General features: G+C 66.0%; 43 protein-coding genes, 1 tRNA gene and 1 pseudogene (1 of these 45 running past the window's edge). 19 read left to right on the top strand and 26 right to left on the bottom strand.

The annotated features are described in order from the left end of the window. Window positions 1-751: the start of a carboxylesterase/lipase family protein gene (locus ACW2Q0_RS19735; RefSeq protein ID WP_457192208.1), read on the bottom strand. 881 nt of this gene lie to the left of the window's left edge; the window shows 751 of its 1632 coding nt (coding positions 1-751); the start codon lies at window positions 749-751; its stop codon lies beyond the left edge, outside the window. 141 nt (window positions 752-892) lie between these two features. Here ACW2Q0_RS19735 and ACW2Q0_RS19730 point away from each other — a divergent pair, with 141 nt between their 5' ends. Together ACW2Q0_RS19730 and ACW2Q0_RS19725 are read left to right on the top strand one after the other, a co-directional pair. Continuing rightward, window positions 893-2236, top strand: coding sequence for a cytochrome P450 (locus ACW2Q0_RS19730; RefSeq protein ID WP_457192206.1), 1344 nt, complete (start codon window positions 893-895; stop codon window positions 2234-2236). Window positions 2237-2374: 138 nt separating this feature from the next. Continuing rightward, a complete protein-coding gene (locus ACW2Q0_RS19725) occupies window positions 2375-3004 on the top strand; it encodes a TetR/AcrR family transcriptional regulator (RefSeq protein ID WP_457192204.1) in 630 nt (209 codons plus the stop codon). Here the strand turns inward: ACW2Q0_RS19725 and ACW2Q0_RS19720 are convergent. Beyond that, window positions 3001-3666, bottom strand: coding sequence for a class I SAM-dependent methyltransferase (locus ACW2Q0_RS19720; RefSeq protein ID WP_457192202.1), 666 nt, complete (start codon window positions 3664-3666; stop codon window positions 3001-3003). The genes ACW2Q0_RS19725 and ACW2Q0_RS19720 overlap by 4 nt on opposite strands. Before the next feature lie 680 nt (window positions 3667-4346). On the opposite strand from ACW2Q0_RS19720, the gene ACW2Q0_RS19715 reads away from it, so the two are divergent. Continuing rightward, window positions 4347-4988, top strand: a complete 642-nt coding sequence (locus ACW2Q0_RS19715) for a formylglycine-generating enzyme family protein (protein ID WP_457192336.1) — start codon at window positions 4347-4349, stop codon at window positions 4986-4988. A 9-nt stretch (window positions 4989-4997) separates the two neighbouring features. Here the strand turns inward: ACW2Q0_RS19715 and ACW2Q0_RS19710 are convergent, their stop codons facing one another. After that, entirely contained in the window at window positions 4998-6533 is a 1536-nt protein-coding gene (locus ACW2Q0_RS19710; RefSeq protein ID WP_457192200.1) for an aldehyde dehydrogenase family protein, read from the bottom strand. A 149-nt stretch (window positions 6534-6682) separates the two neighbouring features. Here ACW2Q0_RS19710 and ACW2Q0_RS19705 point away from each other — a divergent pair, with 149 nt between their 5' ends. Further along, window positions 6683-7711, top strand: coding sequence for an AraC family transcriptional regulator (locus tag ACW2Q0_RS19705; protein WP_457192198.1), 1029 nt, complete (start codon window positions 6683-6685; stop codon window positions 7709-7711). Here ACW2Q0_RS19705 and ACW2Q0_RS19700 read toward each other — a convergent pair. Together ACW2Q0_RS19700 and ACW2Q0_RS19695 are read right to left on the bottom strand one after the other, a co-directional pair. Continuing rightward, window positions 7708-8391, bottom strand: a complete 684-nt coding sequence (locus tag ACW2Q0_RS19700; protein WP_457192196.1) for a DUF6875 domain-containing protein — start codon at window positions 8389-8391, stop codon at window positions 7708-7710. The two genes, ACW2Q0_RS19705 and ACW2Q0_RS19700, sit on opposite strands and share 4 nt — an antisense overlap. Continuing rightward, window positions 8388-25559: an amino acid adenylation domain-containing protein gene (locus tag ACW2Q0_RS19695; protein ID WP_457192194.1), complete on the bottom strand. Its 17172-nt coding sequence runs from the start codon at window positions 25557-25559 to the stop codon at window positions 8388-8390. Before ACW2Q0_RS19695 ends, ACW2Q0_RS19700 begins: the two co-directional genes overlap by 4 nt. A 558-nt stretch (window positions 25560-26117) precedes the next feature. Here ACW2Q0_RS19695 and ACW2Q0_RS19690 point away from each other — a divergent pair. From ACW2Q0_RS19690 to ACW2Q0_RS19680, 3 genes and pseudogenes are all read left to right on the top strand, one after another. Further along, window positions 26118-26291, top strand: a complete 174-nt coding sequence (locus ACW2Q0_RS19690) for a hypothetical protein (protein WP_457192192.1) — start codon at window positions 26118-26120, stop codon at window positions 26289-26291. Window positions 26292-26365: 74 nt separating this feature from the next. Then, complete coding sequence (locus ACW2Q0_RS19685) at window positions 26366-27037, top strand: histone deacetylase (protein WP_457192190.1); 672 nt, start codon at window positions 26366-26368, stop codon at window positions 27035-27037. A gap of 298 nt (window positions 27038-27335) precedes the next feature. Continuing rightward, window positions 27336-27452, top strand: a pseudogene (locus tag ACW2Q0_RS19680) (arginase family protein); the annotation flags it as partial. 34 nt (window positions 27453-27486) lie between these two features. Here ACW2Q0_RS19680 and ACW2Q0_RS19675 read toward each other — a convergent pair. From ACW2Q0_RS19675 to ACW2Q0_RS19635, 9 genes are all read right to left on the bottom strand, one after another. After that, complete coding sequence (locus ACW2Q0_RS19675) at window positions 27487-28356, bottom strand: alpha/beta fold hydrolase (protein WP_457192188.1); 870 nt, start codon at window positions 28354-28356, stop codon at window positions 27487-27489. Between the two features lie 153 nt (window positions 28357-28509). Then, window positions 28510-29655, bottom strand: a complete 1146-nt coding sequence (locus tag ACW2Q0_RS19670; protein WP_457192187.1) for an acyl-CoA dehydrogenase family protein — start codon at window positions 29653-29655, stop codon at window positions 28510-28512. A 106-nt stretch (window positions 29656-29761) separates the two neighbouring features. Beyond that, window positions 29762-30028 (bottom strand): hypothetical protein, encoded by a 267-nt coding sequence (locus tag ACW2Q0_RS19665; protein WP_457192185.1) that lies wholly within the window; start codon window positions 30026-30028, stop codon window positions 29762-29764. A gap of 99 nt (window positions 30029-30127) precedes the next feature. Next, the gene (locus ACW2Q0_RS19660; RefSeq protein ID WP_457192183.1) at window positions 30128-31027 is read right to left on the bottom strand and encodes a lysophospholipid acyltransferase family protein; all 900 of its coding nucleotides are present in this window, start codon (window positions 31025-31027) and stop codon (window positions 30128-30130) included. A 241-nt stretch (window positions 31028-31268) separates the two neighbouring features. After that, on the bottom strand, window positions 31269-32732 hold the full coding sequence (hflX, locus tag ACW2Q0_RS19655) for a GTPase HflX (protein ID WP_457192334.1): 1464 nt from the start codon (window positions 32730-32732) through the stop codon (window positions 31269-31271). A 232-nt stretch (window positions 32733-32964) separates the two neighbouring features. Then, window positions 32965-33852, bottom strand: coding sequence for a diaminopimelate epimerase (gene dapF / locus ACW2Q0_RS19650; protein WP_457192332.1), 888 nt, complete (start codon window positions 33850-33852; stop codon window positions 32965-32967). 27 nt (window positions 33853-33879) lie between these two features. Then, complete coding sequence (locus tag ACW2Q0_RS19645) at window positions 33880-34725, bottom strand: TrmH family RNA methyltransferase (RefSeq protein WP_457192181.1); 846 nt, start codon at window positions 34723-34725, stop codon at window positions 33880-33882. Beyond that, complete coding sequence (gene miaA / locus ACW2Q0_RS19640; protein ID WP_457192179.1) at window positions 34722-35639, bottom strand: tRNA (adenosine(37)-N6)-dimethylallyltransferase MiaA; 918 nt, start codon at window positions 35637-35639, stop codon at window positions 34722-34724. The genes ACW2Q0_RS19645 and miaA overlap by 4 nt, the downstream gene beginning before the upstream one ends. After that, window positions 35636-36448, bottom strand: coding sequence for a hypothetical protein (locus ACW2Q0_RS19635; RefSeq protein WP_457192177.1), 813 nt, complete (start codon window positions 36446-36448; stop codon window positions 35636-35638). Before ACW2Q0_RS19635 ends, miaA begins: the two co-directional genes overlap by 4 nt. 240 nt (window positions 36449-36688) lie before the next feature. Between ACW2Q0_RS19635 and ACW2Q0_RS19630 the strand changes: the two genes are divergently transcribed. Continuing rightward, on the top strand, window positions 36689-38119 hold the full coding sequence (locus ACW2Q0_RS19630; protein ID WP_457192175.1) for a DUF349 domain-containing protein: 1431 nt from the start codon (window positions 36689-36691) through the stop codon (window positions 38117-38119). A 258-nt stretch (window positions 38120-38377) separates the two neighbouring features. On the opposite strand, the gene ACW2Q0_RS19625 is transcribed toward ACW2Q0_RS19630, so the two are convergent. Together ACW2Q0_RS19625 and miaB are read right to left on the bottom strand one after the other, a co-directional pair. Continuing rightward, window positions 38378-38959, bottom strand: coding sequence for an Rv2732c family membrane protein (locus ACW2Q0_RS19625; RefSeq protein WP_457192173.1), 582 nt, complete (start codon window positions 38957-38959; stop codon window positions 38378-38380). Window positions 38960-39282: 323 nt separating this feature from the next. After that, window positions 39283-40842: a tRNA (N6-isopentenyl adenosine(37)-C2)-methylthiotransferase MiaB gene (gene miaB / locus ACW2Q0_RS19620; RefSeq protein ID WP_457192171.1), complete on the bottom strand. Its 1560-nt coding sequence runs from the start codon at window positions 40840-40842 to the stop codon at window positions 39283-39285. Between the two features lie 252 nt (window positions 40843-41094). Between miaB and ACW2Q0_RS19615 the strand changes: the two genes are divergently transcribed. From ACW2Q0_RS19615 to ACW2Q0_RS19600, 4 genes are all read left to right on the top strand, one after another. Then, window positions 41095-41823, top strand: a complete 729-nt coding sequence (locus ACW2Q0_RS19615; protein WP_457192330.1) for an amino acid ABC transporter ATP-binding protein — start codon at window positions 41095-41097, stop codon at window positions 41821-41823. A gap of 64 nt (window positions 41824-41887) precedes the next feature. Then, entirely contained in the window at window positions 41888-42721 is an 834-nt protein-coding gene (locus tag ACW2Q0_RS19610; RefSeq protein ID WP_457192169.1) for a glutamate ABC transporter substrate-binding protein, read from the top strand. Between the two features lie 121 nt (window positions 42722-42842). Next, on the top strand, window positions 42843-43517 hold the full coding sequence (locus ACW2Q0_RS19605; RefSeq protein ID WP_457192167.1) for an amino acid ABC transporter permease: 675 nt from the start codon (window positions 42843-42845) through the stop codon (window positions 43515-43517). Then, window positions 43514-44407 carry an amino acid ABC transporter permease gene (locus ACW2Q0_RS19600; RefSeq protein WP_457192165.1) on the top strand — a complete coding sequence of 298 codons (894 nt, stop codon included), beginning with the start codon at window positions 43514-43516 and terminating at the stop codon, window positions 44405-44407. The genes ACW2Q0_RS19605 and ACW2Q0_RS19600 overlap by 4 nt, the downstream gene beginning before the upstream one ends. 245 nt (window positions 44408-44652) lie before the next feature. On the opposite strand, the gene recX is transcribed toward ACW2Q0_RS19600, so the two are convergent. The 4 genes from recX to ACW2Q0_RS19580 all read right to left on the bottom strand — a co-directional run bounded on the left by recX (window position 44653) and on the right by ACW2Q0_RS19580 (window position 48150). Then, on the bottom strand, window positions 44653-45243 hold the full coding sequence (recX, locus tag ACW2Q0_RS19595) for a recombination regulator RecX (RefSeq protein WP_457192163.1): 591 nt from the start codon (window positions 45241-45243) through the stop codon (window positions 44653-44655). Window positions 45244-45892: 649 nt separating this feature from the next. Further along, a complete protein-coding gene (recA, locus tag ACW2Q0_RS19590) occupies window positions 45893-46939 on the bottom strand; it encodes a recombinase RecA (RefSeq protein ID WP_457192161.1) in 1047 nt (348 codons plus the stop codon). Window positions 46940-47400: 461 nt separating this feature from the next. Continuing rightward, a complete protein-coding gene (locus ACW2Q0_RS19585; protein WP_457192159.1) occupies window positions 47401-47850 on the bottom strand; it encodes a nuclear transport factor 2 family protein in 450 nt (149 codons plus the stop codon). A 159-nt stretch (window positions 47851-48009) separates the two neighbouring features. After that, window positions 48010-48150 carry a hypothetical protein gene (locus tag ACW2Q0_RS19580; RefSeq protein WP_457192157.1) on the bottom strand — a complete coding sequence of 47 codons (141 nt, stop codon included), beginning with the start codon at window positions 48148-48150 and terminating at the stop codon, window positions 48010-48012. 155 nt (window positions 48151-48305) lie between these two features. Here ACW2Q0_RS19580 and ACW2Q0_RS19575 point away from each other — a divergent pair, with 155 nt between their 5' ends. Then, window positions 48306-48821, top strand: coding sequence for a CGNR zinc finger domain-containing protein (locus tag ACW2Q0_RS19575; protein WP_457192155.1), 516 nt, complete (start codon window positions 48306-48308; stop codon window positions 48819-48821). 2 nt (window positions 48822-48823) lie between these two features. On the opposite strand, the gene ACW2Q0_RS19570 is transcribed toward ACW2Q0_RS19575, so the two are convergent. The 3 genes from ACW2Q0_RS19570 to ACW2Q0_RS19560 all read right to left on the bottom strand — a co-directional run bounded on the left by ACW2Q0_RS19570 (window position 48824) and on the right by ACW2Q0_RS19560 (window position 51549). Next, window positions 48824-50020 carry a phosphotransferase gene (locus ACW2Q0_RS19570; protein ID WP_457192153.1) on the bottom strand — a complete coding sequence of 399 codons (1197 nt, stop codon included), beginning with the start codon at window positions 50018-50020 and terminating at the stop codon, window positions 48824-48826. Window positions 50021-50093: 73 nt separating this feature from the next. Continuing rightward, the gene (locus ACW2Q0_RS19565) at window positions 50094-50288 is read right to left on the bottom strand and encodes a DUF3046 domain-containing protein (protein WP_457192151.1); all 195 of its coding nucleotides are present in this window, start codon (window positions 50286-50288) and stop codon (window positions 50094-50096) included. Between the two features lie 100 nt (window positions 50289-50388). After that, window positions 50389-51549: a glycosyltransferase gene (locus ACW2Q0_RS19560; protein WP_457192149.1), complete on the bottom strand. Its 1161-nt coding sequence runs from the start codon at window positions 51547-51549 to the stop codon at window positions 50389-50391. A 336-nt stretch (window positions 51550-51885) separates the two neighbouring features. Here ACW2Q0_RS19560 and ACW2Q0_RS19555 point away from each other — a divergent pair, with 336 nt between their 5' ends. From ACW2Q0_RS19555 to ACW2Q0_RS19530, 6 genes are all read left to right on the top strand, one after another. Continuing rightward, entirely contained in the window at window positions 51886-52800 is a 915-nt protein-coding gene (locus ACW2Q0_RS19555) for an IS982 family transposase (protein ID WP_457192147.1), read from the top strand. Between the two features lie 139 nt (window positions 52801-52939). Further along, window positions 52940-53206, top strand: coding sequence for a hypothetical protein (locus tag ACW2Q0_RS19550; RefSeq protein ID WP_457192145.1), 267 nt, complete (start codon window positions 52940-52942; stop codon window positions 53204-53206). A 17-nt stretch (window positions 53207-53223) separates the two neighbouring features. Next, complete coding sequence (locus tag ACW2Q0_RS19545; protein ID WP_457192143.1) at window positions 53224-53472, top strand: hypothetical protein; 249 nt, start codon at window positions 53224-53226, stop codon at window positions 53470-53472. Next, window positions 53438-53522, top strand: a tRNA-Leu gene (locus tag ACW2Q0_RS19540). The genes ACW2Q0_RS19545 and ACW2Q0_RS19540 overlap by 35 nt, the downstream gene beginning before the upstream one ends. Before the next feature lie 298 nt (window positions 53523-53820). Beyond that, complete coding sequence (locus tag ACW2Q0_RS19535; RefSeq protein ID WP_457192141.1) at window positions 53821-54132, top strand: reverse transcriptase N-terminal domain-containing protein; 312 nt, start codon at window positions 53821-53823, stop codon at window positions 54130-54132. Between the two features lie 8 nt (window positions 54133-54140). Continuing rightward, window positions 54141-54512, top strand: coding sequence for a reverse transcriptase/maturase family protein (locus ACW2Q0_RS19530; RefSeq protein ID WP_457192139.1), 372 nt, complete (start codon window positions 54141-54143; stop codon window positions 54510-54512). A gap of 54 nt (window positions 54513-54566) precedes the next feature. Here ACW2Q0_RS19530 and ACW2Q0_RS19525 read toward each other — a convergent pair whose 3' ends face one another. From ACW2Q0_RS19525 to ACW2Q0_RS19515, 3 genes are all read right to left on the bottom strand, one after another. After that, window positions 54567-55265: a tyrosine-type recombinase/integrase gene (locus tag ACW2Q0_RS19525; RefSeq protein WP_457192136.1), complete on the bottom strand. Its 699-nt coding sequence runs from the start codon at window positions 55263-55265 to the stop codon at window positions 54567-54569. A gap of 296 nt (window positions 55266-55561) precedes the next feature. Beyond that, entirely contained in the window at window positions 55562-56545 is a 984-nt protein-coding gene (locus tag ACW2Q0_RS19520) for a tyrosine-type recombinase/integrase (RefSeq protein WP_457192134.1), read from the bottom strand. Then, a partial coding sequence (locus ACW2Q0_RS19515; protein WP_457192132.1) for a site-specific integrase occupies window positions 56542-57671 on the bottom strand: 1130 nt, incomplete at its 5' end. The genes ACW2Q0_RS19520 and ACW2Q0_RS19515, both read right to left, overlap by 4 nt.

Below are 57671 nucleotides of genomic sequence, written 5' to 3'. Positions count from 1 at the left end.
TCGGCGCGGCCATCTGCGTGCACACCGACGCCGCACCGGCCGACTCCCCCGCGAGCGTCACGCGATCGGGATCACCGCCGAATGCCGCGATATTGCGCTGCACCCAGCGCAATGCGGCCTGCTGGTCCAGATAGCCGTAATTCCCGGGTCCGGAACCGTCGTCGAGGGCCGACGCGGCAAGGTAGCCGAGCGCGCCGAGCCGGTAGTTGATCGTGACCACGACCAAATCACCATCGCCGTGCGCGATCAGCGGCGCGGCACCGTAGGTATCGCCGGAACCGGTGACGAAACTGCCGCCGTGCATCCAGACAAGTACCGGTAGCCCGGCACCGTCGGCGGGCAGGCTGCGCGGCGTCGAAACATTCAGGTACAGACAGTCTTCCGACTTCGTCAGGTTCGCACCGATCACCCCGTAGATGTCGTTTTCCTGCGGACAGCTCGGCCCGGCCACCGCGGCATCCCGAATACCGGGCCACGGTGCGGCCGGCGCCGGTGGCCGCCACCGCAAGTCGCCGATCGGCGGCGCCGCGTAGGGAATGCCCGCGAACAACCGATGCTCTGCGGCCACGACTCCGCGCAACTGACCGGTCTCGATGGTGACGAGCTCGACGGCGCCAGAATAGGCGGGCGCCTGGCCGGCCACGCCCATCAGTACAACCACGGACGCGAGGACGGCGAACCATCCCCGTGCCGCCCATTGATCAGGTTTGCGCAGCTCGTTCCCGCCGCGAAACCAACCTCCCGTTGTCACCCAACGATGCTTGCGCACTCGCTCACGCTAACCACCGGCAGCGCCGGAGCGGGCGGCAATTCCGAAAGTGCCCCTTGCCACATGTCGGTACATGACTGTACCGTGATTGTGGTACATAGATGTACCACTGGGAGGTATCGCATGGCCACGGTGAAATTGCCCGACGGACCGAAGAGCCCAGCCTTCGTACAGGCCATCGAAGTGATGGTGGGCCGAACCCACGCATGGCGCCGATTGCACGAGCGGTACGGCTCCGCGTTCACCGTATACCTGGCCCGCTTCGGACAGATGGTGGTGCTGTCCGAACCGGCCGAGGTGAAGGCGCTGTTCACCGCGAGTACCGACGTGGCCGATAACGTCGATGTCAATCTCGGACAGTTCCTCGGTCCCGGTTCGCTGTTCGCGCTGACCGGCGCCGAACATCGTAGGCAGCGCACATTGCTCACCCCACCGTTCCACGGTCGTCGCCTCGCGGTGTACGAGACGCTGATCGAGCAGGAGACGGTGCGCGAACTGGCCACCTGGCCGCAAGGCCGGGAGTTCGCGACGATGGAGTCGATGATGCGGATCACCCTGAATGTGATTCTGCGCGCCGTATTCGGCGCCGAGGGTAAGGAATTCGAGGAACTGCGCGAGTTGCTGCCCAAACTGGTATTGGTCGGCTCGGCGCTGGCGGCCCTGCCGGTGCCGCGCAGGTTCTTGGGGCGGTACGGGCCATGGGCCCGCTTCACCGCACACCGGCGCGACTACGACGAGATCGTCGGCAGGCTCATCGATCGAGCCGCCATCGACGAGCACCTCGCCGACCGCGACGATGTGCTGGCGATGATGCTGCGGGCCCGCTACGACGACGGCACCGCGATGACCCGCGGCGAGATCGCCGACGAACTGCTCACCCTGCTCGCCGCTGGTCACGAGACCACGGCTACCACCCTGTCGTGGACCATCGAACGGTTACGCAGGCATCCGGAAGTGTTGCGGCGCTTGGTCGAGGAGGTCGACGAAGGCGGTTCGGCACTGCGCGAGGCCACCCTGCTGGAAGTGCAGCGGGTACGTCCGGTCATCGATATGACGGCCCGCAAGATCCGTGCGGAGTCGCTGCGGTTGGGTCGGTGGACCCTGCCCAAGGGACAGAATGTGCTGATCAGCATTCGGCTCATGCACGACAACGAGGAACTTTTCCCGAATGCCCGCGCCTTCGACCCGGACCGTTTCGTCGGTGTCCGGCCAGGCACCTTCACCTGGATTCCGTTCGGCGGCGGCGCCCGCCGCTGCATCGGTGCTGCCTTCGCAACCATGGAGTCGAATGTCGTATTGCGCACGCTGCTGCGGGATTTCATCCTCGAGCCGACCGACGCACCCGATGAGCGCACCCACTTCCGTGGTGTCGCGCTGGCGCCAGCCAAGAAGGGCCGCGCTGTGGTGTATCGCCGCACGCCCCGGCCCATCACGACCGAGGCCCGAGCCGACCAGGTGACAGTATGAGTGCAGCAACACACTGCGCCACGGGCGGATCGAGGACGGCACTATCCGGTTGGCACGCCGGCCCTCCGTACCCGACCATATTCCGGTGCGTGTGAGGTCATGATCGCTATGGCGGCCGGGCGAACTAACCTGATTCTCGTGACACGTACCGAGCCCACCGCCAGTATCGCCGCCGAGGAGGCGCCGGAATCCGTCTTCCGGCGGCGGCTCCTCGACGCGATGGCCGAGGCCGTACGCGATCGCGGTTATCGCGAAACGACCGTGGCCGATGTGGTCCGTATCGCCCGCACGTCCCGTCGTACCTTCTACGAACATTTCGACAGCAAACAGGACTGCTTCATCGCGCTGCTCACCGAGCGCAACAATGACACGGTCCAGCAGATCTACGATGCCGTCGACTCGGCCGCGCCCTGGCACACCCAGGTCCGACAGGCCATCGAGGCCTGGATCAGCGCATCCCATCAGGATCCGACGATCACCCTGGCCTGGATCCGGGACACCCCGGCGCTCGGCGAGGCCGCTCGCCGACTCCACCACGACGCGGGCGAGGCCTTCATCGAGCTGATCCAAAGCATCACCGCCACACCGAGATTCGAAGCACCCGGGCTGCATCCACCGACCCGGCAGATGGCGACCATCCTCTACGGCGGTTTCCGCGAACTCATCGCCTCCACGGTCGAGGAGGGCAACGACATCCGCGACATCATCGACGTCGCGGTCGAAACGGCCATTGCCCTGGTCGGCCCGCGCTACGAACAGCGGGGCTAGTCCTTCACGGCCGTGAACTGTGCCAACGCGCCGTTGCACACCAACTCGACCTCGCGCAGACCCGCCGCGGCAATCCAGTCCGACAACTCGGCCGCGGTACCGGACGGACCGAATACGCCCATCGTTCGCATGACCCGCATGTGCCAGTCGAACAGCGGCCGGATCCCGCGCACCACGCAACTGCCGACCAGCCGTCCACCCGGGGCGAGCACCCGGGCGAGCGAAGCGACGGCGGCAGCCGGATCCGGCACACAGTGCAGACCGGCGAAAGTCACCACGAGATCGAATTCGCCGGTGGTGAAGGGCAGATCGACCACGTCGGCGCGCATATAGTCGATATCGGACAGTCCGGCGCGCTCGGCCGCGCGACGTGCCGCCGCCAACTGGTCGTCGGAAATGTCGGCCGCCACATATCGGAGCTTGCGACCGGATTCGAGTCGACGCAGCGTCACGCCGCCGCCGACTGGCAGGTCCAGCGGCGCGGCACCCTCCGGTAGCTGATTGACGACATCCATCGCCGCATACATCGGGCGGGTATCGCAACCCCACAGCACCCATCCGGCGGGGCGGGCCACCCGCGGGTGGTCGAGTACGAAGTCGTACACCGGAGCCCCGAGATTCCCCCAGACTCGGCTCTGCCACACTTCACGGACGTCGGGCACTGTCGTCTCCTCTTCGCGGTGCGCGTCCAGGCTAGGCCGAAGGTCATCGGCGCGCCAAGATTTCGCCGATACGGTCCGATCACCGGTGCTTGCTCGACCCGCAGGTGCTGCGGTACCGCGGATGCGGCGGCCCGGGTCACCGTCGGGTCCGTGCTCCGCACCGTGACGATCGGCATCAGGCGTGCGCTGCGGCGGTCCCACACTCCCGAGAACTGTTCTCCGACAATGAGTTCGTCGTGTCTGGTGCTCGACACTGATGTACCTGCCTGCTGGGTCTGCGCGGGAATTGTTGCGCGCTCACGATATTCGAGGAAGATCGCGGCGCAGGCAGCGTCCACCTTCAGGGTGCACTTGTCGTTCAACTGGCCATCCCAGGTGAATTCGACGCGATGGCCGGGCTCCGGGCAAGCGCCCCCGACCGCGACTGTGGCACATCAATAGTATTGGGCGACAGCGCTTCCCGCGCGAACGGCGGACGCTGGCACGCGGCGACGGCGACGGCGACGGCGACCAACGGCGCACGACCGGCGCCACCCTCGATGCACGGAAACCGTATCTCCTTCGACCGATCGATTGCCGCGGCACCGCGCCAGAAAATCCACGCCCCATCCTGGTCACCGCGGCGCCGCAACGCGATACGCATGCACTACGATCAACCAGCTGTGCGTACGGAAATCGAGATGGTCGGGCTGCCCCCGGGTCTGGTGACGCTGTCGGATCGGCGGACCCAGCGGAGTTGGGCAGTCGAGGTAGCGGGGTTTCGGTTGGCGGCGTTTTCGATTACGCAATCGCAGTATGCGCAGGTCATCGGCGAGCTGCCGAGTACGGCGCGCGGTGACCGACTGCCGGTCGAGGGGGTTTCGTGGTTCGATGCGGTCCGGTTCTGCAACGGCCTGTCGCTGCGTGCGGGTTTGCCGCCCGCATATCGCGTGCATGACGACGAAGTCGAGTGGGATGCCGAAAGCGACGGGTACCGGCTGCCTACCGAGGCCGAATGGGAGTATGCCTGCCGGGCGGGCACGTCGGGTCCGCGATACGGCGAGATCGGCGAAATCGCCTGGTATCGCGGCAATTCCGCAGAGCACGTACACGAGGTCGGCGGCAAGCTGCCCAACGCGTGGGGCCTGTACGACATGCTCGGCAATGTCTGGGATTGGTGCTGGGACATCTACGACGCCGAGGTGTACGACTCGTATCGGGTGCTGCGCGGCGGCGGTTGGTCCGATGAGAAGTGGAGTTGCCGGGCCTCGGTGCGACGGCGCAGCCATCCGACCTATCGGATCGACGATGTCGGATTCCGGGTCGCCCGCTCGCTAGCCTGAGCCGGCGCCTTATCGTTTGCCGCCCAGAAACTTCGGCAGCTTGCGCCGGCCGCGCCCGTCGAGCGCGCGCATGAATCCCCGCACCACGCTCAGGCGCGTGCGTGAGGCCGGGTACCACATCAGCTCATGCTTCATCGCCGGTATCCGCGGCACCGTAATCGCCTGCTGGCGACAGTATTTCCGGATTCCGGCGGCACCGCCCCATCGGGCGCCGACCCCGGAATCCTTCCACCCGCCCATCGGCAGCGCGAAGCTGAACAAATTCGCGAAGGCGTCGTTGATATTGACCGCACCGACGTCCAGTCGCCGCGCCACCCGCTCGCCGCGCTTGCGGTCACCGGTCCAGATGGTGGCCGACAGACCGTAGACCGAATCATTGGCCTGGCGTACCGCCTCATCTTCATCGGCGACCTTCAACACCGGAATGGTCGGTCCGAATGTCTCCTCGCTGATGCACGCCATCGAATGGTCCACATCCACCAGCACGGTCGGTTCGAAGAAGGTGCCGACCCCCGTCGCCTTGCCGCCGATGGTGATCCGCGCGCCCGCGGCCACCGCCTGATCGACATGGCGGGCCACGATATCGCGCTGCGCCTCGGTTGCCATCGCGCCGATATCGAAGGCGAATCCGCGTCCGTCGTGCCCCTGCCGCAGCTTGCGCACCTGTTCGGTCAGACTGGTCACGAACTCGTCATAGATCGGCGCCTCGACGTACACCCGCTCGATCGACACACAGACCTGCCCGGAATTGAACAGTCCGCCATAGGCGATGCCCGCCGCCGCCCGCTCGATATCGGCATCGGCGAGCACGATCGCCGGATCCTTGCCGCCGAGTTCGAGACTGTATGGCGTCAGGGTCGCACCGCAGGCGGCCGCGATCGCCTTACCGGTCCTGGTCGATCCGGTGAACTGCACATAATCGACCGCCTCGACGACCGCGCGTCCGGTATCCCCCCGCCCGGTCGACACCGCGAAGACCGGCGGCGCACCGATCTCGGCCCAGCCGCGCGCCAGCTCGACCGCACTCAATGGCGTCACCTCCGATGGCTTGACCAGCACCGCGGCACCGGCCATCAGCGCGGGCAGCGCATCGAAGCACACATTGAGCAGCGGAAAGTTCCACGGCGTGATGATCCCGACGACCGGATACGGCCGAGAGGTCTTGATCAGTCGCTTGGTCCAGCCGAGCGGACTGTGCGGTGCCGGATGCTCGTCGAGCAGGAATTTCGCGGCATTGCGCGCCCAGTATTTGATCAGATCGACCGCGGCGGGCACCTCGATCTCCGCATCGAAGCGGGTCTTGCCCGTTTCGGACTGGATCACATCGGTCAGCTCGTCGGAATTGTCGATCAGCCAGTCCTGCAGCCGAAACAACCACTCGGCGCGCTTATCGGGACCGATCGCCTCCCATTCCGGCTGGAACAGGCGCAATTCGCGCACCGTCGCGGCCACGGCAACACTCGATTCATCGGCTACCCGGCCGGTGATGCTGCCGTCTGCCGGATTGTGTACCTCGATCTCGACCTGCTCTTGCGCCGTACTCATCCGCCTCACCTCCTGTGCTGTGGCCCCCCTCCAGCGTGGCATTTTCGCCGCTGTGGCACCGGGTGTTCCGATTTTCCTGCGATGGAGAAGAAATGATTGATACGTTCCGCCCAGCAAGGTGGAAGTGGCTTCGGCGAGGATGCAGTTCGGTGTTCGATTGGGATCTACTGCGTAATACATCCAGCGTGCATGTGCTGATGCAGATGGCACAGGAACGCGGTATGCCGCCGCAAGCCTGCTTGGCGGGCACGAAACTGATGCCCGAGACGGTCGACGATCCCGATGCCGAGGTAACGGCACGTCAAGAGGTGCGCGTCGTGCGGAATCTGCTCGCGCGATTCGGCGCCGAACCCGGATTGGGTGTCGAGGCCGGGAGCCGCTATCACCTATCGCTGTACGGGCCGTGGGGACTGGCGTTGCTCAGTAGTCGCACGGTGCGCGAGGTGATCGAGGTTTCGCTGCGCTATGTCGATTCGACCTTCGTCTTCGGCCGATTGACTCTCGAGGAGGGACCGGCCGAGTCGCGGCTCGTCTTCGACGATTCGGAGATACCCGAGGACGTGCGAGCCTTCCTGACCGAACGGGTCATGACCGGAATCCAGGCCATCGGCCGGGAGCGGTTCTCCGCTGGCGTACCCGCCACCCGGGTCAGCTTCCGCCATCCCGCTCCGGCGGATACGACGCGCTATCGCGACGTCTTCGGTATCGAGCCGGAATTCGACGCGGCGGTCAACGAATCGGCCTTCGACAGTGTGTATCTCGATGTCGCTTTGCCGCAGGTCAACGAATGGGCGCGCGGGACCTGCGAACAGCTGTGCCGCGATCTGCTCACCGCCCGCCGCGCCCGCACCGGTGTCGCCAGCGCGGTGCGTGATCTTCTGGTCCGCGATCCCGGCGAGATTCCGGACCAGATCGCCGTCGCCGCAGCGCTTTTCATGAGCCCGCGCACACTGTCGCGGCGCCTGCGCGAGGAGGGCACCTCGTTCCGCACGCTGCTCGACGAGGTTCGGGAGATGATGTCGGAGGAGCTGTTGAACCACACCGATATGACCACCGAGCAGGTGGCCGCGCGGCTCGGCTACGCGGAGGCGGCATCGTTCATCCGCGCGTTCCGGCGCTGGAAAGACTGTCCGCCGCAGCAGTTCCGGGCGCGGACCCATCTGGTCGGAGCCGGTTAGCCCTCAGTGGTTTCGTCCAGGTGTTCGGTTGGCTGTACGAGTCTGTCCGACATGGCGGTGGTGATGAACTTCGGGATCGCGGGGGCGAATATTTTGAGGTAGGAGTCCATCCATTCGTGGCGGCTGCTGAGGAATGGGAAGTCGGTGGCGGCCATATGCCGAACGGCGAGCATGGGCAGTGGCGCGTCGAGTGCGGGGAAGGCCGGATTGCGCAGCCCTGGGACGGTGCACCCCGGATAGAACTGCCCCAGCATCAGACCTTTGTCGACGAACCGAGACTTCTGTTCACGTTGAATGGCGTCGATGTCGGCGTATTCGGTGAGGTCCGGGAAGACCGCGAGGACAGCCTTGAACTTGGCCTCGGGTTCGTCCTGGGGTGGCAGGGCGGGGAACAGGTCATAGAGATCGTCGACGATCGCGGTCAGGTACTCGATATCGATGGCACGACCTTCGATGAACGCGGCCCACAAGAAGTGATTCGAGATGGCCTGGCTGGTGTAAGGACACACCGGGCCGGATCGACCGAGGTCGGGGTGCGGCCGACACAAATATTCGCGAGTCCACCTCTGCAATTCGGCGGCACTGGGATGCATGCCGTTTCGCGATGTCGCCGGATCGGCAGCGAACAGGTTGAGTGGCGCGACGCCGGAACGTGTCCCGACGATTCGGTCCGTGTTCATGATCGGCTTGTCCTTGCAGGGGTGGGGGGCTCCGGTGAGGTGGCACCGGACGTGCGGAGGTGCTCGGTGAGGACGGATCCGATCACGCGCAGCGACTCGGGTTCGATCATCCGTTCGTGCCGGATCGGAATGCGATGGTCGGTGATCCGGCCGGTGATGAGGTCGTTCCAGGCGAGGACCGGGGCGGGGACGTCCTCCGGGGGAGCGGCGGCGCTGAAATAGATCAGATCACCGGCGAAGGGGGTCGGCCGGTGGTTCCAGGTCAGGTCGACGAGCCGGGTGTAGTCGTCGTGCAGGGTCACCAGATGTTCGGCGGTCACCGCGGTGAACAGTCCGCCTTGCTGTCGCAGCAGCTCAGCCGCGGCCGCGGCGGTGAGATCGGTCGGCCCAGGTGGCAGCTCGAGGCCGGCGAACTCGGTGAGCAGCTCGGTGATGGTGGGAGCGGGCACGCGGACGGAACTCGCGGTGACGACACGGGTGTCCATCATGGCAAGGGTCGCGATGGACTCGCCGAGGTCGCGGAGTTGGATGGCGATCGAATGTGCGATGGTGCCGCCGAGCGAGTAGCCGAGCAGATGGTACGGGCCGTGCGGTTGGACGGCCCGGATCTCTCGGACGTAGCGCGCGGCCAGCTGGTCGAGCGTGTCGAACTTCGCGGTGGCATCGCTGAATACCGGGGATTGCAGACCGTATACCGGGCGGTCGGGATCGAGGTGCTGCACGAGTCCGCTGAAACCCCAAGCTAATCCGATGGCAGGGTGGACGCAGAACAGCGGCGGCTCGCTTCCGGCGGCGCGCAAGGGCAGCAGAACAGACAGCGCCTCGCCGGGATCCTGCGCGTCGAACCCCTCGGCCCCGCTGTCGATGTGGTGAGCCAGCGACTCGGGTGTCGGATCGGTGAAGATCCACTGAACCGGCACATCGACACCGGTGGATTCCGTCAGTCGCGCCACCAGTTGGGTGGCTGCCAGCGAGTTGCCGCCGAGGGTGAAGAATCCGTCGTCGAGGCCGACTCGCTCGATACCGAGTGTCCGGGCGAAGGCGTCACAGACAGTGGCCTCGAGTGCCGTGGACGGCGGCCGGAACCGGGCGGGTTGCCAGCTCGGTGCGGGTAGCGCTTTGTAATCGACTTTGCCGGTTGAGGTGAGGGGTATCCGCTCGACGGTGAGGATGGCGGTGGGGATCATGTGCGTGGATAGTCGCGTTGCCAGGTGGGCGGTCAGTGCGGCGGTGCCGGTTGTGGTGCCAGGAGTGGGCACGACATAGCCGACGAGTTGGTTACTGCCGTCGGGTCGGGCACGGACAGTGACGGCGGCCTGGTCGATATCGGGGTGGCCGCGGAGTGCGGCTTCGATATCGCCGGGTTCGATGCGGTGGCCGTTGATCTTGAGCTGCAGGTCACTGCGACCGGCGAATCGCAGTGTTCGATCGGTGGTCCAGCTGACCAGGTCGCCGGTCCGATACATGCGTGAGCCGGCCGGTCCGTAGGGATCGGGGATGAATCGGGCCGCGGTGGTCGCGGACTGCCGGTGGTAGCCGCGAGCCAAGCCCGGTCCGGACACGTACAACTCGCCGACCACTCCGGCCGGGACGGGGCGCAACCTGCGGTCGAGCACGACGGCGGTGAATCCGAGCGTCGGCCCGCCGATTGTCATCGGGCCACCCGTGGTCGTGATCAAGGGAGCATGGCCGCAGCTGACGACAGTGGTTTCGGTAGCCCCGTAGCTGTTGAGCACGGTGCGGCCCGGTGTCCACTGCGCTGCCAGATCGGGTGGGCAGGTCTCGCCGCCGAGGATCAGGGTGTCGAGGGTGTCGATATCGTCCAGGTGCAGTGATGCGAGCACCGTGGGAGTGATGGCGGCATGGGTCACGTGTTCGGCATTGATCAACTCGGCCAGTTCGGTGCCGGCCGCCACCGATGCGGGGGCGAGGACCAGGGTGGCGCCGACGGCGGTCGCGCTGAGCAATTCGAGGATCGAGGCGTCGAAGGTCGGCGAGGAAGCGGCCAGCATCCGAGAAGCCCGGGTGAGGCCGTACCGCTCCCGGGTTTCGGCGGCGAGGTTCGCAATTCCGGTATGGGTGACCACGACGCCCTTGGGTGTCCCGGTGGAGCCCGAGGTGTAGATCAGGTAGGCCGCGTGCGCCGGCCGCAGCGGGGCTACGCGCTCAGCGTCATCGATCGCCGCAGGGTCCGCCGCCGCCGCTGTCGTGGCGAAGGCAGGATCGTCGAGGACGAGCCATTCGAGCGCATCCGATAACTGATCTCGGTGGGTATCGCGGGTCAGCCCGATGGCCGCACCGGAATCGGTGAGAATGCGCGTCACCCGGTCGCGCGGATGGGCGGGGTCGATCTGAACGAACGCACCGCCGGTCTTGGCGACCGCCCACAAGGCGATGATGGCCTCGACGGAGCGCGGGAGCGCCACAGCGACTATCGCTTCCGGCCCTATCCCCCTGTCGATCAACACCCGCGCCCACCGGTTGGAGGTTTCCTCGAGTTCGCGGTACGACAGCCTTACGCCGTCGCAGGCCAGCGCTTCCGTGTCGGCGGAGGTCGCGACCGCGTCCGACAACACCTGAGGTAACACCGAAGCCACCGTGCCGGGCCGACCGCGGACGGGAACCAAGGTGGCCTGCTCGACCGGCGACAGCAACCGCAGTTCGGTGAGCGGGAGGTCGATATGCGCGGCGACGGTGCCGAGCACCCGCAGCATTCGGTCGGCGAGGGCGTCGATCTGCTGTCGAGTGAACAGTTCAGGCAGGTATTCGAAGCTCAGGTGCAGCTGGGTGTCCTGGTGCACGACCAGGCCGAGCGGATAGTGCGCGGCGTCTCGTCCCACGACGTCGAGGACGTGCATGCCGGCGATGTCGGTGTCTTCGGAGAGCCCGGCCCGATCGACCGGGTAGGACTCGAAGACGGTGACGGTGTCGAACATCGCGCCGGGACCGGCCACCTGCTGGATCCGGGCGAGTCCGAGGTGGTGATGGTCGAGCAGTGTGGTTTGTTCGGCTTGGATGCGCCGCAGTAGGCCGGCGAGGCTTTCGCGGTAGTCGAGCCGGACCCGTACGGGCACGGTGTTGACGAACAGTCCGATCATCGACTCGATGCCGGAAAGCTGCGGCGGACGCCCGGAAACGGTGGCACCGAAGACGACATCTTCGCGCGCGGTCGCGTTGGCGAGGACGAGCGCCCAGGCGACTTGAACGACGGTGTTGAGGGTGGTTTCGTGTTGTTGGGCCGCGGCGATCAGCGCCGCGGTGCGGTGCTGATCGAGCCGCACCTGCACTTCACGGGCGGCGGCGATGGAGCGGCGTCCGCGATCCGGGGGGGCCAGCAGCGTCGGCTCGGTGCTTCCCGCGAGGGCCTGTGCCCACGCGGCTTCCGCACCGGCCCGGTCCTGACTGTCGAGCCACATCAGGTAGTCGCGGTAGGGACGCACCGAGGGCAATACCGCGGCGTCGCTGTCACTGGCATAGAGAATCAGCAGTTCCCGGAGCAGCAGTGGTGTGGACCAGCCGTCTATCAGGATGTGGTGCATGCTCAACACCAGCCGGTACCGCTGGGGCGCGATGCTGATCAGTGTCAGCCGCAGCAGTGGCGCCGCGGTCACGTCGAAATGGCGGTCGCTTGCCATGACCTGATCGAGTGCGGACGCGGCGTCGGCGCACTCGGTCAGGTCGATCTCGGCGAACGGGACGTCGACATATCGGTACACCACCTGGACCGGCTCATGCGCGCCGTTGCGCACGAACGCGGTCCGTAGGTTCGGGTGGCGTCCGAGGAGAGTCTGCGCGGCGCTGCGCAGCCGGTCCGCGTCGACGTGGCCACCGAGTTCCACACAGAGTTGCACGATGTAGGCGTCGGATGCGCCCTCGGCGAGCTGGGTGTGGAAGAGCAATCCGGCCTGCAGCGGTGTGAGCGGCCAGATGTCGTCCAATGCGTGGTGTCGCCTCTCCAGCCGGTCGATCGCGGCCTGGTCGAGATCGACGAGGCCGATATCGGAGGGCGTCAGCCCGCCGGCGCCGGGCCGGGACGCGTGGTCGGCGAGTGCCGTCACGGCGTCGCACCACAGTTCGGCGAGGTCGGTGACTTCGGCGCAGGTGAGCACGCCGGTCAGGTAGTCCCACGCCGCAGTCAGGGCGGGGCCGTCCGAGGTATCGGTGATGACCGCGTTGATGCCGAGCACAGCTGCCGCGGACGCGTCGGGATTCTGGCTGCCGCCGCCGGAATCGTCACCGGCGGGCAGCCATCCGCTGTCGCGCAACTGCGTGGGAATGGTGTCGAAACGACCGAGATAGTTGAAGCTCACCTGCGGGGACGGCAGTGCCCGCAGGATGGGGGCGGTATCGGCGTTGAGGTAACGGGCCAGGCCGTAGCCGATGCCGTGGTCGGGGACTGCGCGGAGCTGTTCCTTGACCGATTTGATGACCGCCGCCGCGGCAGTGCCCGCGGCGAACGCTTCGTCGATGTCGATACCGGACAGGTCGAGCCGCACCGGGTAGGTGGTAGTGAACCAACCGACCGTCCGAGTGAGGTCGGCGCCGGGGAGCGCCGTGTCGTGGCGGCCATGGCTTTCGAGGGTGAGCAGCGTCTCGGTCACGTTGTCGCCGTGCCGGTGTCGCCATCGTGTCAGCGCCAATGCGAGCCCGGCGATCAGGGCCTCGTCCACGTTGCCGCGGAATGCCTGGGGCACGGTGGTGAGCACGGCGCGGGTCACCGCGGTCGGCAGTGTGACCTCGACGGTGGCGACGGTCGCCTGCACATCCACATCCGGGTCGAGCGCGCGGGCACCGATCGTCGGATCAGCGGTATCGAGGGTGGATCGCCACCAGTCGAGTTCATCGAGGCGCTCGGCGGCGGTACTCAGGCCGTACGCCCAACGCCGCATCGAGGTGCCGACAGGCGCGAGCTGCGGCTGCTGCCCGGCACCGATCTGGGCCCATGCGGTGGCGAGGTCGGGAATCAGGATCCGCCACGACACCCCATCGACCACCAGGTGGTGGGCGACGACGAGCAGGCGTCCTGGCCGGTCGGCCCAGTCGAACCAGACCAGCTGCAGCATGATTCCTGCGCCGGGGTCGAGGCGTTCGGCAGCCGCGTTCGCCTCGGCGTCGGCGATCGCGGCGAAGGAGGCGCTGTCCGGCGGTGATGCCACCGGCACGCGCCGGATCAGCCCGGCGGTGGTCATCGCTGCCGGTGGGACCTGCAATACCCACCCGGACGAATGCGTGGGTTCGGGATGCACCCGGGCCCGCAGCATGTCGTGGTGATCGAGCACCGCTTGCACGGTGGCCTCGATTCCGGTCATGTCGATGCCGCTCGGCAGCGTGAGCGTCACCCATTGGCAGAAGCGGTCGTACCCGCCGCGCTCGAACATCCAGCACATGATCGGCGTCAGCGGTACCGGTCCCACGCCTGCGCCTGGGAGCTCCGCCGGAAGGGGGACGGCCGCGCCGTCGCGGACCGCGACCTGAGCCAGTCCGGCGACCGTCTTGCGCTCGAACACCTCCCGCGTGGAGAACACCACATCGGCTGCCCGGGCTCGGGTGACCAACTGGATCGACATGATGCTGTCGCCGCCCAGGGCGAAGAACGAATCATCGAGACCGACGCGGTCGATGCCCAATAACTCGGCGAACAGTCCGGCCAGCGTCTTCTCCACGTCGGTGACCGGCGCCCGGAATTCGGCTCGCCCTGCGGTGAAGTCCGGCTCGGGCAATGCGGCCCGGTCGAGCTTGCCGGTCGCTGTCACCGGCACGGTGTCGAGCACCATCACCGTCGCGGGCACCATATGCGCGGCCAGCCGCTGTCCGGCGAATGCGAGGACCGCCGCCGGGTCGAGGTCGACGCCGGGCTCGGGCACCACGTACCCGATCAACCGGTCGCCGGTGGCTTCGCCCCGATGAATGGATGCGACTGCGCGTGCCACCCCGGCGTAGGCCGATAAGGCCGATTCGACCTCACCGAGTTCGATGCGGAAGCCGCGGAGCTTGACCTGGAAGTCGGCCCGGCCCACATAGTCGAGCGCCAGATTCCCGTCCGGTAGCCGCAGCCACCGCACCAGGTCACCGGTGCGATACATGCGCTGTCCCGGCTCCGCGAACGGATCGGCGACGAACCGTGCCGCGGTCAGCGCCATGCGGTTGCGGTAGCCGCGAGCCAGCGCAGGACCCGTGAGATACAGCTCGCCGACGACTCCGACGGGCACCGGCCGCAGCCAGGCGTCGAGCACGACCTGCCCGACCCCGCGGATCGGTTCACCGACCGTCACCGGCTCACCTGCCACCAGCGGCGCACTGGCGTCGGTCTGAATCGTGGCCTCTGCCGGACCGTAGGTATTGAACAATCTCCGGCCGGGCGCCCACCGCGACACCAGTTCGGGTGAGGGCGCTTCGCCACCGACCACCACGGTCTCGAGGTATTCCAGCCCGGCCGGGTCGACCGTCGCCAAGGCCGTCGGTGTCATCGCGGCATGGGTTACCTGCTCGATCGACAGGATCCGCGCCAGCTCGTTTCCGCCATAGACGGTCGGCGGCGCGATAATCAGCCGCCCACCCGAGGTGAACGCCCAGAGCAGTTCCAGAACCGACGCGTCGAAACTCGGCGATGCGACATGCAGCACCCGCGCACCGGGCTCGATATCGAACCGCGAACATTGGTCGGCCACCAGATCCGCCAGCCCGCGGTGCGACACCACCACGCCTTTGGGCACGCCGGTCGAACCAGAGGTGTAGATCATGTATGCCGCATCATCGAGCCGGATCGGACCGGTTCGCTCCGCATCGGTCACCGCCGCCGCCGATGCCGCCGACGCCTCGGCTTCGACCGCCGCTTCGTCGAGGGCCAACCAAGGCACCGAACCGGGCAGTCCATATCGCCACTGTGACGAGGTGATTCCCACCACAACGCCTGAATCGGTGAGCATGTGCTCGATCCGGCTGGTCGGATACTGCGGGTCTACGGGCACGAATGCCGCCCCGGACTTCGCCACCGCCCACACCGCGAGCACCGACTCGACCGATCGCGCAAGTCCCACCGCGACCGTGGTCTCCGGCCCGGCACCCCGATCGATCAACAACCGTGCCAACCGATTCGATTGCCTATCGAGCTCGCGGTAGGTCCACTGCCGATCCTCGTACACCACCGCGACCGCCCCCGGATCCCGCCGCACGGTTTCCGCCAACAGCTCTGGTAGCACTCGCCCCAGCACCGCCGGGGAGCCTGAAACCGGTGTCAACTCACGGTATTCCGCGGCGGAGAGCAGGTTCAGCTGGGCCAGCGGCAGCTCCGGGTCGGTCGCCACGATGCCGAGCACGCGCGCGACCCGCTGCACAGTCGCGTTCATCGTGTCGTGGTCGAACAGTTCGGGCAGGAACTTGATCTTCAGGTGCAGTCGGGTGTCGATCCGCGCGACCAGTCCCAGCGGATAGTGCGCACCGTCCATGCCCGAGACGTCGACTACCCGCATGCCCGCGATATCGGTGTCGGCCGTCAGCCCGAAACGGTCGATCGGGAACGACTCGAACACCGTCATCGTGTCGAATATCGCCCCCGGCCCGGCCACCCGCTCGATTTCGGTGAGGCCGACGAACTGGTGGTCGAGCAGGGCGGTCTGTTCGGTCTGGATTCGGTCGAGCAACTGTCCCACGGTCTCGTGGGGGTCGAGCCGGACGTGTACCGGCACAGTGTTGATGAACAGTCCGACCATCGATTCGATGCCCGTGATCCGCGGGGACCGTCCGGAGACCACGGCACCGAAGGTGACATTGTCCCGAGAAGTCAACGTGCCCAAAACAATTGCCCAGGTCAGCTGGATCACGGTGTTGAGGGTGACGCCACGGGCTCTGGCGAGGTTCGTCAGCGCTGTGGTCTGCTCCTCGGTCAGCTCGCCGAGCACATCGCGGGATTCGGTGTAGCGGCGGCTGGGATCGGCCTGCGCCACCAGGGTCGGCTCGTCGGCGCCTTCGAACGCGCGGGCCCAGGCGTCGAGCCCCGCGGCCGGGTCCTGCGCGGCGATCCAGGCCAGGAAGTCCCGGTAGGGACGGACTTCGGGCAGCATTGTGGCATCGCCGTCGGTGGCGTAGAGCACCAGCAACTCCTTGAGGAGCAGCGGCGTCGACCAGCCGTCGAGCAGCAGGTGATGATTGGTCAGCACCAATCGGTAGTGCTGCGGCCGGGTGGTGACCAGCATCCAGCGCAGCAGCGGGGCACGAGCCGGATCGAACCTGGTTTCGCGGTCCGCCGCCAGCAGCAGCTCCCACTCGCGTTCGAGGGCACTGTCGTCGAGTTCGGACAGGTCCAGTTCCGACCAGACGGTTTCGACATGTTGCAGGACCACCTGCACCGGCCCGACCTCGGCGTCGAAGGCGGTGCGCAGATTCGGATGTCGGTCCAGCAGCAGTTGTGCGGCTCGGCGCAACCGCTCCGGATCGACTTGTCCGCGTAGCTCGAGGACCAGCTGGGTCAGGTAGGCGTCGACCGACTCCACCGACACCAACGCGTGGAACAGCAATCCCTCCTGCAACGGCGTCAGCGGCCAGATGTCGCTCAGCGTCGGGTACCGGTGTTCGAGTCGCTCGATTTCGCCCTGCCTGAGCCGGACCAGATCCAGGTCCGATGGCGTCCGTCCCCCACTTCCGGTATGGCGGGCATGGGTCGCCAACGCGGTCAACACCTGGCACCACGAGTCCGCCACCGCGGACACTTCGTCGGCGGTGAGTACCTCGGCCGGATACGACCAGACGGCTCGCAACCGCGGCCCGTCCCCGTCGTCGCGGGTGCAGGCTTCGATGTCGAGCACCGCCGATACTGGTATATCCGGAGTCTGCGCAGCGGCGAACTCGCCGCCGTCCACCGGCAGCCATCCGACCGCCGATGCCCCTTCGGAAAGCTTCGTGGAGACATGGCCGACATAGTCGAATGCGATCTGCGGTGTCGGCAGCGCGCCGAGTGTGGGGGCGGTGTCCTCGTTGAGGAATCGCAGCAAGCCGTAGCCGATCCCATGGTCCGGGATGGCGAGAAGCTGTTCCTTGACGGACTTGACCGCGGCGCCCATGGCCGGCCCGCCCGCGCACGCAGTGTCGATATCGATGTCCGACAGATCCAAACGGACGGGATAACTCGTGGCGAACCTGCCGAGCGTGCGGGTCAGGTCCGCGCCCGGGACGACGCCTTCCTCCCGGCCGTGTCCCTCGAGGCCGATCACCATATCTGTCAGCCCATCGGCTTGCGGCTTCCGTGCGCGCCGCCACTTCGTCACGGCCAGCGCCAGCGCGGTCAGCAGCCCGTCGCCCACCTCGCCGTGGAATGTCGCGGGCACCTCGGTCACCAGCGCCGCGGTCACCTCCGGGGACAGCTCGATCTCGACCGTCCGCACGGTGGCAGCTACGTCGATGGCCGGGTCGAGGGGCCGTGACCCGAGCATCGGATCGGGCCCGTCGGCCGTGGCTCGCCACAGTTCGAGTTCAGCTGCCCGCTCCGGGCGCTGGGCCGCCTCGACCAGTCCATGGGCCCACCTGCGCATCGATGTCCCGATCGGGGCCAGATCGGGTGGCTCGCCGGATTCGATCCGCGCCCACGCCACCGCGAGGTCGGCCACCAGCACTCGCCAGGAAGCCGCATCGATCACCGAATGATGCACCACAATCAGGATCCGGCCCGGTTCCGCGGTGTTCTGCGGATCGAACCACACCACCTGCAGCACGATCCCGGCGTCGGGATCGAGCCGGTCCGCGGCGGACGTCGACTCCGCCGCCGCCACAGTCCGGAACTCGGTGCTCGGTGTCATTGCTCGCATCGGTACCCGGTGGATGACGTCATCGGCGCGAATCGCGCCGACCGGCAGCACATTCCACGCCCGGCGCCCATCATCGTCGCAGAGCTGTGCGCGCAGCATGTCGTGCCGATCGAGGACCGCCTGCACGGTGTCTACCAGCCGCTGCCGGTCGATTTCCATCGGCAGATTCAGCATCATGGCCTGCCGGAGGCGGCCGAACCGCGGCCCGGACCGTTCGAGCAGCCGTCGCACGATCGGCGTCAGCGGTACCGGTCCCACACCTGCGCCGGGCAGTTCCGTCGCGCGGGTCGTGGCGCCGTCGCGGTCCGCGACCTGGGCCAGTCCGGCGACCGTCTTCTGCTCGAACACATCGCGTGCGGAGAACTCCACGCCGGCTGCCCTGGCTCGGGTAACCAACTGGATCGACATGATGCTGTCGCCGCCGAGTGCGAAGAACGAATCATCGAGACCGATAGTGTCCAGACCCAATACGTCGATGAATGCCTCGGCGATCGCACGTTCGATTGGTGTCCGCGGCGCCCGGAAAGGCTTGTGGTCGGTGAAAACCGGCCTAGGCAACGCCTTTCGGTCCAACTTCCCCACCGGCGTCAGCGGCACACGGTCCAAGACCATGATCGACGACGGCACCATATACGACGGCAACCGATCAGTCAGATACTCGACCAACGCCACCGTATCCACAGTGCACCCCGACGCACCAACCACATACGAAACCAGCATCTGCGCCCCAGCGTCATTACGGTGACCCACCGTCACCGCATAAGCCACCGACGCATGAGCCACCAACGCGGCATCGACCTCACCCAGCTCGATACGCAGACCACGAATCTTCACCTGGAAATCGGACCGACCCAAATGCTGAATCGTCCCCTCACCCGTCCAACGGACCACATCACCAGTGCGATACATCCGCCGACCAGACATCCACGGACAAGCCACAAACCGCTCAGCCGTCACACCCACCCGCCCGTGATACCCACGCGCCAGCAGATCACCCGCAACATACAACTCACCAGCCACACCAACCGGAACCGGCTGCAACCGATCATCCAACACCCACACCGAAACCCCCCGAATCGGACGACCGATCGTCACCCGCTCACCCACCACCAACGGGGTCCGCGTCGCGGTGATGGTGGTTTCGGTTGGACCGTAATCGTTGAACAGCTTCCGGTCGCCGCCCCAGCGTTCGACCAACTCAGTGCCGTAGTTCTCGCCGCCGACGATCAGATGTTCCAAATCCGGTAGCGGCCAGCGGGTGCGGTCGATGCTGGACAATGCCGACGGTGAGATGAGGAGATGGCTGACGCGCTCGCGGTCCAGCAATCCGGCGAGTTCGTCACCGCCGTAGGCGTCGACCGGTGCGATGACCATGGTCGCACCAGCGGGCAGCGGTAGCAGCATCTCCAGCACTGATACATCGAAGCTGGGTGAAGCCAGATGCAATGTGCGGGAATCGCGTTCGATACCGATGACCTCCTGGTTCGCGGTGGCACAGTTGCCGAGTCCGCGGTGGGTGACCGCGACACCCTTGGGTAGCCCGGTCGAGCCCGAGGTGTAGATGACGTAGGCGATATCGTCGACCCGCAACGGACGAACCCGGTCGCTGTCGGTGATCGGACTGGTGTCGGTCTCATCGAGGTTGTCGAGTATCAACCACTCGGTGTCGTCGGGTAATCGCACGGGTACAGGCGCCGTTGTAATGCCGAGGGTCGCATTCGAATCGGTCACCATATGGGTGATCCGCTCACCCGGATACGTCGGGTCGACCGGCAGGAAAGCCGCCCCCGATTTCGCCACCGCCCACACCGCGACCACCGAATCCACCGAACGCGGAATACCGATCGCGACAACATCCTCCGGCCCGACACCACGCCGGATCAACCGCCACGCCAACCGATTCGACCACTCATCCAACACCCGATAACTCAACCGGCGCCCACCACACACCACCGCGACAGCATCGGCATCCACCGCCACCGCCGAAGTCAGCAAATCCGGCAACGTGATCGGCGGCACCGCAGGCGCACCGCACCGAGTCAGCAGATCAGCCCGCTCAGCGCGGTCGAGCACATCGATCACCCCGACAGGAACCGTCGCATCCGCGGTAACCGACTCCATCACCCGAATCCACCGACACACAACAGCATCGATCGTCACCGCATCGAACAAATCCGTGGCATAAGTAACCGCAACCCTCACAGCGCCACTGTCACGATCGGCCGACAAAATAAACTGCAGGTCGAAGCGAGAAACCTCAATAGGCAAATCAACCACAGACAACTCGAGATCAGGCAGTTGCAGCGTCACCGGCGCCAGGTTCTGGAATGCCAACATCACCTGAAACAGCGGATGCCGTGCTTGGGACCGCTGTACGACGAGTTTGTCCACCACCTGCTCGAACGGAATTTCGGCGTGTTCGAAGGCGTCCAGGTCGGCTTGTTTGATCCGGCCGAGCAGGTCGGTGAAGCATTCATCGAGATCGATCTCGGTCCGCAGCACCAAGGTGTTGACGAACATACCGATCATGTCATCGAGTGCGGCCATGCCGCGCCCGGCGACCGGTGTGCCGATCGGGATGTCGGTGGTACCGCTCAACCGGGCGAGCAGGACCGCCAAGGTGGCGTGGATCACCATGAAAAGTGACGAATTATGTTGCCGCGCAAACTGTTCCATTGCCCGTACCTGAGCGGCGGACACCGAGTAATCGACCGTGGCCCCTCGGTTCGACATCACCGCCGGCCGCGGCCGGTCGAACGGCAGCGGGAGTTCCTCGGTAATACCGCCCAGAGCCTCGGTCCAGTATCGGATCTGTTCGGCACTCAGCGATTTCGGATCGTCGGGCGCGCCGAGGGTAGCTCGTTGCCACAGTGCGTAGTCGGCGTACTGGACCGGTAGCGGTGTCCACGCCGGGGCCGTCCCGCGGATGCGGGCGGCATAAGCGGTGGTCAGGTCGCGGGCCAGCGGCGTCATGGAGAAACCGTCCGCCGCGATGTGGTGCACCACGACGGCCAAGATGTATTCCGGTTGCTCGCTGCCGACAATGCGGAACAACCGGGCACGCGCGGGCGGCTGGACGGTCACATCGAAGCCTTCGGCGACGAATTCGGTTACCGTCTCGACCAACTGGCTCGACGCGACCGGCGCCACGCTCAGCTCGCGGTCCATGTTCTCGACGGGCTCGATCAGCTGGACCAGCGTTCCGTCGTGCTCCGGGTACCGCGTTCGCAACGACTCGTGCCGACCCAGCACGTCGATGACCGCCGAGTGCAGGGCCTCGATGTTCAACTGACCACGCAACCGAATGGCGATCGGCATGTTGTAGGCACCCGATGCGGTGTCGTACTGGTTGAAGAACCACATCCGTTGTTGGGCCGGCGCCAACGGCACGAGATCGGGGCGCGGACCGGCGACCAGTGGTGGGCGTCTGCGCCCCGTACCGGCATCCTGCTCTATGCGATTGGCGAGCTCGGCGACCGTGGAGGCCTCGAATAACAGTCGCACCGGAATCTCGGCGTCCAACGCGGCCCCGAGACGCGCCGCGACGCGGGTCGCGACCAAGCTGTCGCCGCCGAGTGCGAAGAACGAATCATCGAGACCGATAGTGTCCAGACCCAATACGTCGATGAATGCCTCGGCGATCGCACGTTCGATTGGTGTCCGCGGCGCCCGGAAAGGCTTGTGGTCGGTGAAAACCGGCCTAGGCAACGCCTTTCGGTCCAACTTCCCCACCGGCGTCAGCGGCACACGGTCCAAGACCATGATCGACGACGGCACCATATACGACGGCAACCGATCAGTCAGATACTCGACCAACGCCACCGTATCCACAGTGCACCCCGACGCACCAACCACATACGAAACCAGCATCTGCGCCCCAGCGTCATTACGGTGACCCACCGTCACCGCATAAGCCACCGACGCATGAGCCACCAACGCGGCATCGACCTCACCCAGCTCGATACGCAGACCACGAATCTTCACCTGGAAATCGGACCGACCCAAATGCTGAATCGTCCCCTCACCCGTCCAACGGACCACATCACCAGTGCGATACATCCGCCGACCAGACATCCACGGACAAGCCACAAACCGCTCAGCCGTCACACCCACCCGCCCGTGATACCCACGCGCCAGCAGATCACCCGCAACATACAACTCACCAGCCACACCAACCGGAACCGGCTGCAACCGATCATCCAACACCCACACCGAAACCCCCCGAATCGGACGACCGATCGTCACCCGCTCACCCACCACCAACGGGGCGCTCAGGGTCGTCGAAATGGTGGTTTCGGTTGGACCGTATTCATTGAGCACGACGCGGTCGCCGCCCCAGCGTTCGACCAGTTCGCTGCCATAGTCCTCGCCGCCGACCATCAGATACTTCAGGTCCGGTAGCGGCCAGCGGGTGTCATCGATCGTGGACAGCACCGACGGTGTGATGAGGACGTGACTGACGCGCTCGCGGTCCAGCAATCCGGCGAGTTCGTCACCGCCGTAGACATCATCGGGTGCGATGACCATAGCCGCACCCGCCGCCAGCGGAACCAGCAATTCGAGTACTGATACATCGAAACTGGGTGAAGCCAGATGTAGCGTGCGGGAGCTGGGTTCGACGCCCATGGCGTCTCGGTGTTCGACCGCGCAGTTGCCGAGTCCACGGTGGGTGACCTCGACACCCTTGGGTAGCCCGGTCGAGCCCGAGGTGTAGATGACGTAGGCGATATCGTCGACCCGCAACGGACGAACCCGGTCGCTGTCGGAGACAGGCCGACCATCGTCGGTGTCGGACTGGTCGCCGAAGAGGTCGAAATCGTCCGAAATCAGCCAGTCCATATCGTCGGGTAATTGTGTCCGTACCGCTGTCACGGTCAGACCGAGGGTCGCATTCGAATCGGTCACCATATGGGTGATCCGCTCACCCGGATACGTCGGGTCGACCGGCAGGAAAGCCGCCCCCGATTTCGCCACCGCCCACACCGCAACCACCGAATCCACCGAACGCGGAATACCGATCGCGACAACATCCTCCGGCCCGACACCACGCCGGATCAACCGCCACGCCAACCGATTCGACCACTCATCCAACACCCGATAACTCAACCGCCGCCCACCACACACAACCGCGACAGCATCGGCATCCACCGCCACCGCCGAAGTCAACAAATCAGGCAGCGTGACCGGCGCCACCGCAGGCCCACCACAACGAGCCAACAAATCGCCCCGCTCACCCGGATCGAGCACATCAATCACACCGACAGCAACCGACGCATCAGCGGTAACCGACTCCATAACCCGAATCCACCGACGCACAACAGCATCAACCGTCACAGCATCGAACAGATCCGTCGCATACGTCACCCCAACAGTCACACCACCGCTGCCATGATCAGCCGACAAAATAAACTGCAGATCGAAGCGAGAAACCTCACCCGGCACATCGACCACAGACAACTCGAGATCGGATTCCGGATTCCGGATTGCCAGCATCACCTGAAACAGCGGATGCCGGGATCGCGGCCGCTGCGGAACGAGTTCGTCCACCACCTGCTCGAACGGAATTTCGGCATGTTGGAAGGCATCCAGATCGGCTTGTTCGACGCGAGCGATCAGGTCGGTGAAGCATTCATCGCGATCGATCTCGATGCGCAGTACCAGCGTATTGACGAATTCTTCGGCCGCATCGTCGAGCGCGGCCGCATCGCGCGCGGTGACCGGTGTGCCGATCGGGATGTCGGTGGTACCGCTCAACCGGGCGAGCAGGACCGCCAACGTGCCATGGATAGTCGTGAACAGTGACGAATTATGCTGCCTCGCACACCGTTCCAATGCCGGAACCAGATCGGCCGGCAACGGATAACTCGCGGTGCCGCCTCGATTCGACGGCTCAACCGGCCGCGGCCGGTCGAATGGTAGACGAAGCTCCTCGGGCTCGTCCGCGAGCGTAGCCCGCCAGAACTCCAGGTTCTCCCGGCGACGCTTGATCCGGGCGCCGGCGCGGACGCTATCGGGGTGAACCTGCTCGAGGGCAGCGTCCGGTGCGGCCGCGAACGCGTCGAGAAACTCCTCGAATCTGGTGCAGTGTGCCGACAGTTCGGCTTCGGTATACAGGTCGGGATTGGCCAGGAAGTGCAGGATCGTCCGCGGCGGGTCCCCGGTTTGATACAGATCGATCAGCACATCGTCGACCGGCCCCGAGCTGAGGATATGGACTTCCCCGGTCGTCGCCCCGAACCGGATCTCTTGGTGGAAGAACATGACGTTCACCACCGGGCCCGCGAAACGCCGCTGTCCGCCATGGTATCCGGCGGCAGCACGGATGTCGGTGAGGCCGCACCGCTGGTGCCGCAACGCTCCCACCAGATCGGACTGCACCCGCCGCGTCAGTGTCGCCACCGTATCGCCTGGCTCCAGCGCGAGCGGAAGGGGCGCGACATTGACGAACATCCCGCCGGAGCGCCGCAGCACGGCATTGGTGCGCCCCGAAACGGGAATGTTGACCATAACCTCGTCGCGGCCGGTCAGCCGGGCCAGATAGCAGCCGAATGCGGCGATCACCACTGCGGCTGGGCTCGCGTTCAACGCTTTCGCGGAATGATCGATCCGTGCCACCGTCTGCGGCGAAAGTTCAGCGATTGCCACCGTACTGTCCGCGCGGACAGGTGCGTGCCGGGCGACCAGACTTGACTCGTCCCCGGTATCGGCGAGTCTGTTCAGCCAGTATTCCTTATCGTCGGCGAACCGCTTCGACTCCCGATAGTCGCGGTCGGCCTCGTAGAGGGTGCGTATGTCCGCCGCCCGATTCGGCTCAGCCGTCCGTCCCTGCACCGCCGCCGTATACAGCGCCGCGATGCGGTTCACGATCAGCATTCCGGCGTAGCCATCCAACGCGACATGGTGGATTCTGGTGTACAGCAGGTAGTGCCGATCCCCGACCTGGACGAGCGCTGTTCCCACCAACCGGTCCCTGGCCATATCGAGCGGCCTGGTGTACTCCCGGTGCATCCACTCCAAGCCCGCGGCAACGGGATCTGGTGCATCGCGCACATCGACCACCGTCTCCGCGTTCTCCAGCGACGGGTCGAACACCTGATACGGCTCACCGTCGACCTCTAGCAGCCGCAGGTATCCGGACTGGAACTCGTGGCCGGCTCGAATCGTCGCCGCGCGCAGGAGACCGACATCGAGTTCGCCACGCAACTCGATGTACTGTGCCTCCGATATCGGCACATCCGGACTCAACTGCTGCGCCAACCACAACCCCCGCTGCCCGGCGGACAGCGGCATCGGTTCCATCGCTGACGCGTCCGGCTCGGTAACTTCGCTCAACCCCTCGTCGGGATAAAGCTGCGGTCGCAGAACGGTCATTGAACTTTCCTCTATCCCCGACCACGGCCAGTCTAAGCTGAATGGTTCGCCATGCATACCCGGATTTCGAAATTCGCGCCGCGTAGTTCTCGCCATAATTCATAATGGTTGCAAACGGCGATCTTGTTTACCACCGGGAGCATTTTCGCTGCCCGATCGGCCGAACGTAACGCGGTGTGACGCAGGGACCTTCGACCCCCGATCCGATGACCGAATGCCCTGGCCCGTGCTGCGATATGTCTTATATACAAATGGCCGAAACGTGATGTCCAGATGCACAAAACGGTATAAATTCCGCAATGTTGTTAACATGCGACGGCGTTTTTACGATTGACATTCTCGCCTGAATTCGCCCGAATTACCGGGCTACGCATGCCGGACAAGATCATCGATTGTCGACCCGACCCGGCGTTGGCGTGGATGATGGCCGATAGCCAGGTGGTGAGGCCGGGGCGAGGATGGCGCAGCAGGTGGCGACGTACGGGTCGGTGCGGAATTCCATCGGGTACTCGTGCCCGCCGGGTTACTCGCGATCGTGATCAATAATCCGCGCGGCCGGTGGGCACTGCCCTACAGCCGCCCGGTGTGCGGGGGCACGGCTACTTTCCGCCGCCGGAGCAGATGCGGTCGCTGGTCGAGGCCGCCGGATTCACCGTCATCCAACGGCGGCCGGTGCATCGGCCACTGCCGAACTCGCTGGTGCCGGCCATGCTCACGGTCGCACGGCGCTGATACCGCCGCCCGTGGCATCCTCGTCTTATAGGCGATTCCGACCGGAAGGCGGGTGCGATGCCCGGACCAGCGCCATGACCGAGACCGTGTGGTACGCGTCGTACGGCTCGAATATGCACTCGAGCCGTCTGCGCTGCTACCTGACCGGCGGCACACCCGACGGCGGCGCGGTGGCACTCCCCGGCTGCCGCCACCGGGCCGAACCGCTGCGTTCCGTACCGCTCAGGCTCCCCGGCCTGCAATACTTCGCCACCGAATCCCTGACTTGGACCGGTGGGCGAGCCTTCTACGATCCCGACGCACTGGGCGAAACCGCTGCCCGCGCCCATCTGGTCACCACCGACCAGTTCTGCGATATCGCCGCCCAGGAGATGTACCGAACCCCCGGTACCGACCTCGACCTTGGCGAAGCGATCACCCACGGCCGCTTGACGCTCGGTCCCGGTCGCTACGAAACCGTTGTCTGTACCGGTACTTTCGAAGAACATCCGGTCCTCACCATTACCGCACCTTGGCGCTACACCGATCTCCCAGGCAACCCGCCGTCGGCCTTCTACATCCGCCACCTCGCCGCGGGGCTGACCGAATCCCACGCCTGGACAGGCGAACAGATCGCCTCCTATCTCGCCACCCGTCCGGGCGCGGGCCTCGGCTGGACCGCCGCGACCATCACCACCGTCCTACTGGAATCTCAGGCCACACGAACGGATGCGGAGACAATCGCGCCGTCTCGAACGACGTCTTAGCCCACGAATGGCGTATGACCTGGGCTGGGCGGCGCTGGTTGCGCCCACTCGACCGCATCGACCGACCGCAGCAAGAACGTCCGGTCTAGGGCACGTTCGGGCCTTGGCGGCCCTCCCGCGTCCGCCTTCACCACCGCCCTGAAGGGCGGCGCACTGGCGGACACTCGATAGCACCCCAGAAAGGAGCATTCGACCATGAACACTGTCGGACCGGTCGATGCCACCGCCATTCCCCGCTACGGCGGCCCCGCGACCTTCGCCCGGCTGCCGCGCATCGATGAGGTCGCCGCGACCGATAGCGGATATCGTCGAGGTATCGCCCGCCTACGACCACGCGGAAATCACCGGTATCGCCGCCGCGCATGTCGGATATGAATTGCTGTCCGCGATGACGATGGACCGCGCAAGGCCGTAAACCATTGACGGTCAAGGAGATCCGTATATCGGAGTTACGCGTCCGCGGCCATGCGGCGAATCTCCTCGACGATCACCTCGGGCTCGCTGAACATCACCAGATGCCCCGAGCACCTCGCCTCGACCAACCGTCCATTGGGCAATGCGCTCGCAGTGCGGCAATGGGCTGCGGTCAACGCATTTCGGGTGTTCTTATCGATGCGTGGCTGTTTCGTGCCGGAGATAACGCTGATGTCCAGCGCGCCGAGTTCGGGTGGACGTTCGCGTAGGCGCCGCAGCTCGCCGCCGAACTGATCCTGTTCGGCGACCAGGGTCCGCGCGGCTCGCACGGTGAAGTCCTCGGCACGGTGGTCCGCGGCGATATCGGCCGGCTGCGCACCACCCACCTTGCCGCCGAGCATTCGGTACAGACCCGAACGGGCGAGTGCGGGCATAAGCACTCGAGTTATCGCGTATCGTTTATCCGCTGACGGCGCGAAGTACAGTTCGCAATTCTCATCGCTCTGATCCACCAACACAATTCCCCGAATGCGTTGGAGATCGGCCGCCGCGGCGACCCGGACGATGGGACCGCCCCAACTGTGTCCGACCAGGATGAAGGGCCCCGCACCCAGGGCACACAGCAGAGTATCGAGATCCCCGGCCATCCGTTCCAGCGTCCGCGGTCGCGCATCGTCGTCACTGTGCCCGGTACCGGCTCGATCGTAGACAACAGCGCGCATCCGATCGGCGATCACCGGTTGCACAAGCCCCCAGATCGACCGCGAAAAACCCATCCCCGACTCGAACACAACCGTCGGCTCGCCTGTTCCGCGCACCATATAGTGCAGCCGACGCCCATCTCTCGTGGTCGCGAATGCGCTCGCACCGAAGGTGTGCTGCTGTCCGAGGGCCTGCTCCGTCACTGTGCCCGACCTACCCTTTCCTCGCCCTTCGAACCGCGGTGGCCCGATTACAGGACTAGACAACTTCGGCCGGTGGCGCAACAGGCTCGATTTCGACGAAAGCGCCCGAGCCGTGGATCAGATCCTGCGGCTGGGGCGCGAAACCGGTTGGTATCAGCTCAGTTTCAGCGAACGGCCGATGATTTCCTTCATGATTTCGGTGGTGCCGCCGTAGATGGTCTGGACGCGGGCGTCCAGGTAGGCCTTGGCGATCGGATATTCCTTCATGTAGCCGTAGCCACCGTGCAGTTGCAGGCAGCGGTCGATGAGATCGAGCTGCTCCTCGGTGCTCCACCACTTGGCCATGGCGGCGTCCTCGACGGACAGCTTGCCCGCATTCAGGTCCTCGATGAAGCGGTCGACCAGCACGCGCACGGCGGTGGTCTTGGTGGCCAGTTCGGCCAGCACGAAGCGGGTGTTCTGCAGGGCGCCGATCGGCTTGCCGAAGGCCTTGCGGTCGCGCACGTACTGGATGGTCATCGCCAGGCAGGCTTCCATGGCCGCGGCCGCCATGACGGCGATCGACAGGCGTTCCTGCGGGAGGTTGTTCATCAGATGGATGAAGCCCATACCTTCGGTGCCGAGCAGGTTCTTACCCGGGACGCGTACATCGGTGAACCTCAACTCGGCGGTGTCCTGGGCCTTCAAGCCGAGCTTGTCGAGGTTGCGGCCGCGTTCGAAGCCGGGCATACCGCGTTCCACGACGAGCAGGCTGAAGCCCATCGCGCCCTTGTCCGGATCGGTCTGGGCGACCACGATGACGATATCGGAGTTGATGCCGTTGGTGATAAAGGTCTTGGCGCCGTTGAGGATCCAGTCGTCGCCGTCGCGGACCGCGCGGGTCTTGATGCCCTGGAGGTCGGAGCCGGTGCCCGGTTCGGTCATCGCGATGGCGGTGATGATCTCGCCGGAACAGAAGCCGGGCAGCCAGCGCTGCTTCTGCTCATCGTTGGCGAGTTCGAGCAGATAAGGTGCGATCACATCGTTGTGCAGGGCGAAGCCGAGGCCGGAGTATTGGCCGCGCACCGACTCCTCGGCGACGATCGCGTTGTAGCGGAAGTCCTTCACCCCGCCGCCGCCGTACTCCTCCGGTATGGCCATACCCAGGAATCCCTGTTTACCGGCCTCGAGCCAGACCTCGCGGTCGACAATGCCCTGCTCTTCCCACTTCGCGTGATTCGGCGCGACGTGCTGATCGAGGAACTTGCCGAACGACTCCCGGAACAGGTCGTGTTCGGGTTCGAACAGTGTGCGCTCCACGCCGACCTCCTAGTGACCACACGGCCGGCCCACACCGACCCGTCGTTGCTACCCACAGTACTCGAAATGAGAACCGTCGTTTACTTCTGGGCCAGAAACCGTAGTCTCACCTGGCGCGTCGGAGGTGGTTCAGCAAGTCGATCGGCAAACCCTGAGATGCTGGGCAGGCAGCCCGAAGACCCTGCGTGAGCACGGGCCACAAGAACTGCGCGGCATCGGTCCGCGCCTGCCAGGTCGCCGAATCCGCGACCTCGGCGACATCCGAGCCATCGGTCGAGCACGACGAGGCGAGCAGTTTGCCGGACGCCACGACCGGATCGGCGACGGTGGCCGCGGACGCGAGAAAGCCACCCGATGCGGCTGGAAATTCCACCGGAGCTGCTGCTACACCCGCTACCGCCGCCGTACGCACGCTCGTTGCAGCCATTCGGCCAAGGTCTGGAGAGTTACCGACAAATAACTGATACCAGACTCAGAACAGACTGCGCAGTCGACCGAAAAGGGTGCGACCTGGATCACGATCGCGCTCGCTGAACAGGAACTTCAGCTCCTCCTCCAACTCCTTGCGCACCACATCACGCAATTCCATCGCGGCGGCATGCTTATCCGTCGCATCCCGCCACGGCGTCGGGTCGATCGGCGCACCGGCGGAGAAGTAGAAGCGCTCGGGGCGCGGGATACCGGTCGGGCCGACGCCACGGATCAGCGGCGGGGTCAGGTCGCGGCTGAGGCCGAGTGCCTCGACGGCCCAGCGCAGCGGTCGCATGACCGGGTGGTCGCCGTCGAAGACGATGTCGTAGGCGTCCTCGACGCCGATCATCGCCACCGGCACGATCGGCGCGCCCGCCTCGATCGCCATATGCGCGAAGCCGGAGCGGCCCTCCCATTTGAGGACGTACTTTTCGTTCTTGCGGCGCACCGCTTCGCGACCGCCACCTGGAAATACGAGGACGGCCTCGCCGCGGGCCAGCAGCGCCAGGCAGTTGCTGCGGTTGCCACGCACCGTACCGAAGTGGTGCAGCAGCTGACGGATACCGGGCACATTGATGAGCACATTCTCGGCCAACCCACGAATCAGTCGACCGCGCCTGCGCAGCACCTCGGGCAGCAATAGCGGTGCATCGATAGCGCCCATCAGATTATGGTTGCCGACCAGCAGTACCGGCCCTTCGGCCGGAATGTTCTCCAGGCCGTAGAACCGCGGACTCGTCCACGCGCGCAGCGGTGCGAACACCGTATCGAGTAGCCGAATATCGGTTTCGGTGAGCGAAACCGATAGTGGCGCACCGTCGCTCAGCACCGGGGCGCCGGGCGAGGAAGTACCGGAAAGCCGATCACCCGAATCGGCCGGACCGGAGTGGTCATGCGACATTTACCCTCCTGATGTCGATTCGATGACGATAGCGCAGCGAATTCGCTTGTGCTCCTCCGCCTCTGGCGGAACTTCTGCCGACCGTAGGTGTGGGGCCGGTTCGGATCTCCGGACCGGCGGGCCGATCAGCCGGTCACGTTTCGCGCATATCCGACGAGTTACCCATGTATCCCCGAAACCAGTGGCGCGGAATACATCTCGTCGAGGCGCCCGAAGTACTACACCCGCCGCCGGTATCCGGCTAAGGAATGTCGTCCGCCGCCGGTGAACCCGCGCCCTCAGTGTCCGACGATCCACCGGCATGTGCGAACGGGGACAGCGCCGCCGCCAGCGCGTGCGGGACACGAGCGCGCAGCCGGGTGCCACCCTCCTCGTGCTCGGAGCTGATGATACGACCGTCCGCGTGGACGCGGGCGAGCAGATCACCACGGGTGTAGGGCAGCAGCACACTGATTTCGACGTCGAGGCCGCCGAGCACCTCGGCGAGACGCTCGCGCAGGTCCGTGATGCCGGTGTCCTTGTGCGCCGAGACATAGGACGCATCGGGCAGCATCGCGCGCAGCCGGGTCAGCTCGACCGGCTCGATCGCGTCGATCTTGTTGACCACCAATAGTTCCGGCGGCGCCGGTGTCCCCGATTGTTTGATCACGTCGGTGATCACCTCGCGGACCGCCTTGATCTGTTCGGCGGGCAGCGGGTCGGAACCGTCGACGACGTGCAGCAGCAGATCGGCGCCGGTGACCTCCTCCAGGGTGGACCGGAACGCCTCGACCAGCTGGGTCGGCAGATGCCGCACGAAGCCCACGGTATCGGTGAAGACGACCTCGCGACCGTCGTCCAGTTCGGCCCGACGGGTGGTCGGATCCAGGGTCGCGAACAGTGCGTCCTGGACCAGCAGACCCGCACCGGTCAGCGCATTCATCAGGCTGGATTTACCCGCGTTGGTGTAGCCGACGATGGCGACCGACGGGATGCCGCTGGAGGTGCGACGGGCCCGCTTGGTATCCCGCGCGGTCTTCATCTCGCGAATCTCGCGGCGCAACTTCGCCATTCGTTCGCGAATGCGGCGGCGATCGGTCTCGATCTTGGTTTCACCGGGACCACGCAGACCCACACCGCCACCGTTGCCGCCCGCGCGACCACCGGCCTGCCGGGACATGGACTCACCCCAACCGCGCAGTCGCGGCAGCATGTATTCCATCTGGGCCAGCGAAACCTGCGCCTTACCCTCGCTGGAGGTGGCGTGCTGGGCGAAAATATCCAGGATCAGTGCCGTCCGGTCGATCACCTTGACCTTGACGACCTTCTCCAGCGCGGTCAGCTGCGCCGGGGTCAGTTCACCGTCGCAGATCACGGTGTCGGCGCCGGTTTCGAGTACCACGGCGCGTAGTTCGTCGGCCTTACCGGAACCGATATAGGTGGCCGGATCCGGCTTGTCCCGACGCTGGATCAGTCCTTCGAGCACCTCCGAACCCGCTGTTTCGGCCAGTGCCGCCAGTTCGGTCATGCTGGCCTCGGCCTGCGTCGCGCTACCGGTGGTCCATACCCCCACCAGCACGACCCGCTCCAGTCGCAGCTGCCGGTATTCGACCTCGGTGATATCGGTGAGCTCGGTCGACAGACCCGCGACACGCCGCAGCGAGGAGCGCTCGTCGAGCTGCATCTCGCCGACCGTGGGGTCCGCGGTCCAACCGGACCGCCGCATCCGCGCGGCGTGCTCGGCGACTACATCGCCGGTGTCTTCCGTCGTGTCCGCGGCGGCCGCGACGTGGTTGCTGTCGTCGGCGGCCGGAGTGAATTCATAAGTCTTCGATTTCGTCATACGTCATCCATGCTGCCACGACTGCTCACCGTTGTGCATTCGGTTATCCCCGGACGCGGCCGATCCCGGCGCCGCACCCGGTCACACCGATTCGGGCGTGAGGGGGATCACCCCCTCAACTCGACGAATGCGACGACCACCAGGCTTCGGCAATCCGACCGGTCGCGACCAGCACCGACGGTCCGCGCAACCAGGCCGCGCCCTCGGCGAGCCGGACGGTGACCTCGCCACCCAGCACGCGCACGCGCACCTCGCCGGTGCCGGTGGCGATGTGGAAACCGTCGGCGGCCAAGGCGGCTGCCGCAGCGGCGACGGTTCCGGTTCCACAGGAGCGGGTTTCGCCGACGCCGCGTTCGTACACGCGCATATCGACGGCGCCGTCGACCAGTCCGGTCAGGATCTCGACATTCACGCCCTGTGGGAACAGGTCCGGGTCGAAGCCGGGGGCGACGGTGAGATCGAGTTTGGCGAGCGCGTCCACCGACATGCTCGAATCGACGCAGGCCAGATGCGGGTTGCCGACATCGATGCCGATGCCGGGCAGGGCCCAACCACCGATGGTCGCATTCGACGCACCGAGCTCGCGAACGATGCCCATCCCCACGGTGACCTCGCCATCAGCAGGTCCACCGGAATGCACCGTGACCGGACGAGCCCCCGCACGACTGCCGACGACATACTCCGTCCGCGATTCGAGCCCCTTCGCCGCCAGGTAGTGCGTGAAAACCCGCACCCCGTTGCCACACATCTCGGCGATCGAGCCGTCGGCATTGCGGTAGTCCATGAACCAGTCGGTATCGGCGATGCCCTCGGGAATCTCGGCGAGCACCCCCGCTTCGCGCAGCGCACCGGCACGCGCCACCCGCAGCACACCGTCCGCACCGAGTCCACGGCGGCGATCGCACAGCGCGGCGACCCGGCCCGGTGTCAGGTCCAACCGGACCTGCGGATCGGGCAGCACCACGAAATCGTTTTCGGTGCCGTGGCCCTTGGTGAACTCGATATCCGACACGTCGCGCATTCTCCCTGCTTATCGTCCTCGAACCAACGTACGGCGCTGCCGCGAAATTTCGTACAGCGCGATCGCGGCGGCCGAGGGCGCACCGAGCGAGCTGGCGGTGCCACCCATCGGGATATAGACCATATCGTCACAGGCCTGCTGCCAGGCCGCACTCATGCCGGTGGTTTCATTGCCGACGACCAGAATCGTCGCCTCGGTGAAGTCGTAGTCGAAGACCGCGTCCGCGCCGTGTTCATCGGTGCCGACGATGCGGGTGGGGATGCCGCGCTGGATCTGGCGATCGCGAAATTCCAGCACCTGCGCGGGCCCCGCCGCGCGGAAGACCGGCATAGCGAACAGTGAGCCGGTGGAGGCGCGGACCGCCTGCGGATCGTATTGGTCGGCACCGTGACCCGTCACGATGATGCCGCTGGCGCCGAATGCGTCGGCGGAGCGGATGAGCGTACCGAGATTGCCGGGCGAGTTGGGTCGGTCGAAAACCACCACGACGGGTGGCACGGCAGCACCGGGTTCGCCGGGCTCGAAGGTGTCCAGCTCGGGCTGGCCGAATATCGCGACGGCCACCAATTCCGGTATGCCGCTGGACTTTTCGCCGAGTTCGGCCATCAACTCCGGCACCAGGCCGACCTGCGGTACGCCACTGGTCTCCAGTAGTTCCCGGGCCCAGCTCGACAGTTCCGGCGCGCCGAGTCGGTAGAGCATTGTCTCCAGCGGCCAGTCGTTGGCGATCGCCTGGTTGATCGGGCGCACGCCCTGCACCAGGAATCGGCCGTCGCGGTGGCGCTTGGTCCGGTTGTTCAGATACGCCTGCCAGACCTGGACCGAGGCATTGCGCGTACTCACACGACGTGTCACTGCGGAATCCGTTCCTTCTCGAGCACGGACAACGCGGTCGCGATCAGATCGGGATCGGCGCCGTCCACCCACCGCACCCTGGGATCGCGGCGGAACCACGAGCGCTGCCGCCGGACATAGCGGCGGGTGCCGATCAGGGTGCGTTCTTGCGCGTGGTTCAGATCGTATTCGTCGTCCAGATACGCCAGGACTTGTGCATAGCCGATCGCCCGGCGCGCCGTGACGCCCTCGCGCAGACCCTTGTCGATCAGTCCACGTACCTCGTCGACCAGACCGGCCTCGAACATCAGCGCGGTGCGCCGTTCGATACGCGCGTCGAGTTCGGCGGTGTCGCGGTCCACGCCGATGATCACGGTGCCCCAGCGCGGTTTCCCGATGACCGGCGCCGAGGCCGCGAACGGACGGCCGGTGAGTTCGACGACCTCGAGCGCGCGCACCATGCGGCGGCCGTCGGTGGGCAGGATGGTCGCCGCGGCCGCCGGATCGGCCGCTTTCAGTGCTTCGTGCACCGCGCCGACGCCGCGCTCGGTCAACAGGGCCTCCCAGCGCGCGCGGACCGCCGGATCGGTGGCCGGAAATTCCCAATCATCCAACAGCGCTTGGACATACATCATCGATCCGCCGACGATGATCGGCGTCCGGCCACGCGCCATGATCTCGCGCACATCCACGCTGGCCGCGGCCTGATAGGCGGCGGCGGTGGCGGTTTCGGTCACTTCGAGGACATCGAGTTGGTGGTGCGGGATATCCCGGCGTTCGGCGGGCCGCAGTTTCGCGGTGCCGACGTCCATGCCGCGGTAGAGCTGCATCGCGTCGATATTCACGATTTCGCCGCCGAGTCGTTCGGCGAGGTCCAGGCCGAGATCAGATTTACCGGTGGCGGTGGGACCGACGACGGCGATCGGCGTTGTCACCGATCACCTCCCGAAGCACTCGGCCGCCAGAGGCTCACCTGATATCCGACGCCGAACGGGGCATCGCTGTAGAGGGTTTCGACGGATGGCGCGATCGGATCGGCGGCGAATAGTCCGGCGAGCACTTGATAGGCCGCGCGGCCGGACAGCACGAGTTCGGCGCATAGGGCCGGATCCAGGGCGAGCAGTCCGGCTGTATCGCCTTCGGCCAGTGCCCGGTCCAGCTCGCGCTGCACGTCGGCGGCACGCTCATCGAGGTATCCCGGCGCTTTGAGGGTGAGCGTCGCGGCACCGTCCGCGACGACGAGAACGCCCGTCGGCTCAGGCGAACCATCCAGGGCGGTTCGCAACCGCCCGCCGATTCGGGCGCACTCGTCAGCGGGGGTGTCGGCGACGACGAGGGTCGTCACGGCCACCACCTCCGGGGCGACCTGACCACGCAACCACCCGGCGATCAGCGCGGGCAGCGGCTGCCGCGGATCCGCCGCGCCGGGTGTGCGCCGCGATCGCGACAGCGCATCCTCCGACAACGCGACCCGCACGTCCGCACCGAAACCGCGGAAGGTGCCGACCGCATCCGGGCCGACGACCTGCGCGGTCGCGCCCACACTGACAACGGTCCAGTGCCGAGTCGTCGCGGCCAGCGCGCCGGCCGCCGTGAGCGCGGCCGCGCGCAACACCGCCGGTGCGTCATCGGCATCCGGCCCGGCCGCGCCCGCGACCGCGCCACACAGCTCGGGCACCAGGATCGGCGGCGACGGGACCAGGGCCGCAATGGAGAACACGCCGTAACCGTAGTCGCTCCCCAAATGGGCGATCCACACCACCGCTGCCGCGCCCGCAACCTCGGGCTTCGAGTGTCTTTGCCGCAAACTCGGCCGAGATTGATAGTGTTCGAGGTGCTACAACCCAGGTCATCACGGGTTGATTTCCCCGGAAATCATCAGTCGAAGGGTATTGATCGATGGTTTACAGGGCTCGGACCGGGTTCAATGGAGTGAGCTAGGGCGTAACCAGGCAGCCGTGACGCGCGGCAGGGACGAGGAGCAATGAGCGAGAGCAACGGAACGGCGAAAGCGACCCCCGGCAGCACGCCGCGCCCCTCGGATTCCCCGAAGGCCGCCGTGCCGAAACCCTCCGCCGCCCCGAAGCCGGCCGCGACCCCCAAACCGGGCGGGTCGGCGGCCCATCCCAAGCCACATGCGGTCAAGCCGGCGCCGGGTCCGGCCGCGCAGCAGCATCCGCATCCCGTCGTCGTCCCGACCGTCAGTGACCCGAGCGCCTGGGGTCGCGTCGACGACGACGGCACCGCATGGGTGAAGACCGCCGAGGGCGAGCGGATCGTCGGATCCTGGCAGGCCGGTGACGCCGCCGAGGGTCTGGCGCATTTCGGCCGTCGGTTCGACGATCTGGCCACCGAGGTGGCGCTACTGGAGGCGCGCCTGGCCGCCGGAGCGGATGCCCGTAAGACCAAGGCGGCCGCGGTCACGATCGCCGAATCGCTGCCGACCGCGGCGGTCATCGGCGATGTCGACGGGCTGGCGCAGCGCCTGCAGGCCATTGCCGAACACTCCGAAGAAGCGGCGGCGCACGCCAAGGAGGAGAAGGAAAAGGCCAGGCACGAGCACACCGAGCGCAAGGAAACGCTGTGCGCCGAGGCCGAGAAGATCGCCACCGAATCCACCCAGTGGAAGGCCGCCGGCGATCGGCTGCGCGAAATCCTGGACGAGTGGAAGTCCATCCGCGGCGTAGACCGCAAGGTCGACGACGCACTGTGGAAGCGCTACTCCAAGGCGCGTGAGGCATTCAACCGCCGCCGCGGCGCACACTTCGCCGATCTCGATCGCGAACGCGCGGCCGCGAAGTCGCGCAAGGAAGAACTCTGCGTGCGTGCCGAGGAATTGTCCGGCTCCACCGATTGGGCCGGCACGGCCGGTGTGTTCCGCGATCTGCTCGCCGAGTGGAAGGCCGCGGGCCGGGCACCTCGCGAGGCCGACGAGGCACTGTGGCGGCGTTTCAAGAGCGCCCAGGACGTCTTCTTCGCCGCGCGCAATGCCGCCGTCTCCGAGCGCGACGCCGAATTCGAGCACAATGCCGCCGCCAAGGAAGAACTGCTGCACGCCTACGAATACATCGATCCGGCCACCGGTCTGGATGCCGCCCGCGCCGCTCTGCGCGAACTCCAGGACAAATGGGACGCGATCGGCAAAGTGCCGCGCGAACGCATCCAGGAACTCGAAGGCAAACTCCGCACTATAGAAAAGCGGGTTCGCGATGCGGTCGACGCCCAGTGGCGCCGCACCGATCCGGAGGCCGTGGCCCGCGCCGCCCAGTTCCGCGAGCGCGTCGCCCAATTCGAGGAGCAGGCCGCCAAGGCAACCGCGGCAGGCAATAAGCGCGATGCCGAGAAGGCAATGGAGCAGGCCAAACAGTGGCGCGAGTGGGCCGAGGCCGCGGAAGGCGCGGTCAGCAACCGCTGATCCTGCGGAGGGCGGACCGGTGCGGACCGCATCGGTCCGCCGTGCAGCGGGTTGACGCGCGCCACTGCCGACGCGACCCGTTGACGCGCATAGATGCCCACCACATCACTGCGCCGCATGATCTGTTGACAACCAAGATCGGCTGGCCGCGGCGCCGGAGTAGCCGCGCTTACACTATGGCCGGGACGCCGGGGGCATAGCAGCCGCTTTCCAGCGGCATCCGCCACGCCCGGGTAGATCCGGCCGATGCCGGATGGTTCAGGAGTCGCCGGTAAGGCGGCGGCGGTCGCGTTCCTCGGCGGCGGCCGCGGCGTTGCGGCGCTGTTCTTCCGCTGCGAGTTGCAGTGCGGTGCGGCTCCAGACGACGCGGATCCAGTGGAAGGTCAGCACGATGATGGCGATGGTGCCGAGGATGAGGCCGACGCCGGGGCCGGCGCCGTGGAAGTTGCCGAGGCCGGGGGTCTGGCGGTGCCAGATCGAGAAGACGCCGAAGACGCTGCCGATGGCCGACCCGGCGACCGCGATCCAGGCGAGCGCCCAGCGGCGGGTCATCAGTGCGAGCAGCGAAAAGCCGATGCCGAACAGTACCGCGAACCAGACGAAGATCCGCGACGGCAAGCCGATGTGCTCGGCGCGTGCGGCGTCGGTGCCCAGCAGCACATCGAACCCGCGGGCCCCACCCGCATGCGACAGCACCAGCGAAAACAGCAGCAGGAAGACCGCGCCCGCGACCACCATCGCGCGCACCCCCGGATCGATCTCCCCGGCAATGCGCCGCTCGACGGCATCGAGTTCGTCCTTGAACTGTTCGAAGCCATTACTGCTCTCGACCGAGTTCACTGAGCCCTCGTCTCCTTCGGCTGATCCCTGCTCCGCTGCCTTATCCGCATCCACTGTGCCATCCCCCTCACCATCCCCCGCAGCCGCCCCACTACGGCCGGTAGTACCCGCGTCCTCCGCACCTGCCGCAGGCGAATTCACCTCAGGTGAGTTGGGCGCGACTTCGCGGGGTTCAGTGTTCGGCGCCGTGCTCTCACCTGCACGCGCCTCGCGATCCGGCTCCGCGTCAATCGAATTCGACTGGGACGAACTCGCCCCGGACGCGCCGCGTGCGGGATCCGTTCCTCCAGCGCGCGTCAGGTCGTCGTCACCCGGCCGACTGTTCATGCGCCGCAGCCGGTCGAGCAGCCTGTGGCCGCCACAGGTTCGAGAGTGGCTGCGCCGACGCGCGGGAGGCCGAGACCGACGCCGATGGGGTCGGTTTTGGGGGTGATACCGCGTTCGTGGGCGTCACCCGCGCGGGTGCGGCGGAGGGTTTTGACCGGGGCGTCGGCGATCAGGTGGTGCGGGGCCGCGTCGGTGATGTCGACGGTGATGATGTCACCGGGGCGGATCTTCGCCGCGGCGCCTTCGGGGCGGAAGTGCACCAGCCGACCGTCGCGGGCGCGCCCGCTCATGCGGGCGGTCGCGGCGTTCTTCTTGCCCGCGCCCTCGGCGACGAGCAATTCGACCTCGGTGCCGATGAGCGCCTTGTTCGCATCCAGGGAGATCTCCTCCTGCAGCGCGATCAGCCGGTCGTAGCGCTGCTGCACCACCGCCTTGGGCAGCTGGTCGGGCATATCCGCAGCGGGTGTGCCGGGCCGCTTGGAGTACTGGAAGGTGTAGGCGCTGGTGAACCGTGCCTGTCGAACCACATCCAGGGTCTCCTGAAAATCCTGCTCGGTCTCGCCGGGGAAGCCGACGATGATGTCGGTGGTGATCGCGGCATGCGGCATCACCGCGCGCACCTTCTCGATGATGCCGAGATAGCGCGCCTTGCGATAGGAGCGGCGCATCGCCTTGAGTACCCGATCCGAACCGGACTGCAGCGGCATATGCAACTGCGGGCACACATTCGGCGTCTCAGCCATCGCCTCGATCACGTCATCGGTGAATTCGGCCGGATGCGGCGAGGTGAAGCGCACCCGCTCCAGCCCATCGATACGCCCGGCCGCGCGCAGCAGTTTGGCGAAGGCGCCGCGATCGCGCGCCTCCTCGGGATCGGCGAAGGACGCACCGTAGGAATTCACGTTCTGACCGAGCAGTGTGACTTCCAGCACGCCCTGATCGACCAGCGCCTGCACCTCGGCGAGCACATCGCCCGGACGGCGGTCGACCTCCTTGCCGCGCAGCGACGGCACGATGCAGAACGTGCAAGTGTTATTGCAGCCCACCGAGATCGAAACCCAACCCGCGTAGGCGGATTCGCGCTTGGCGGGCAGGCTCGACGGGAACGCCTCCAGCGATTCCAGAATCTCCACCTGCGCCTCGGCATTGTGCCGTGCGCGTTCCAGCAGCACCGGCAGCGATCCGATGTTGTGGGTGCCGAATACCACATCCACCCACGGTGCCTTGCGCACAACGGTGTCACGGTCCTTCTGCGCCAGGCAGCCGCCTACGGCGATCTGCATGCCCGGCCGACCGGCCTTGATCGGCGCGAGGTGCCCGAGGGTGCCGTAGAGCTTATTGTCCGCGTTCTCGCGTACCGCGCAGGTATTGAAGACGACGAGATCGGCCGTCGCGCCCGGCGCGGCCTTCACATAACCCGCGTCCTCGAGCAGGCCCGACAAGCGTTCGGAATCGTGCACGTTCATCTGGCAACCGAAGGTGCGGACCTCGTAACTGCGTGCGCCGTCCGCGGCCGCAGGGGCGGGAGACAGCACTGCCTGTCCGATCGAATCCACCCGTCCAGGGTACGGGGGTCCGCAACGCGGGCTTTCAGCGCATCGGCGCAGGCTCGGGGCGCATCGGCCGGGTTACCGCGCTGTGTCGTATCGGCGCGGCATTACGGTGTGTCGCCGAAACCCGGGCAAATCGCCGTTTTCCGCTTAAGGTCTTGGATCATGACCGACGACGCCACCGCACCCGACACAATCGGGTTGGCCAACACCGGGGCAGCTAGTTCTGATGAGGGCACTACCGCCACAAGCGCGCCGATGATTTCAATGCGCAATGTGGACAAGCACTTCGGGGACCTGCATGTACTGCGTGATATCAACCTCGAAGTCCCCAGGGGGCAGGTCGTCATCGTGCTGGGTCCTTCCGGGTCCGGGAAGTCGACGCTGTGCCGCACCATCAACCGACTGGAGCCGATCGATTCCGGCGATATCGCCATCGACGGCGTACCACTGCCCGCCGAGGGCCGCGCGCTTGCCGCACTGCGCGCCGATGTCGGCATGGTGTTCCAATCGTTCAACCTCTTCGCGCACAAAACGATCATCGAGAATGTGATGCTCGCGCCGCTGAAGGTTCGCAAGGTGAAAAAGGAGGACGCTCGCAAGCGCGCGATGGAACTGCTCGAGCGCGTAGGGATCGCCGATCAGGCCGACAAATACCCGGCGCAGCTTTCCGGTGGCCAGCAGCAGCGCGTGGCCATCGCCCGCGCGCTGGCGATGAGTCCGAAGGTGATGCTGTTCGACGAGCCGACCTCGGCGCTGGACCCGGAGATGGTCAATGAGGTGCTCGATGTGATGGTTTCGCTGGCCAAGGAGGGGATGACGATGCTGGTCGTCACCCACGAGATGGGCTTCGCGCGCAAGGCGGGTAATCGGGTGCTGTTCATGGCGGACGGGCTGATCGTCGAGGACGACACCCCCGAGGTGTTCTTCACCGCGCCGAAGTCCGAGCGCGCCAAGGATTTCCTCGGCAAGATTCTGAGCCACTGAACCGAGTAGTCACCGCAACCGTAAGACCTCGGCCACCGAAAACACCAGAGGGAGAAGGAACTCGATGAGGATCAACCGTTCACTTCGACTCGGCATCGGGGCGATAGCCCTGACGCTGGCCGCCACAACCGCCGCCTGTGGCGGTGGTAGCGATAAGTCCGCGCTCGACAATGCCAAGGACGGAAAGCTCACCGTCGGTATCAAATTCGATCAGCCGGGCCTCGGCCTGCGCAATAAGGACGGCTCCTACAGCGGCTTCGACGTCGAGGTCGCCGAGTACGTCGCGGGCAAACTCGGCGTGAAGCCGGAGAACATCACGTTCAAGGAGTCCCCGTCCGGTCAGCGCGAGACCCTGATCGAGAACGGTCAGGTCGACTACATCGTCGCGACCTACTCGATCACTGACGCGCGCAAGCAGAAGGTCGACTTCGCGGGGCCGTATTACGTTGCGGGCCAGTCGCTGTTGGTGAAGGCCGACAACAACAGCATCAATGGTCCCGATGATCTGAAGGGTAAGAAGGTCTGCTCGGTGAAGGGCTCGACCCCGGCCCAGAACATCGAGAAGAATTACCCCGCCACGCAGCTGCAGACCAACGACACCTACTCGCTGTGCCTCGAGGGACTGCAGGCCGGTTCGTACGACGCGGTGACCACCGACGACATCATTCTGGCCGGTTACGCCGCGCAGAGCGCGGGCACGTTCAAGGTCGTCGGCAAGCCGTTCACCACGGAGAACTACGGCATCGGCCTGAAGAAGGGCGATAAAGAGCTGCGCGACAAGGTCAATGACGCGATCGAAGCCATGATCGCCGACGGCTCGTGGAAGAAGGCGTTCGACTCCACGGTCGGCGCCTCCGGCTACCAGGCGCCCACGCCGCCGACGGTGAACCGGTACTGAGATTCGTGATCGGGTGGCCCGCACGGGCCACCCGATCTCTTCGCTACGAGCAATCTGTCCATGGCGCGCGGAAGGACGATCTCCGGCCGCCGCATAACCCGATCGGAGGGACGCGAGCACCGTGTTCGACCTGATCTCGAGGTATGACGTCCTCGGCGCCTTCTGGGTGACCATCGAATTGACCGCGTCGGCGGCGGTCCTCGCCCTGATCCTGGGCACATTCGTCGCCGCGATGCGCGTGTCCCCCGTGCCGGTCGCCCGTCTTCTCGGCGCCGCCTACGTCACCATCTTCCGCAATACCCCACTGACGCTGATCATTGTGTTCTGTTCACTGGGCCTCTACTCGACCATGGGCTGGAAGCTGGCACCTGAGGGGCCGAACTCGCTGGCGCAGAACAACTTCCGCTACGCCGTACTCGGACTCAGCATTTACACTGCGGCATTCGTGTGCGAGTCGTTGCGCGCGGGTATCAACACCGTGCCCATGGGCCAGTCCGAGGCGGGCCGTTCACTGGGCTTCACCTTCACCCAGAATCTGCGAATCGTGGTGCTTCCGCAGGCATTTCGCTCGGTCATCGCCCCGCTCGGCAGCGTGCTGATCGCGCTCACCAAGAACTCCACGATCGCCTCGGCGATCGGCGTCGCCGAGGCCGCGACTCTCATGGCCAAGATGAACGAGAACGAGGCCGCACTGATCACCATCGGCTTCATCTTCGCACTCGGCTTCGTCATCCTGACCTTGCCGACCGGCCTGTTGTTCGGCTGGTTGGCGAAGCGATTCGAGGTGGCTCGATGAGTGCTTCGGTTCTTTTCGATGCGCCGGGGCCCCGCGCGCGCATTCGAAATCAGATCTATTCCGTCATAGCGATTGTCGCGGTGCTGGCACTCGGCTGGGTGTTCTACCGCGGCTTCGCCGATAAGGGACAGTTCGCCGCGCAGAAGTGGAAGCCGTTCATCGAGGCGGATATCTGGAAGACCTATCTGCTGCCCGGTCTGCGCGGCACCCTGGTCGCGGCGCTGCTGTCGATCGTGTTCGCGCTGGTGATCGGTATGGTCTTCGGAATCCTGCGCTTATCGGATCACCGAGTAGTGCGCTGGGTGGCGGGCGCGATCGTCGAGGTGGCCCGGGCTATTCCGGTGCTGATCCTGATGATCTTCCTGTTCTACGTGTTCTCCGATTACAAGGTGTTCAAGGTCGATCAGCTCGCGCTATGGGCCGTGGTGATCGCACTGACCGTCTACAACGGTTCGGTCATCGCCGAAATCGTGCGCGCGGGCATCAAATCGCTGCCGAAGGGACAGACCGAGGCGGCCGTGGCGCTGGGTCTGCGCAAGGGGCAGCTGATGCGGTTGATTCTGCTGCCGCAGGCGATTACCGCCATGCTGCCCGCATTGATCTCGCAAATGGTTGTGGCGCTGAAGGATTCGGCGCTCGGGTATCAGATCACCTACCTCGAGATCGTGCGTCAGGGCTCGCAACTCGGTGCGGCCGAACGCAATACGGTGCCCGCCCTGATGGTTGTCGCCGTCGTGATGATTCTGCTGAACAGCACATTGACGATCGTGGCCAATAAGCTGGAGCAGCGGTTGCGCTCGCGCAAGCGGGCCAAGGGTGCGGCCGTCGTGGCGGCCGATTCGATTCTGACCGATGCGACTCCGGGGATGGATATCACGCAGAAGCCGTGAGTCCAGCGGTCCGAGCGTGCACTTCTCGGCTGTATCCGGCAGAAATCGCCGAATTTCGCGGAAAAGTGCGCGCTCAGACCCATTCTCGGGCAACTGTCGCCGCAGTGGTCCGGCAGGGGCACACAGCCGGAGACCGGCACAGGGCACACAGCCTTATCGCAGCCCAGCCTCGTGAAGTGCGCTCGATGCAGCAACCATCTCCGAGGCAATTCGCACGGCGTATTACTGCCGCGCGTGATCGAGGCTCACTCGAAGTCCGGTGCGTCGAACTGTGTCTGTGCCAGTTCGGCTTTCACCACGGTGAAGGCGGTGGATTGGTTGTAGCCGCGGCGGGCGAGCATGGCTACGAGGCGGCGGATCGCTTTGTCGCGATCCAGGTTTGTGGGCATGGTGCGCAGTTTGCGGCGAACCAGTTCGGCGGCGCGTTGTTCCTCGTCATCGGCGGTAATGGCGTCGAGGGCCGAGGTGGCGTCGGATTGGGATACGCCCTTGCGGCGAAGTTCCTGGGCGAGAGCTTGTCGGCCCTTGCCGGAGAAGGTGTGGCGCGAGTGGACCCACTGTTCGGCGAAGGCGGCGTCGTCGACCAGGCCGACCTCGGTGAAGCGATCGAGGGCACATTCGGTGACTTCGGGCGTAAAGCCCTTGGCCGCGAGACGCTGCGCTAGTTCGGCGCGGCTGCGGGCGCGGACGGCGAGCAGGCGAAGACACACCTCCTTCGCCTGCTCGACCGTCCCGCCTCGGGGAGTGCGCTCCGCACGGGACCGCGGATCATTCCCGCCTGTACGAGAAGCAACGGCACCTGTTTGTTCCGCACCCTCCTCGAATCCAGCCGCCACTGGATCCGCCCATCGGCCTTCGGAACTCCGGAAGTCAGCCGAGTGGGAGTCGTCGTTGCGCCGGGACCCGGTCGAGCGCGCCCGCTGCGGATCGGGCGCGCTCGACCGAGTTCCCATGATGTCCGAATCGGCCAAACCACCTTCGGCCGACCGGACTCGCCTACCCCCCTGTCCGCTAACCCGAAATCTCGAGTTCTCCGTCTCCCCCGCAGTCCATCGGCCTGCCTCGCCCTCAGCCGCCCGAGATCCAGCCTCCGCTGCAACCTTCTCGGACCACCGCCTGCGGTCCAACTCGGGCTCGTTCGGCCGGAACTCCGCAGCCTCCGCATCAACAGCGGATCGCTGGTCTCGCCCGGGCTCATCTGAACGAAACCCGTCGGCGTCCGAGCCGCCCTCGGACCACCGGCCACGCCCTAGCTCGGGCACATCCGAACGGACACCGTCGACCGCCGAGTCGATCTCGGACCACCGCACCCGATCCGGTTCGGCCCCATCCGAGCCCGAACCGGTGGGGGTTGGGATGGGTGGGCGGCCTGAGGCGGAGAGGAGTTCGCTCAGGCGACGGCGTGCCTCGGTTACCGGGTCGGGCCGCGTTATATCGGGTGCGGACCGGATGGCAGGTGGGGCTGGGCGCCGAGGGGTCATCGGATCAGAAGTCGGCGGGGACCTCGGTGGCCGCACCATCGGCGGTCACGTCGGCGCCGATGCCGAGCTTTTCCTTGATCTTCTTCTCGACCTCGTCGCGGACATCGGTGTTCTCCAGCAGGAACTTGCGGGCGTTTTCCTTGCCCTGGCCGAGCTGATCACCCTCGTAGGTGTACCAGGAGCCGGACTTGCGGATGAAGCCATGCTCGACACCCATATCGATGAGCGAGCCCTCCTTGGAAATGCCCTGGCCGTAGAGGATGTCGAATTCGGCCTGCTTGAACGGCGGCGAGACCTTGTTCTTCACGACCTTCACGCGGGTGCGGTTACCGACCGCATCGCTGCCGTCCTTGAGCGTCTCGATGCGGCGCACATCCAGACGCACCGAGGCGTAGAACTTCAGCGCCTTACCACCGGTCGTGGTCTCGGGTGAGCCGAACATCACGCCGATCTTCTCGCGCAGCTGGTTGATGAAGATGGCGGTGGTGCCGGAGCTGTTCAGCGCACCGGTCATCTTGCGCAACGCCTGGCTCATCAGACGCGCCTGCAGACCGACGTGGCTGTCACCCATCTCGCCCTCGATTTCGGCGCGCGGTACCAGCGCGGCCACCGAGTCGATGACGATGATGTCGATCGCGCCCGAACGCACCAGCATGTCGGCGATTTCCAGCGCCTGCTCACCGGTATCGGGTTGGGAGACGAGCAGTGCATCGGTGTCGACACCCAGCTTGCGAGCGTAATCGGGATCGAGCGCGTGCTCGGCGTCGATGAAGGCGGCGACGCCGCCCGCAGCCTGGGCATTGGCCACCGCATGCAGTGCGACGGTCGTCTTACCCGAGGATTCCGGACCGTAGACCTCGACGATGCGGCCGCGCGGCAAACCGCCGATGCCGAGCGCCACGTCCAGGGCGATGGATCCGGTAGGGATCACCGAAATAGGCTGGCGCGCCTCCTCGCCGAGACGCATGACCGCGCCCTTACCAAAGCTCTTCTCGACCTGAGCCAGCGCCAGCTCGAGCGCCTTATCACGGTCGTACGCCTGTGGTGCCATATCCTGATCCCCTTTTCGACGGGTAAGTCTCGTTCTTGGTTGGCGCCCACATTAGAGGGCAGCACCGACACGTTCTGGCGACCAGCCTAGACGAACAGGTGTTCGAGTCAAGCGACGCGCCCGACAACACGCGCCGCGAACTTTCCGGACCCGGCAACCGCCGCGCTACGGCCGCTTGCAGCTCCTTTCCGGGCGCCGAACACCCGACCTCACCGGACCAGCGAGATCCGATCACTGTCCAGCAATGTCTGCGCCCGCCTGCGCACCCACAACGCCGGCATCACCCCACATCCGCGACCCCATCGAGTGCACCCAGCCGCTGGTTGACGTACCGGTACAGGTGCGCGGTATCGCGACACATCGACGACGCCATCAGAGCGATCGCCATCAAGGCCCGGATCGGACCGGGCACCCCCGCACAGGGTCCCCGGCCTGGCGATGGGGTACCCGATACCCGCCGATTACTGTTGCGGCATAACGGATTCGTCGCCTTCCGGGCGCGGGCCGAGAATGCGGCGGTCGGATTCGGCGATGCGGACATCGTTGATGCTGGCCTCGCGGCGCGACATCAGGCCTTCCGGGGTGAACTCCCACTGTTCGTTGCCGTAACTGCGCCACCACTGGCCGGATTCGTCGTGCCATTCGTACTGGAATCGGACCGCGATGCGGTTGCCTTCGAACGCCCAGAGGTCCTTGCGCAATGCGTACCCGTTTTCGATGGACCATTTCCGGGTGAGGAATTCGACGATGGCGGCGCGGCCGGTGAAGAACTCGTCGCGATTGCGCCACACCGAATCCTCGGTGTACGCGGCGGCGACACGCTCGGGATCCCTGGTGTTCCAGGCATTCTCGGCGGCGCGCACCTTGGCTTTGGCGGATTCCAGGTCGAACGGTGGCAGCGGAGGTCGCATGGCATTTCCTTCTCGGGTTTCGGGGTCAGGGGTTGACCGGGAGAGTTCGGCAGCGCCCCAGCGGAGCGAGCCCGCGCCGGGGACATCGATCACTTCCGCGATGATGAAGTCGATCGAGCACTGGGCTCCGGCTGTGAAGGTTACCGGCGCCCAGGACAATTAGGCGGTTCCGGCGGGTTGCCAGGTTCCGCCGGTACTCCAGTCCGGGATCAGGATGCCGAAGTCCGCCGATCGGTCCAGGTCGGAGACGTTCAGGCCGATGCGCCCGGTGGACAACCGGGGCGTAGTGGCTGTCGTCATCGTGATCCTCCTCGGAATTTTTTAGCCGACATATGGAGTTTTAACAGTTAGAACATAATGAGGAGCACTGCGCACGTCAACCTCTAAAATCAATTTCACTAGTTAGAACGGCGGTGGTTGCCTTGGCGACGCGAGGGAGATCGTTACCCTCAGTTATGCCCGATCCACGCCCCCACCTCGGTGAACCGCTCGCACTCGACCTGCTGAACACCCGGTGGATCCAGGACGGACCGCGGGATCTACTCACCGATGTCGCGAGCCTGGGCGTGTGGTTGACCTCGGCCGGACTCGACGATCGTGCGAATGCGGACGAGCGGACCCTGCAGGCGGTACTCGCGGCCCGCACCGCCATCTACGACGTGGTGAAACACGCATCGCACACCGCGCTCAACCAAGTGCTCGACCACGGCCGAATCCGACGCACCCTCACCGACACCGGCCCCGCCGATATCGTCGACGTACCCGAAACCACATGGCTGCCCGGTTGGCTCGCCGCCGACAGCCTGCTGCGGCTACTGGCGCAAGCACCGGACCGGATCCGCCAGTGCGCCCATCCGGACTGCGTGCTGTTCTTCTACGACACCTCGAAAAACGGCACCCGCCGGTGGCATTCGATGGCGACCTGCGGCAATCGCACCAAGGCCGCACGCCATTACGCGAAAAAGGCCTGAGCTCAGCAGAGTTCGTCGAGCAGTCGGTAGTAGTCCAGGCGTCGCCGGTCCGGCTCGGCGAGCCCATAGGCGGCGTAGAACGCGCTCAGTTGGTCGGCATCGAAGTCCGCGCGCAGATCGCGCTCGACCAAGGCCAGGTCGCGGTATCGATCCGCGACACCCAAACCACCCAGATCGATCAGCAGACCACCGTCCAGCACATTGGACGGGGTGAAATCACCGTGCGCGATAACAAGATCCTCGTCCGGCGGACGTTCGTCGAGCAGTCTTTGGTAGATCTGTTCCGGCGTCAACCCTCGATGGTCGTCATCGAAGTCGTCGACATCGACCAAACCCTCGAGCACACGGCGTCGCGCCCGGGACAGCATGACACCCAACGTACCGTCGAACGGGCACCCGGCGACGGGAATGTCATGCAGACGCCGCAGCAGCGCGCCCATGACCGCGCCCACCGATTCCGACGGTGCAGCAGCCAGACTCGGTAGCCTCGCGTCGGCGAGGACCAGGACGTCCGCTTCGAACACGGCAACGTCCGGTACTTGTATACCCTTGCCACACAACCAATTCAGCCGCGCATACTCACCAGCAGCCTGCGGTCCCCGCTTGACCCGGTACGCACCATTGACGTGCGCGACACCGCCGCGCACCCCCTCGTACTGCGCCGACCACAGGGGGTCGGCGCCCAGCAGTGCGGCGACCGTCGGCGGCAAGGTCGTCGGCAGGTCGTCGAGGAGGTCGAGGGTGGTGCGCGTGGATTCGATCAGCTCGGTATCCCCCTCGACGACGCGCAGTTTCAGCGCCTCGGTGAGCCGCGCCCTGGCCTCGGCCAGTCTGCCCTGCTCGGCGAGGGCCTGGCCCAGATGCTGCAGCGCGAAGGAGAGCACCTCGGGGTCGCCGGCTCGGTCCACAGCGCGGCGATACAGCGTTTCGGCGGTGACGGTGTCACCCCAGTAGCGATAGACATCGCCGAGATTGATCCAGACCGACATCCGGCGATAGTCACTATCGGCGAGTTCGAGCGCGCGATCGAGGTGATCGAGGGCCTCGGCGTAGCGGCCGAGCAGCATCAGCTCGATACCGATCTTGCGGAATTCGGCGAAGTCAACCGGCCGCGCGGCCGCGACGCGAGCGGCCAACTGCGCGTGATCGGTGGGCATCATGCGCAGCCGCTCGTCGAAGCGGTGTCCGTGCTCGGTCACCGCTGCGCCTCGCTGACGCTCGGCTCCGCCGTGACCGACGGTGCTGTGCTTGTCGTGCCCTCGCTACGCTCGGTCACCAGCGTGATCTCGGTACGTCGAAATCCGCGCACAGCGCGCGCCACACCTCACGTGGGTCGATGCCCGCCTCGATGGCGGCAGCGCCCGTCCGCCCACCCAGCGCCGGGATGGTGTGGTCCTCGAGCAGCGCATCGCCGCGGGCCACGCCGAACTCGGTGTGCAACAGCTCCTGGAACTCGGTCAACCGCACGGTAGTCAAGATACTCGCGCCGCCGCCGCCTCTCATCGACCCCGTCCGGACTGTCGCGAGCCCGGATGCGGATCTGCACCGGTTCCAGTGTCAGCCTGCGCTAGTGGGTCCGGACGCCGCGCACGTCATGGCAGACGCGGATCGGATCGGCGACTTCCGCGATACCCGCGGCCGCTCGCCGTGCCGCAGTCGTGTAGTCGGGTGTGTTGAGCAGATCGAGGACCGCGGTGCGCACCGCATCGGCGGTCAGCGGACGGACCAGTATCGAAACACCTTGGCGAGCAGCACGATTGGCCAACTCCCATTGGTCGCCGCCACCGGGAACCGTGACGATCGGCACCCCCGCGAGCAGAGATTTCGCGAGCAGGCCGTGGCCGCCGCCACCCACCACGACCGAGGCGTGGGTGAGCAGTTCGTCTTGGCGACCGAGTCCGGCGGTTGCCCACGGTGGCAGGTCGGTGGGCGGAGTGTCGAGCATGGAAATGGCCACCCGCACGCCCGCGCCGTCCAATGCTTCCAGCACCGTTTCGACCATGCCCGCGGCACCGGTGTGCGCGGTCGACGGCGCCACCACGACCAGCGGCTCGTCACCGAGCGGTGGTTCGAGGATTTTCGGAGTCGGCTCCCACAGCAGCGGGCCGACGATGTGGGTGCGCTCGGGCCAATCGGGGCGCGGCACCTCGAGTGCGGGCAAGGTGGCGATCAGGCGGGCCGCCGGGCCTGGATCGGCAGTGGGCAGCCCGACGCTTTCGCGGGCCCGCTCCCGCTGACGCACACCGTTGCGAATGGCGCGAGCGGTCATGGTGCGCAACATGCCGTCGCGCAGGCGCCCGCGCACCCCCGCACCTGGCGCGAGGCCACTTCCGATGGGCGGCAACGCTTTCGACGGCAGGTACAGCGGATGCGGCGACAGCTCGACCCATGGGACCCCGAGTCGCTCGGCAGCCATCCCACCACCCGCGGTCAGCACATCCGACACCACGAGCTCCGGCAGCATCGCGCTCAGATCGGGCAGGACTTCGGTCGAAATATGTGCCGCGCGCTCATGGATGCGCTGACCGGCATCATTGTCGTCGTCGACCGTGCGCGGCGCGAGTCCCTTGAGTCTGCGTACCGCGATGCCCGCCTGCTTGGCGGCGTCGAACCAACGCGGTCCGGTGAACAGCACCGGATCGTCACCGGCGGCCAGGAATCGTTCACACAGCGCCAGCGCCGGAAACGCATGGCCGGGATCCGGCCCGGCAACAACGGCAACACGCATGCGGCCAGCCTGCCACATCGATGTCGGAATACCACGCGCCGTGGATCGGGTTCAGCCGAGCCCAACCGATCCGCCGCCGGGAGCGTTCATCGAAATGCCACCGGGACGCAACCCACCGAGCGCTGGATGGACGGCATCATGGTCTAGATGATTGATTCCAAGGGGTCGGTGGATGCCGGACCGTGCCGGGATCATTTCGCGAGGCACGCCCACCGCGGTCACGGACACCGATCGCTGGCCGGTGAGCGCATGGAGTGCTACGAAACACGCTGCCGCACAGGGGTACTCGCGCATGGCGCGGGGCGGATGTGAAGCGAGGGTGTCGAAGATCAATGTGTGACGAAAGACCTGGACACCCTCGCAACTGCACTCTATGTCAGGACCGATGATCTGCTGAAGACCTCGCCGGAGTTGGCGCCCTGGCGGCCTCGTGTCGGTTTCGAGCCGGAACTGACCGACGCCGAACTGGTGACCCTGGCGGTGATACAAGCACTGCTGGGATTCACCTCCGAGCGCCGCTGGTTGCGGCACGCCCGCAAGCACCTGGGGCATCTGTTCGGGTACCTGCCGCAGCAATCCGGCTACAACAAGCGCCTGCGGAAGGCGTCGCCGCTGATCAAGTCGGTGATCCGACTACTGGCGGCCGACACCACACTGTGGACCGACGACGTGTGGGTCATCGATTCCACGCCGGTCGAATGCGGCCGATCGACCGAAACGGTGCGCCGCTCGGATCTGGCGGGCTGGGCCGAATACGGTTACTGCGCTTCGCATTCCCGTTTCTTCTGGGGCCTGCGGCTGCACCTGGTGTGCACCCTCGGTGGGCTGCCGGTCGGCTTCGCGTTAGCCGGGGCCAAGGCCGACGAACGTCAGACACTGCTCGACATCCTCACCGTCGATCCCGAACTTGCCGGTCACCGCCCGGGCCAAACCCTGATCGGCGACAAGAACTACTTCGGCAAGGAGTTCGAGACAGCACTGGCCGACAAGGGCATGCGCCTGCTGCGCCCGGCACGCAAGAGCGAACCCGAACGGCCCGGTGCCGGACTGTTCAAACCGCTGCGCCAGATCATCGAATCGATCAACCAGACCTTCAAGGGACAGCTCGACCTGGAACGACACGGTGAACGCACCCCCGACGGCGTTGTCGTGCGGGTACTGCAACGCATCCTCGCCATGACCGCAGCCATCTGGCACAACGACACCATCGGCGAGCGGATCCACCGATCTCTCACCTGCTACGACCACTGACCCCGGGAATCAATCATCTAGACCATTCCTTCCGCGCAGATTGGGTGCCCGTCACCACCGTCGACGAATTGCTGAACCTGCTGACCGACTGCGCCGACGTCTGGGATATGCCCGACCGCAGCGCCGACCCATCGACATCGTGAACCACGACCTGCAATGCGCGGAGTTGCTGCGCCGAACCCATTCGGGCGACGAAGAACTCCAACTCGCCGGACTCCTAGACGATATCGGCCACAAACTCGCCCCCGGCGACGATGCGGGCCACGCCAAGCACGGTGCGAACGCCATCCGCGCACTACTCGGCGACCGCGTCGCCCGACTGGTCGAACTGCACGTCGTCGCCAAACGCTACTTGGCCGCCACCGACACCACCACACCCCGTCCCCCGCCAGCCGACGCACCCTGAGCGCCCAAGGATGCCCCATGACCGAGGCCGAAATCGCCGAATTCCGAACCGATCCCGACTTCACCGCGGCCCTCGCCCTCCGCCGCGCCGACGACGCGGGCAGAGTGGTCGGCCTACGACTCGCCTCCGTCGAATCCTGGCGCCCAGTGATCGAACGGGTTGCGGCCCCCAGTGAACTCAACCGATTTCAAAACTCCCCCACCCATCCGTTACCCTTGCTCAGCAACACCGGTCCGGGTGGCGGAATGGCAGACCCGCTAGCTTGAGGTGCTAGTGCCCTTTATCGGGCGTGGGGGTTCAAGTCCCCCTTCGGACACAGACAGTACGCCAACCCGTGGCCGTGGGTTCGACTCGGCGGTAACCGCGTGGTCGTGGTGGTTGTAGGTGGGTTTCAGCCCTAGTTCTCGGTATATCTCCAGCTTGTCGCCGGGTTCGGCGGCCCGCAGGATCGCGAGGATTCCACCGAGTGCCTCGACCAGTTGACGGATTTCGTCGCGGCGGTAAGTTGAGCGGCCAGGACTGTCCGTTCGCGGTGTATGTCGCTGCTCCACGCGGCGACCATCGCGGGGTCTGCACCGGCCTCGAGGGCGGCGCGATGTCTGGCGAGTTGGCGCATGGTCGAGGACCAGGTACGGCGGTTGCGGCAGCGGATCTTCGCGGCATCACAGGTAGGGGACCTGAAGAAGGTCCGGAATTTGCAGAAGCTGATGCTTCGTTCCCGCGCGAACGCACTGATGTCGGTGCGGCGGGTCACGGAGATCAACGCAGGCCGCAAGACCGCCGGGATCGATGGCGAGGTGGTGACAGATGCGGAGCAGAAGAAGACCGACATGGTCGGCTGGCTGCAGCAGGACACCACGGCGTGGTGGCCGCGGCCGGTCAAGGGCGTGTATATACCGAAAGCAACGGACGCCGCCGCGGACTGAGGATTCCCGTGATCGCTGATCGAGCATTGCAAGCGCTGGTAGTCAACGCGTTGGAACCCGAGTGGGAGGCCCGGTTCGAACCCAGATCCTATTGGTTCCGGCCGGGCCGGGGATGCCATGACGCCATCGTGGCCATTATCCACACCACCGCCAGCCGCACCGACGCCAAACGCGTGTGGATCCTCGACGCCGATCTGGCCGCCGTGTTCGACCACCTCGACCACGGCCACATCGTCGGCTCGCTCAGCACGTTCCCCGCCAGGGGACTCGTGCGGCAGTGGCTGACCGCCGGCGTGGTCGATCAAGGTCGTTTCGCGCCGACCGAGGAGGGTGCCCCACAAGGAGGGTTATGCGCAGTGCGGCTGGATGTGGGCTGGTGACAGTGGATTTCGGGGTCGAACGCTGCGCATAACCCTTCGTGGTGGGCGTTGGGCTCACAGACTGGAGAGCCAGTCGAGTAGTCCGGTGTCGCGGTTCCATTCGGGCAGTTCGTCGGTGACGATGTCGGTGTAGGCGGCTTCGAGGGCTTTGCGTTTGGCCTCGGTGGAGGCGCGGGCGTAGATCTCGGTGGTAGTCAGATCGACGTGCCCGAGGATGTCACGGATGAACGGTAACGCCACGCCTGCCTCGTAGAGATGCATCGCCTTGCTGTGGCGCAGGATATGCGGGCTGAGATCCGCGTCGGCCAGCGCCGGATCTGCGGCGCGGGTTTGATATTTGGTGAGGATCCAGGCGACGCCGCCGCGGCTGAGCTTGCGGTGATGCTGATTGGTGAACAGCGGGTGGTCGTTGTGGCCGGGCCGGTCGAGGCTGTGTTCGGTCAGGTAGGCGTTCAGCAGTGCCGCGGTGTTGTCGCCGATCGGGACGTGGCGGGTCTTGCAGCCCTTGCCGGTCAGCACCACCAGCGGCGGGGGTGCCAGGCGGATGTCGCCGGCGGTGAGGTCGGCGAATTCGGAAACCCTGGCGGCGGTGTCGTAGAGCGTGGCCAGCAGGGTCGCGTCGCGGCGGCCTCGCCGGGTGGCCCGGTCGGGTGCGGCGAGCAGGCTGCGGGTTTGTTCGACGGTCAGGTGATTCACCCGCGGCTGGGCGTCGCGTTTGGCGGGGACGGCGAGAATGGTCTGACAGCAGGCCATTCGGGCCGGGTCTTGGGATTGCAGCCACCGGAAGAACGAGCTGACCGCGGCGAGGCGCTGGTTGCGGGTCGAGATGCTGTTGTGCCTTTCGGTTTCGAGCCAGTCGAGGAACCCGGTGACCGCGGCGGCGTCGAAGCAGTCGAGTGTGAGTCTCTCGGGCCGGGACGGATCTGTTGTCGCGGAACCAGGCGATCAGCAGTTTGAAGGTGTCGCGGTAGGAGGCGATGGTGTGGGGTGAACAGCCGCGCAGCCCGGCCAGATGCGCGGTGAGGAACCGGTGCAGCAGCACCGCGAAATCAGTTGCCATGACCCGCTCCTGGCGTGACCGGCGCGATGATGTCGCCGTAGGCTCGCTGGACGGCGGCGGTGATGTGCGGGTAGGACTCGGCGGTCAACCTCAGGTAGTAGTCGGTGTCGGCGATGCTGGAGTGACCCATGTAAGCCTGCAGGACCGGCAGCAACGCGCCGACGTCCATCCCGCGGGCGAACCACGACCGAAGATTGTTGACCGCCATCGTGTGTCGCAGATCATGGACCCGGGGGCCGTGGCCTCGGCCCCCGTGCGGGATGCGGGCCTGCCAGAGGAACCGGCGGAAGTTCTTGTCGATGTTGCCGATCGTCAACGCAGCGCCGGCCCTGCCGGGGAAGAACCAGTCGCCGCCGGTGCGCCCGGCGACGTGAGCGTGGTAGCCGGCCAGCCTGTCGCGCAGCCCAGCGCTGACCGGGACCTGACGGTCCTTGCCGCCTTTGCCATCGCGGATGGTCAGCACCCCGGCGTCGAGGTCGACATCGCCGAAACGCAGCAGCCGCGCTTCGGAAGCGCGCAGCCCGCAGGCGTAGATCGTGCGGAACAGTACCGGCATGACCAGGTGCCGGAAAGGGACCTGGCAGTCGTAGTGGCAGAGGTCGGTCCGACCGAACAGAGCCGCCAGTTCGGAATCGGTGTAGATGTGCGGGACGTAGCGGGCAGGGTGGGGCAACGCCCCGGCGGGCAGGACGTAGGCCGCGGCGCCCCGGCGGCCCATCCAGCGGGCCAGTTCCCGCACCGGCGCGACCAAACCGTGCAGGGTCGCCGGGGCGACGCCGCGGCGGCGGGCGGCGTCGATCCACGCCTCGACCGAGGCTTGGGTGGGTGCCTGCTGTCCGGGAAACCGGTCCGCGGTGAACGCGGCGAACCGGTTCAGCACCCGCTGTTCGGCGTCGTATTTGTAACCGGTGGCGCGTTTCTCGGTGATCAGTGCGGTGATCGCGTCGGTCATCGGCATAGCGGCGGTGTTCATCGCGATGCCCCATCCGCTGGTGCGTCGGGGTCCAGCGCGCACTGCGCCAGCAGACTCAGCGAGGATTTCAGGTAGACGCCGGCCGATTCGGCCGATTGATGACCCAGGATGTCGGCGATCTGCTCGACCGGAGTGCCGGCCTCCATCAGCCGAGTGGCCAGGGTGTGGCGCAGCGAGTGCATGCCGTGGCGGCGTTTCTCACTCACCGGAACGTGTGCTGCCCGAGCGTGTTTGACCAGGATCTGATGCAGATGATCCTGGTCGGAGAACGCGCCGATCGGCGCGGTGTGCCGCACGAACACCTGCGGGCAGTCGCAATCCGGGCGGCCGTGACGCAGGTAATCGATGACCGCCCAGCCGACATCCTTCAGTAGCGGTAGCCGAACCTCGTGACCGGTCTTGGCTTGGGTCACCAGCAGCCGGTTGCCCGGCCAGTCGAAGTCGGCGAACTCCAGCCGCTTGACGTCGATTCCGCGCAGACCGAGCCGGGTGATCAGCAGGATGATCGCGTAATCGCGTTTCCCACACGGGTTGTCGCGGTCGATCGCTGCCACGATCCTGGCCACCTCACCGGGATCCCAGACCGACGGGATCCGCGCCTGTCTGGTCGAACGCGCCGCCGGCACCGCGTCCAGGCAGGCGCCGTCGACCAGGCCCGCCGCGGCGGCGAACCGCAGGAACGACCGGACCGCGCACAGTTTCTGCTCGACGGTCTTGACCTGGTATCCGGTCAGGGTGGCGACGAACGCGCCGATCACGGCGGCGTCGCAGCAGCCCAGCCCTGCGCGAGTGTTGGTGAACGCGAGGAACTCCGCGGCCAGCGTTGCGTATGTCCGCACCGTCGAGACCGAACGACCGGTCGAGCGCAGGTGCACCTGGAACAAGGCGATCGTCGCGGTGCCGGCGGCGTCGAGTTTGCTGACCGACCGGCTGTAGCGGCGCAGGACCGCGCCATGGACGGCGTAGTCGGCCAGCATCTGGGCGACCCTGAACAGGTAGACGTCGGTTTGCTTCAGAGTGCCAGCCTGTTCCTTGGCGAAGAAGCCGCACACATCATCGACCCACGCCATCGCCGCGTCCAGGGAGAACTCCTCGACACCACGAGCGTCGAAGTGTCTCTGCATCC

The sequence above is a fragment of the Nocardia citri genome, from assembly GCF_054065835.1.
The sequence above is the reverse complement of the archived record's forward strand: the minus strand, read 5'-3'. Positions and strand labels throughout refer to the sequence as shown.

Excerpts from the sequence above, each read along its gene's own strand:
- ACW2Q0_RS19730 (WP_457192206.1), top strand. The coding sequence starts at position 893 with ATGGCCACGGTGAAATTGCCCGACGGACCGAAGAGCCCAGCCTTCGTA.
- ACW2Q0_RS19575 (WP_457192155.1), top strand. The coding sequence starts at position 48,306 with ATGCCCGATCCACGCCCCCACCTCGGTGAACCGCTCGCACTCGACCTG.
- ACW2Q0_RS19695 (WP_457192194.1), bottom strand. The coding sequence starts at position 25,559 with ATGACCGTTCTGCGACCGCAGCTTTATCCCGACGAGGGGTTGAGCGAA.
- ACW2Q0_RS19700 (WP_457192196.1), bottom strand. The coding sequence starts at position 8,391 with ATGAACACGGACCGAATCGTCGGGACACGTTCCGGCGTCGCGCCACTC.
- ACW2Q0_RS19630 (WP_457192175.1), top strand. The coding sequence starts at position 36,689 with ATGAGCGAGAGCAACGGAACGGCGAAAGCGACCCCCGGCAGCACGCCG.
- ACW2Q0_RS19710 (WP_457192200.1), bottom strand. The coding sequence starts at position 6,533 with ATGAGTACGGCGCAAGAGCAGGTCGAGATCGAGGTACACAATCCGGCA.
- ACW2Q0_RS19520 (WP_457192134.1), bottom strand. The coding sequence starts at position 56,545 with ATGAACACCGCCGCTATGCCGATGACCGACGCGATCACCGCACTGATC.
- hflX (WP_457192334.1), bottom strand. The coding sequence starts at position 32,732 with ATGCGGCGGTCCGGTTGGACCGCGGACCCCACGGTCGGCGAGATGCAG.
- ACW2Q0_RS19545 (WP_457192143.1), top strand. The coding sequence starts at position 53,224 with ATGACCGAGGCCGAAATCGCCGAATTCCGAACCGATCCCGACTTCACC.
- ACW2Q0_RS19660 (WP_457192183.1), bottom strand. The coding sequence starts at position 31,027 with ATGTCGCATGACCACTCCGGTCCGGCCGATTCGGGTGATCGGCTTTCC.
- ACW2Q0_RS19525 (WP_457192136.1), bottom strand. The coding sequence starts at position 55,265 with ATGGCCTGCTGTCAGACCATTCTCGCCGTCCCCGCCAAACGCGACGCC.
- ACW2Q0_RS19685 (WP_457192190.1), top strand. The coding sequence starts at position 26,366 with ATGACCGAGACCGTGTGGTACGCGTCGTACGGCTCGAATATGCACTCG.
- recA (WP_457192161.1), bottom strand. The coding sequence starts at position 46,939 with ATGGCACCACAGGCGTACGACCGTGATAAGGCGCTCGAGCTGGCGCTG.
- ACW2Q0_RS19715 (WP_457192336.1), top strand. The coding sequence starts at position 4,347 with ATGGTCGGGCTGCCCCCGGGTCTGGTGACGCTGTCGGATCGGCGGACC.
- ACW2Q0_RS19615 (WP_457192330.1), top strand. The coding sequence starts at position 41,095 with ATGATTTCAATGCGCAATGTGGACAAGCACTTCGGGGACCTGCATGTA.
- ACW2Q0_RS19535 (WP_457192141.1), top strand. The coding sequence starts at position 53,821 with ATGGTCGAGGACCAGGTACGGCGGTTGCGGCAGCGGATCTTCGCGGCA.
- ACW2Q0_RS19610 (WP_457192169.1), top strand. The coding sequence starts at position 41,888 with ATGAGGATCAACCGTTCACTTCGACTCGGCATCGGGGCGATAGCCCTG.
- ACW2Q0_RS19560 (WP_457192149.1), bottom strand. The coding sequence starts at position 51,549 with ATGCGTGTTGCCGTTGTTGCCGGGCCGGATCCCGGCCATGCGTTTCCG.
- ACW2Q0_RS19600 (WP_457192165.1), top strand. The coding sequence starts at position 43,514 with ATGAGTGCTTCGGTTCTTTTCGATGCGCCGGGGCCCCGCGCGCGCATT.
- ACW2Q0_RS19580 (WP_457192157.1), bottom strand. The coding sequence starts at position 48,150 with ATGACGACAGCCACTACGCCCCGGTTGTCCACCGGGCGCATCGGCCTG.
- ACW2Q0_RS19585 (WP_457192159.1), bottom strand. The coding sequence starts at position 47,850 with ATGCGACCTCCGCTGCCACCGTTCGACCTGGAATCCGCCAAAGCCAAG.